Here is a 55617-nt window from a genome sequence, read left to right on the forward strand (position 1 = left end):
GGGAAGCTGTCGGCGAGCGCCCGACCCCATACGTCTCCGGCAAGAGGGTTTGCGCGGAGGCGCGGAGGGACAGTGTCTACCGCGGCCCCTCGCCTCCCCATGACGTCGGGAAGAAAGGGCTCCGCCAAGCCGTCCCGTCTTCCGGCCCGCTTATCGCGCCGGCGGCAGCCAGCTGAGGTCCACCCCCGCCGCTCGGGCGGAGTCGCGTGCGGTGTGATGCGCCGTGCGCAGCAGCGCCGCTTCGTTGACGAAGGTCATCCGGCCGCCGTCGCGCGCGATCAGACCCTCGTCCTGCAACTGGCGCAGCATGCGGTTGACGTGCACCGCCGTGAGGCCGGTGGCGTCGCCGATCTCCTCCTGCGTCAGCCCGAGGTGGAAGCTGTCCCCGCCGGTCCCGTCGACGACGCGCAGACGGTTGCGGATCTCGATCAGCAGCGCCGCGACGCGCGCCTTGGCGGAGGTGCGGCCGAGCCCGGCGAGGCGATCGGTCAACGCCACTCGCTCGATCTGATCGACCGCGATCAGCAGCGCGGCGAGGCGCGGATGCTCGACCGCGAGGCTGCCGACCGCGGCGCGGTCGACCGAGGCGACGGCGCATTCGGTCAGCGCGATCACCGTCTCGGGCGACGTGCGATAGACCAGCCCCGCCATCGCGATCAGGTCGCCGCGGAACAGGAAGCGGACGATCTGACGGCTGCCGTCGGGCAGGATGACATAGCTCATCATCGTGCCGCGGCGGACGACGAACAATTCGGAGGCCTTGTCATGCTCGCGCAGCAGCACGACGCCGCGCCGCAGCGTCCGTTCACGCAGTTCGAGGCTGCCGAGCGCAGCCTTTTCCGAATCCGACAAATCGATCAATTCACCGAGACGCTCGGCAAGGCAACTTGTCGTCACGCCTTTGAAATCCCCCAATTATTTGCGCAGGACCTAGGTCGGGGCCAGGAACGGTGCATTAAAGCCGATCAACCGCTCGGGGATTAGTTGCACCGGCCCGACCGAGCCCGGCCATATCTGTGCCACTGGCCGCTTGCGTCGGCGCGGCGGCGCGTTAGACGGCGGGGATGGACCGCATCCTTATCCGTGGCGGCAACCGCCTGTCCGGCCGTCTCCGCATCTCGGGCGCCAAGAACGCCGCCCTGACGCTGATGCCCTGTGCCCTGCTCACCGACGAGCCGCTGACGCTGCGCAACCTGCCGCGGCTCGCCGACGTCGATGGCTTCGGCCATTTGCTCAACCAATTGGGTGCCTCGACGCGGATCGAGGGAACACGGCCGGAGGATTTCGGCCGGGTGATGACGATCCGCGCGGGCAAGCTGACCTCGACCGAGGCGCCCTATGACATCGTCCGCAAGATGCGCGCCTCGATCCTCGTGCTCGGCCCGGTGCTCGCCCGCGCGGGCGAGGCGACGGTGTCGCTGCCCGGCGGCTGCGCGATCGGCAACCGGCCGATCGACCTCCACCTCAAGGCGCTGGAGGCGATCGGCGCCGAGCTCGAAATGGCGGCGGGCTATGTCAAGGCGACCGCGCCGGGCGGGCGGCTGCGCGGCGGCCGCTACCGCTTCCCGGTGGTGTCGGTCGGCGCGACCGAGAATGTCGTGATGGCGGCGGTGCTCGCCACCGGCAGCAGCATCATCGAAAATGCCGCGCGCGAGCCCGAGATCGTCGACCTGTGCAACTGCCTCGTCGCGATGGGCGCGCGCATCCAGGGGATCGGTACCGAGACGCTGGAGATCGAGGGCGTCGACCGGCTGCACGGCGCGACCTATGCGGTGATGCCCGACCGGATCGAGGCGGGCAGCTATGCCTGCGCCGCGGCGATCACCGGCGGCTCGCTCGAGCTGCTCGGCGCCAATGCCGCCGACATGCAGGCGACGATCGACGCGCTGCGCGAGGCGGGCGTCACCGTCACCGAGACGCGCGAGGGGCTTTCGGTCGAGGCGACCGCGCCGCTCGGCCCGATCTCGCTGTCGACCGCACCCTATCCCGGCTTCGCCACCGACATGCAGGCGCAGTTCATGGCGATGCTGTGCAAGGCGTCGGGGGCGAGCGTGCTCACCGAGACGATCTTCGAAAACCGCTACATGCACGTGCCCGAGCTGGCGCGGATGGGCGCGGACATCCAGGTCCACGGCCGCACCGCGGTGGTCAAGGGCGTCGACCGGCTGGTCGGCGCACCGGTGATGGCGACGGACCTGCGCGCCTCGATGAGCCTGATCCTCGCCGGCCTCGCCGCCGAGGGCGAGACCTCGGTCGCCCGCGTCTATCATCTCGACCGCGGCTATGAGCGGCTCGAGGAGAAACTGTCCGCGGTCGGGGCGGATATCGAGCGGCTCAGCGACGGCTGACGGCGGGATCGGCCGGGTGAGCCGGCCGCTGTCGGGTTTCGGGCGCGGTGTCGGGTCGACTGCGCGATCGCCATTCTGGTTTCGTTTGACCGCTGACGGAGCATGACTCGGCCAGCTTCGGCAAAGTGTTGCGTCGTTTCACCGACCGCCCCGGCTAAGGCTGGGGTCCAGTGCGAAACACGCATATGCTCCAAACGGTGTCTACCGACTAAACCGCGACGTCACGCGAGCATTGCAGACGCTTTCCCAGTGCTCCCGCGCAGGCGGGAGCCCAGTGTTTCTTCTCGTCACGAGCCGTTGCCCTGCTGGGCCACTGGATTCCCGCCTGCGCGGGAATACTGGCATTTGCCGGCGCCCAACGTGAGTCTCGCATCGGTTTAGCCTTCGAAACGTCATGGCTCGCAGGGAAGAAGCGTGTCTCAACCGACTTAGAGCCCGACATGCCACCGCATCCCAACGACTGCGTGCAGCATGCGTCGACGTCCCCCGCAGCGCCCTGCCTCAGATCTCGCTGACCAGCAGCTTGTCGATCCGCCGTCCGTCGAGATCGATCACCTCGAACCGCCAGCCCTGCTCCTCGAAGCTCTCGCCCTCGCCCGGCAGGTGGCGGAAGGCGGCGAGCGCAAGACCGGCGACGGTGGCGTAATCGCGGTCCTCGGGCAGGTCGATGCCGAGCCGTTCGGCGAGCGCATCCGCCGCCATCGTGCCCGCGACGAGCAGCGATCCGTCCTCACGCACCACGACCGAAGGCGCCTCGTCCGGATCGGCGTCGCTGGCGAATTCGCCGGCGATCGCGGCGAGCAGGTCGGCGGGGGTGACGATCCCTTCGAAATGGCCGTATTCGTCGTGGATCAGCGCCATCGGCACCTCGGCCTGACGCAGCGCGATCAGCGCGTCCATCGCGTCGATCCGGTCGATCACCACCGGCGCCTTGCGCATCAGCGTGCGCAGGTCGAGCGTCTGGCCGCGGAACAGCGCCGCGGCGATGTCGCGCGCCTGGACGACGCCGATCACCGCATCGACCGATCCGTCGGCGACCGGCAGGCGGGTATGCGGCGTCGCCAGCAGCGTATCGCGGATCCCGTCCGGCCCGAGATTGCAGTCGAGCCAGTCGACGTCGGTGCGCGGCGTCATCACCTCGCGCACCGGCCGGTCGGCGAGGCGGACGACGCCCGAGATGATCGTCCGCTCATGCTCCTCGATCACGCCCGACTTCGAGGCTTCGGCGACGATCAGGTGCAGCTCCTCGGCGGTCACCTGATCCTCCGATTCGCGATTGAGGCCGAGCAGGCGGAAGACCAGAGCGCTCGACGAATCGAGCACCCAGACGAGCGGCGCGCAGACCAGGGCGATATAGCGCATCGGCAAGGCGACGAGCGACGCCACCGTCTCCGGCTTGCGCAGCGCGAACTGCTTGGGGACCAGTTCGCCGATGATCAGCGAGGCATAGGTGGTGATGCCGATGACCAATGCGAAGCCGAACGATTCGGCGGTATGCGCCGACATACCTGCCGCCTGCAGCCGCGCCGCGGTCGGCCCGCCGAGGCTCGATCCCGAATAGGCGCCGGCGAGGATGCCGATCAGCGTGATGCCGATCTGCACCGACGACAGGAACTTGCCCGGATCGGCGGCGAGGGCGAGCGCGGCGACCGGCCCCTTGCGTCCCGATCGCGCCATCGCCTCCAGCCGCGCCTTGCGCGACGAGACGATCGCCAGCTCGCTCATCGCGAACACGCCGTTGAGCGCGACCAGCGCGAGGATGATCACGACGTCGATCCAGGGGAAGGGCGGGAGCGGTGCCATCGGCGGACGTGTCTTTGCCGTACAACGCACGCGACGACAATGGCCTCGATTACGATCGTGCGAATATCCCCGTCAGCCGCGGTTCAGATCGCAGGCGGAACAAGCCGCTTCGGACCCGAGTTTTGCTCGACAGTGAAGATGAAGGGGTTGTCATGAAGTCCAAGTTGTTCGCCGCCGCCGCGCTCGCCGCGCTGGTCACCACCAGTGCCTGCACCACCGATCCCGAGACCGGCGAGCGCCGCATCTCGAAGACCGCGATCGGCGGCATCGGCGGTGCGCTCGGCGGCTATCTGCTCGGCGACCTCGTCGGCGGACGGCGCGACCGGACCGAGAAGATCCTCGGCGCCGGCATCGGCGGCCTCGCCGGCGCGGGCATCGGCGCCTATATGGACAAGCAGGAACGCGACCTGCGCGCCCGCACCGCCGGCACCGACGTGCAGGTGACGCGCGAGGGCGACAATCTGGTGCTCAATATCCCGTCGGGGATCACCTTCGCCTATGACAGCGCTGAGGTGCAGCCGCAGTTCCGCCGCACGCTCGATCAGGTCGCCGAGACGCTGTCGCAATATAACCAGACCTATATCGACGTGTACGGCCACACCGATTCGACTGGCTCCGACGCCTATAACCAGACGCTGTCGGAGCGGCGCGCGACCGCGGTGGCGGACTATCTCGCCAGCCGCGGCGTCCAGCCGGCGCGGATCGGCACGCGCGGCTTCGGCAAGACGCAGCCGATCGCCTCGAACGACACCGACGCCGGCCGCGCCGCCAACCGCCGCGTCGAGGTGAAGATCGTGCCGATCTCGCAGAACGACCTGCGCTGATGCCGGGGGGCTCGGGTCGAGTTGCCTTGGCCCGGGTCCGCCAGCTCATCCTGTGTTCCCCCGAGAGCGAGACCTCTGCGACACGAGACCTCTGCGACAGTAGCAACCTGACCTGCTCACGTACCACCCCGGCGCCGGCCGGGGTCCAGTTTGGTGAAGCCTTGCATTCAGTTACAACGGCCTTCCAGCTGGGCCCCGGCCTTCGCCGGGGCGGCTTCGCATCTTTCGCAGAGGTCTCGCGAAAGCGGGAACCCGGTGGCCAAGCAGAGCAACGTCTGTCGCTCCAGAGGAGCACTGAGTTTAGCAGTTTTCAATCGAGTGTGAGCGTTCGAAAGTGTGAAGGTCGGAATGCGGCCTTTCTAAACGCCGGCATCGATCGCCCCTCCGCCCGTGCGAGCCCGGCGAAACTCGCGTCTTCATCAGCGCCTTGCCCTGTCCGTCAAAGCTCCACCGCGACCAAAAACCGCGCGCCCGCGGTTGACCAGCCCATCGCCGCAGCGCAGCATCGCGGCCATGGCCACGCTCGACCCCGCTTCGCTTCCCCCGATCGCCAACAATCCCGACGTCCGCTTTCTCGGCGCGCAGCTCGGCGACGTGATCCGCAGCTATGGCGGCGAGGCGCTGTTCGAGGCGACCGAGGCGATCCGCCGCGCCTCGGTCGAGCGGCATCGCGGCACCGGCAGCAGCGACAGCGTCCACCAGCAGCTCCAGCATCTCGGCCTCGACGAGACGCTCGATTTCGTCCGCGGCTTCATGCTGTTCTCGATGCTCGCCAATCTTGCCGAGGATCGGCAGGGGATCGCGGCCGATGAGGGCGCCGACGTCGCCGCCGCGCTCGCCACGCTGGCGCGCGAGGGGATCGACCGCGAGGCGGTGCAGGCGCTGCTCGAACGCGCGCTGATCGTCCCGGTGCTCACCGCCCACCCCACGGAGGTGCGGCGCAAGAGCATGATCGATCACAAGAACCGCATCGCGCAGCTGATGACGCTCAAGGACATGGGGCATGACGAGACGCCCGATGGCGATCGCGTCGACGATGCGATCACCCGCCAGATCGCGCTTCTGTGGCAGACGCGGGTGCTGCGCCGCGAGCGGCTCTACGTCACCGACGAGGTCGAGACCGCGCTGTCCTATCTGCGCGAGGTGTTCCTGCCGGCGCTGCCCGCGCTCTACCAGCGCTGGGACCGGGCGTTCGGCGCCGAGGAAAACGGCTGGCGCGTGCCGAGCTTCGTCCGCCCGGGCAGCTGGATCGGCGGCGACCGCGACGGCAATCCCTTCGTCACCGCCGATTCGCTGCGCACCGCCCTCGCCCGCGCCTGCGAAGCCGTGCTCGGCTTCTATCTCGACGGCGTCCACGCGCTCGGTGCCGAACTGTCGATCTCGACCGAGCATGTCGCGGTCGATCCCGCGGTGGCGGCGCTTGCCGAGGCGAGCGGCGATACCGCCGAGAGCCGCGCCGACGAACCCTATCGCCGCGCGCTGTCGGGGATCTACGCCCGGCTCGCGGCGACGCATCAGGCGCTGACCGGCAAGCCCGCGCCGCGCCCCGGCCGGCTGAGCGGCGAACCCTATCCCGATCCGCAGACGCTGCGCGCCGATCTCGTCGCGCTCGCCCGCGGCCTGTCGGCGACCGAGGCGGGCGCGCTCAAGACCAGCGGCGCGCTCGGCCGGCTGATCCGCGCGGTCGAGACGTTCGGTTTCCATCTCGCGACGCTCGACCTGCGCCAGAACAGCGCGGTGCACGAACGCGTCGTCGCCGAGCTGCTCAAGGTCGCCGGGGTCGAGGCGGACTATGCCGCGCTCGACGAGGCGGCGCGGGTCGCGCTGCTGCGCCGCGAGCTCGCCAATGCCCGGCCGCTGACCAGCCGCTTCACCGACTATTCGGAGGAGACCGCGTCCGAACTCGCCATCGTCCAGGCGGCGGCGGAGGCGCATGCCACCTATGGGCCGGCCTGTATCACCAATTACATCGTCTCGATGGCGCAATCGGTCTCCGACCTGCTCGAGATCAACCTGCTGCTCAAGGAGGTCGGGCTCTACCGTCCCGGCGAGCCCCCGCATGCCGCGGTGATGGCGGTGCCGCTGTTCGAGACGGTCGGCGATCTGGAGGCGGCGCCGCAGGTGATGCGCGACTGGTTCGCGCTGCCCGAGATCGCCGCCATCGCCGCCAAGCGCGGGCATCAGGAGGTGATGATCGGCTATTCGGACAGCAACAAGGACGGCGGCTATCTCACCTCGACCTGGCAATTGTCCAAGGCGTCGACCGCGCTCAAGCCGGTGTTCGAGGCGGCGGGCGTCGGCATGCAGCTGTTCCACGGTCGCGGCGGCGCGGTCGGGCGCGGCGGCGGATCGGCGTTCGCGGCGATCCGCGCGCAGCCGCCCGGCACGGTGCAGGGCCGCATCCGCATCACCGAACAGGGCGAGGTGATCGCTGCCAAATACGGCACCCGCGAAAGCGCGATGACCAATATCGAGGCGATCGCCGCGGCGACCCTGCTCGCCAGCCTCGAACCCGAACGGCTGTCCAACACCGAGAACGACGAGTTCTGCGCGGCGATGGACGCGCTGTCCGACACCGCCTTCCACGCCTATCGCGATCTCGTCTACGGCACCGACGGGTTCCGCACCTTCTTCCGCCAGATGACGCCGATCGGCGAGATCGCCGGGCTCAAGATCGGCAGCCGCCCGGCGAGCCGCAAGAAGTCGGACGCGATCGAGGATCTGCGCGCCATCCCCTGGGTGTTCAGCTGGGCGCAGGCACGCGTGATGCTGCCCGGCTGGTACGGCGTCGGCCAGGCGCTCGCCGCTTATCCCGACAAGGGAAGGCTGCGCGAGATGGCGGAGGGCTGGCCGCTGTTCGCCGCGACGCTCGCCAATATGGAGATGGTGCTCGCCAAGTCGGACATGGCGATCGCCGGCCATTATGCCGAACTGGTCGAGGATGCGGGCCTGCGCGAGGCGATCTTCGGCCGGATCCGCGATGCCTGGCACCAGACCCACGACGGCCTGCTCGCGGTCACCGGCCAGACGCGGCTGCTCGACAAGCATCCCGCGCTCGACGCGTCGATCCGGCTGCGGCTGCCCTATATCGAGCCGCTCAACCTGCTCCAGATCGAGCTGATGAAACGCCACCGCGCCGGCGAGGCCGATCCGCGCATCGGCGAGGGCATCCTGCTGTCGATCAACGCCGTCGCGACGGCGCTGCGCAACAGCGGCTGACGGATCGGAGGACGCGACGTACGGGCGCGCAGAGGCGCAGAGGACGCGGAGGTGTTCCGCTTTTTCTGCCGTATCGGTCTCGCGTCTGCGAATTTGGCGGGCGGTCGCCGATAAGAGGCAGCCTCTCTGCGCCTCTGCGCTCTCCGCGCCTCTGCGTGAACTGAGAGGGCGCCGCCGCGCGACCTAGGTTCGCACCTCCGGCAGGCACGCATCGACGATCTGCGCCGCCACCAGCGCGACGACGGCGCCGATCAGCATGTCGGTGAGGTAATGCGTCCCTTCGACCGGCGTCGCCAGCAGCATCGCCGCGACCAGCCAGCCGAGCCGACGCAGCGGCGGCGTCCGCCAGATCGTGCGCAGGTAGAGCGTCCCCGCCGCGGCGTGGAAGCTCGGCGCCGACACCAGCCCGCGCAACGCGCCGAGATCGATGACGTGGACGGTCCGCGCGCGCAGCGCCGGGATCAAATTTGACTGCCACGTCTCGCTCACCGGCATATAATCGACCGCACCGCGCCACAGATAGGAGAGCGGTCCGATCGCCGGCATCTGCGTGAACAGCGCCAGCGTCAGCACCGCGGCGAGCCAGAAGCTGGCGAGGAAGCGATGCGCCGCGATCCGCTGGCCGTGCGCGGCGAACCAGCCGAGCAACAGCGCCGGCGTCAGGTAGATGCTCTCATAGGCCGCGACGCCGAGCCATTGCAGCGGCCGGTGCGCGGCGACGGTGCGATACCAGCCGAGCCAGTCGAAGCCGAGCGCCACGTCGGCACGGTGCAGCGTCGCATCGGCATAGCCTTGCGTCAGCGCCGCGAGCGGATAGCTCGCCACCGCGCCGGTCAGCGCGATCAGCGTGAAGACGGCATAATAACCGGCACCGTCGCGCAGGCCGTCGGCATGGCGCCAGCGCCGCGGCACCATGCCGCTGCGCAAGCCGAACAGGCAGACGCCGGCGAGCGCGAACGGCAGGTTGCTGCGGCTCCACAGGGCGACGTGCAGCCCGGCGCGATGCAGTAGCCAGGCGGTGACCAGCAGGCTCGCCCCGAGCGCGGCAACCACGATCGACAGAGCGAAGCCGGCGCGGGGCGAGGCGCGGCGGGGCGGAGCGGCGGTCGACGGGAAGGATTGCGCGTGCAGCATGCGGCCTTGGCTCGGGTACGATCGCCGCTCGTCGCGTCGCCAAGCTGAAGAGGGGCTGAATCAAACGGACGCCGGACGACGCGCCGAAGCGCCGATCGCGACGAAAGGTGCATGGTACGGTGCGCCCGCATCTGTTAGCCCTGCTGCCATGCCCAGTTCGGCCGCCGCATCCGCCCGCGAGATCCTGACCCGCCTTCACGACGTGATGGCCGGCCGCAACCCGGCGCAGGCCAAGCTCAACGCCGTCGTCGGCATCATCGCCGAGGCGATGGATAGCGAGGTCTGCTCGATCTACCTGCTGCGCGAGGGCGTGCTCGAACTGTTCGCGACGCGCGGGCTCGATCAGGCGGCGGTGCACGTCACCAAGCTGGCGATGGGCGAAGGGCTGGTCGGCTCGATCGCCGAGGATGTCGAGGTGCTCAACCTCGACGAGGCGGCGAGCCACCCCGATTTCGCCTACAAGCCCGAAACCGGCGAGGAACGCTATCATAGCTTCGCCGGCGTGCCGATCATCCGCCGCGAACGCGCGGTCGGCGTGCTCGCCGTCCAGCATAGCGAGCAGCGCAAATATCAGGACGTCGAGATCGAGGCGTTGCAGACCGTCGCGATGGTCTTGTCCGAGCTGATCGCCAATGCCGGGCTGATCGACACCGCCACCACCGGCGTCGACCGGCCGCAGTCGACCGCGGCGGTGCGGCTGCCCGGCCAGAAATTGGTCGAGGGGATGGCCTCGGGCCATGCCGTCTTCCACCAGCCGCGCATCGTCGTCGAACATACCGTCGCCGAGGATACCGACGCCGAACGCCACCGCGTCTATGCCGCCTTCGACAAGATGCGCGAGCAGATCGAGCGGATGACGCGCGAGGCGGAATTCGGCGTCGACGGCGAGCACAAGGAGGTGCTCGAGACCTACAAGATGTTCGCCTATGACGAGGGCTGGGCGCGGCGGATCAACGAGGCGATCGATTCGGGGCTGACCGCCGAGGCGGCGATCGAGCGCGTCCAGCAGCGCACCCGCCAGCGGATGCGGCAGATCGACGATCCGCTGCTCGCCGACCGGATGCACGATCTGGAGGATCTCGCCAACCGGCTGCTCCGCATCGTCTCGGGGCAGATGGGCACCGCGGCGCAGATGGGGCTGCGGCAGGACACGATCCTGATCGCGCGCAACCTCGGCCCGGCCGAGCTGCTCGAATATGACAAGCGGCGGCTGAAGGGCGTGATCCTCGAGGAGGGATCGCTCACCGCGCATGTCACCATCGTCGCGCGGGCGATGGGGGTACCGGTGCTCGGCCGGGTGCGCGACGTGCGCCGGCTGATCGCGGAGGGCGATCTGCTGCTGCTCGATTCGGTCGCGGGCAACGTCTTCGTCCGCCCGTCGGCGGCGATGGAGGAGGCGTTCGACGCCAAATTGACGCTGCGCCAGAAGCGCAAGGCCGCCTTCGCCGCGCTGCGCGACGTGCCGCCGGTGACGCGCGACGGCCATCGCGTCACTTTGATGGTCAACGCCGGGCTGCGCGACGACGTCGCCGCGCTCGACATCACCGGCGCCGACGGCATCGGCCTGTTCCGCACCGAATTCCAGTTCCTCGTCTCGGCGACGCTGCCGCAGCGCGAACGCCAGCAGCGCCTGTACCGCGAGGTGCTCGATGCGGCGGGGACGCGGCCGGTGATCTTCCGCACCGTCGACATCGGCGGCGACAAGGCGCTGCCCTATCTCAACAAGGAAGACGCCGACGAGGAGAATCCGGCGATGGGCTGGCGCGCGCTGCGCCTCGCGCTCGACCGCGACGGCCTGATGAAGGTGCAGGCGCGCGCGCTGATCGAGGCGGCGTCGGGGCGCACGCTCAACGTCATGTTCCCGATGGTCAGCGAGGCATGGGAATTCGCCGAGGCGAAGGCGCTGTTCGAGGCGCAGCGGGCCTGGCTCGACGCGCGCGGGCGGCGGGCGCCGCTGGCGATCCGCTACGGCGCGATGCTCGAAGTGCCGGCGCTCGCCGAGCAGCTCGACCTGCTTTTGCCCGATATCGACTTCCTGTCGGTCGGCACCAACGACCTGACGCAATTTTTATTTGCGGCGGATCGCGCCAACCCGCGGCTCGCCGAACGCTATGACTGGCTGAGCCCGTCGATCCTGCGCTTCTTGCAACGGGTGATCGGGCCGTGTCGTGACGCGGGCGTCGACCTTGGCGTGTGCGGCGAGATGGGCGGTCGGCCGGTCGAGGCCATGGCGTTGATCGGGCTCGGAATTGATCGGCTGTCGATTACGCCGGCGGCGGTCGGGCCGATCAAGGCGATGGTGCGCAGCCTCGATCATGCCGCGGTGCGCGCCTTCGTCGCCGAGCTGATCGCGCGTCCGCCGCGCGACATGCGCGGCGCATTGACCGACTGGGCGGGCCGCAACGGCGTCGATCTGGCCTGAAACGCTGCTGAACGGCGGGCCGGTTGCGTTGACTTGCGCCAAGGCATCGGGGAAGGTCTTTCCCGTCACCGATCCGCAGCCCTCCCTTGGAGACACGAATGGACGAGGTCGATCCCGGCCAGCCGAACCCGACCCCCGTTGCCCCGGCCCGCCCGGGTGAACGGTTGCGCCGAGCGCGGGAGCAGAGGGGCCTCAGTCTGGCCGAAGTCGCGGCACAGACGCGCGTGCCGCTGCGCCATCTGCAGGCGCTGGAGAGCGGCGACTATGGCCTGCTGCCCTCGCCCACCTATGCGATGGGTTTCTCCAAGGCCTATGCGCGCGCCGTCGACGCCGACGAGGTCGAGATCGCGCAGGACGTGCGCCGCGACCTCGACCGGCTCGGGCCGCGCCAGCCCGAATATGTCCCCTATGTCACCGCCGATCCGGCCCGCGTGCCGTCGCGCGGCGTCGCCGCGATCGGCGTCGGCATCGCGCTGGCGGTGCTGATCCTCGTCGGCCTGTGGTACGGATCGGGCCTGCTCCAGTCGAACGCGTCGCGCACCGAGGTCGCGAGCAGCGACGACACCGCGTCGCAGGCGCTCGCCCCCAAGCCGGCGCAGACCGCCGCACCGGCGATCCCGACCGGCGGACAGGTCGTGCTGACCGCGACCGACACGGTGTGGCTGCGCGTCTATGACGCCGACGACAAGAAGCTGTTCGAAGGCACGATGAAGCCGGGCGATCGCTATGAGGTGCCGGCGACCGCCAAGGACCCGATGATCAACGTCGGCCGCCCCGACAAGCTGACGGTGACGCTCAACGGCTCCGCGGTGCCGCCGCTCGGCGATGGTTCGCGCGCGATCAAGGACGTCGCGGTGAGCGGTTCGGCGATCGCGCTGCGCCTCGCCGGGCAACCCGCCGCCGCCCCCAGCGCGGCCGCGACGACCGCGACGACGGCCCGCACCGCGACGCGTCGCGACGCCGCCCGCCCGGCCAGCCGTTCCGGCAACCGCACCGGCGCCGATCTCGCCAGCGATCCGCTGCTGCCGCAAGAGCCGGCCGCCGTTGGTAATTTCGCGCCTTAAGGCTGGCGACAGCCTGCCGGTTGCAGCTATGACCGCACCACGTTGACCCAAGCCGCGCCGGGGGGTGTTTCACTTATGCGTACGATCATCTGGGCGCTTGCCGCCACGTCCCTGCTGCCGGTCGCTGCCGCGGCGCAGAGCAACGTCGAAGGCCGCGTCGGCAAGCTCGAGAGCGAGATGCGCGCGGTGCAGCGCAAGGTCTTCCCCGGCGGTGCCGGCCAGTATCTCCAGCCCGAGATCACCCGCCCCGATGCGCCGCAGCCGGCGGGCGGCACGCCGGCGACCAGCGCGGTCGCCGACCTCACCGGCCGCGTCACCGCGCTCGAGCAGCAGATGGCGTCGATGACCGACCAGATCGAGCAGACCGGCTACAAGCTGCGCCAGCTCCAGGACCAGTTCGACGCCTATAAGCGCGCCAACGACGCACAGCTGCGCACCCTGTCATCGACCCCGGCGCTGGCGATCACGCCCGCCTCCGCGCCGCTCGGCGGCGACGGCGCGGACGGCGAACCGGCGCGCGGCCCCGCCCGGCCGGGAACGCCGGTCTCGGTCGCGGCGGCCGGTGATACCGCTCCCTCGGCCGCCGCGGCCAAGGTCGACAAACCCGATACCGGCGATGCCGCCGAGGACGCCTATCTCTACGGCTATCGGCTGTGGACCGCGAAGCAATATCCGCAGGCGGAAGCGCAGCTCAAGAAGGTCGTCGCCGACTATCCCAAGCATCGCCGCGCCAGCTGGGCGCAGAATTTGCTTGGCCGCGCCTATCTTGACGAGGGCAAGCCGAGCCTCGCCTCGATGGCCTTCTACGACAATTACAAGAAGATGCCGGATGGCGAGCGTGCCCCCGACAGCCTCTATTACCTCGCTCAGGCGCTGATGAAGCTCAACAAGCCGACCGACACCTGCAAGGTCTATGGTGAGCTGACCGACGTCTACGGCAGCAAGATTTCTTCGAGCATGAAGGCTGATGTCCAGAAGGGCCGTACCGCCGCCAAGTGTAAGTGATCCCTTCGCCCTGGCGGCGGAGCGATTCCACCACGACGTCAACCGCGCGCTCGGCGGCGAGCCGCGCGGGACGATCCTGCTCGCCGTGTCGGGCGGCCCGGATTCGATGGCGATGCTGACGCTCGCCGCGGCGACCTTCGCCGGGCGGATCAGCGTCGCGACGGTCGACCACCGGCTGCGCGAGGCCGCGGCGGACGAGGCGGTGATGGTCGCCAACCATTGCGCCTTGCTCCACGTGCCGCATGCGACGTTGCTCCCGGTCGCGCCGATCACCGGCGCCAGCCTCCAAGCGGCGGCGCGGCAGGTGCGCTACCGCCTGCTCGCCGACCATGCCCGCGCCATCGGTGCCGCGGCGGTGGCGACCGCGCATCATGCCGACGATCAGGCCGAGACCTTTCTGATGCGCGCGGCGCGCGGATCGGGGATCGCCGGCCTCGCCGGCGTGCGGGCGCGCGCGGTGATCGACGGGGCGACGGTGATCCGCCCGCTGCTCGAATGGCGTCGCGCCGAGCTGCGCGCGATCGTCCGCCGTGCCGAGGCGCCGTTCGTCGACGATCCGACCAACGCCGATCCCGCGCACGACCGCACCCGCTTCCGCCGCCTGCTCGACGCCAACGAATGGCTCGGCGCGCCGCAGCTCGCCCGCGCCGCCGCCCAGCTCGCCGAGGCGGACGGCGACGTGCGCGCGATCACCGACTGGCTCTGGTCGAGCCGCGCGACGGTCGACGGCGCGCAGGTGCAGATCGACATGGCCGGCCTGCCGCGCGAACTCGTCCGCCGCCTCGTGCGGCGCGGCATCGGGCTGGTGATCGAATCGGCGGCGATCGTCGCGCCGAAATGGAGCGACTCGGCCAATATCGAGGCGCTGCTGGATGCGGTCGGCGGCGGCCGGCGCGCGACGCAGGCGGGCGTCGTCGTCCAGCCGCAGCGCGATCTGTGGCGATTCCGTCCCGCACCGGCGCGGCGAACCGCCGGATCGGCCGAATAGCCGGCTTCGTTCCATTGCCATTAACCCGCGCATGCCTATCTTGGCCGGCGAAAGGTTCCCCATGAACGATAACGACAAGCAGCCCCAGAACGGCGACGGTGGCAACGGCGGCAACCCCTGGATGAAGAGCCTGCTCATCTGGGTCGGAATCCTGCTGGCGCTGGCGCTGTTCGTCACGATGTTCAACGGACCCAATGCGGCCGGTGCGAGCAACACCGTCGCTTATTCGAAATTCCTCGACCAGGTCGACGAAGGGACCGTCAAGGACGTCGCGATCAGCCGCGACATCATCACCGGCACCTATTCGAGCGGCGAGAAGTTCCGCACCTATCCGATCCAGGACCCGACGCTGGTGCCGCATCTGCGCACCAAAAACGTGTCGATCTCGGCGAAACCCGACGAGGGCACGTCGATGTGGATGCTGCTGCTCTATCAGTCGCTGCCGTTCCTGCTGTTCCTCGGCATCGCCTTCTTCGTCATCAAGCAGATGCAGAAGAACACCGGCGGTGGCGCAATGGGCTTCGGCAAGAGCCGCGCGCGGATGCTGACGCAGAAGGAAGGCAAGGTCACCTTCGACGACGTCGCCGGCATCGACGAGGCGCGCGCCGAGCTGACCGAGATCGTCGACTTCCTCAAGGACCCGACCAAGTTCGCGCGCCTCGGCGGCAAGATCCCCAAGGGCGCGCTGCTGGTCGGATCGCCGGGTACCGGCAAGACTTTGCTGGCGCGCGCGATCGCCGGTGAGGCGGGCGTGCCGTTCTTCACCATCTCGGGCTCGGACTTCGTCGAGATGTTCGTCGGCGTCGGCGCGAGCCGCGTCCGCGACATGTTCGAACAGGCCAAGAAGTCGGCGCCGTGCATCGTCTTCATCGACGAGATCGACGCGGTCGGCCGCCATCGCGGCGCCGGCCTCGGCAACGGCAATGACGAGCGCGAGCAGACGCTCAACCAGCTGCTCGTCGAGATGGACGGCTTCGAGGCGAATGAGGGGATCATCATCGTCGCGGCGACCAACCGCCCCGACGTGCTCGACCCTGCCTTGCTGCGTCCGGGCCGGTTTGACCGTCAGGTCGTCGTGCCGCGGCCGGATATCGAGGGCCGGATCAAGATCCTCGAAGTCCATATGAAGAAGGTGCCGCTGGCGCCCGACGTCGATGCGCGGGTGATCGCGCGCGGCACGCCGGGCTTCTCGGGCGCCGATCTCGCCAATCTCGTCAACGAGGCCGCGCTGATGGGCGCGCGCAAGGGCAAGCGCCTCGTCGCCATGGCCGAGTTCGAAGAGGCCAAGGACAAGGTGATGATGGGCGCCGAGCGCCGCTCGATGGTGATGACCGAGGACGAGAAGAGGATGACCGCCTATCACGAGGCGGGCCATGCGATCGTCTCGATCCACGAACAGGCGAGTGACCCGATCCACAAGGCGACGATCATCCCGCGCGGTCGTGCGCTGGGCATGGTGATGCGCCTGCCCGAGCGCGACAGCTACAGCTACCATCGCGACAAGATGTACGCGAACCTCGCGGTGGCGATGGGCGGCCGCGTCGCCGAGGAGATCATCTTCGGCTATGACAAGGTCTCGTCGGGCGCGAGCGGCGACATCCAATATGCCACTGGTCTGGCCCGCGACATGGTCACCAAATGGGGCATGTCGGACAAGGTCGGCCCGGTCGAATATGCCCAGCCGGAGGGCGAATCCTTCCTCGGCTATTCCTCGTCGCAGCCGGTGCGTATGTCGAACGCGACCGCGCAGCTGATCGACGACGAGATCAAGGGCATCGTCGAAGGCGGTCTGGCGCGCGCCAAGCAGCTGCTCACCGAACATGTCGACCAGCTCCACCTGCTCGCCGGCGCGCTGCTCGAATATGAGACGCTGTCGGGTGACGAGATCAAGAAGCTGATCGCCGGCGAAGAGATCGGCCGGATCGATTCGGGACCCAAGCCGAGCGTGCCGCGCGCCGGGACCTCGATCCCGAAGACGCGTCGTCCGGGCGGCCCGTTCGGCAATCCGGCACCGCTCGGCGCCTGATCGCCGGCGCGGTTCAGCGCGCTTTCAGTTTGTGACGGCTAGTCGGCGGCATTCCTTTCGGAGTGTCGCCGATGTCGCGTAAAGTCCTGATCGCCCTCGCCGTTTCTCTCGCCGCGGCTGCCCCCGCCGCCGCCGCGATGAGCGTCGGCACCTTCCTAGACCGCGCCGCGCCGCTGCGCGCCAATCCCTTCACCGCGCTCACCAACCCGGATTATCAGGTGCTCAAGGCGGAGGCGGACGCCGCCACCCGCCAGCTCCGCGCCGACAGCGCGGCGCGCGTCGCCGCCGGCAAGAAGCCGATCGCCTGCATGCCCGACGGCGCGAAGATCGGCATCCTGCAGATGCTCGGCGGCCTGGACGCTTTGTCACCGGCGGAGAAGAAACTGCCGCTCAAGGACGGCTATGCGCGGGTGCTGGCGAAGACCTATCCGTGCTGAGGGTGGCGCGGTGGCGCGGTGGCGCGGCTGAGCGCGGCTGAGCGCGGCGCTGCGTTTCTGCAGTAAGGCTCGGTGTCCCGAACGGCTTCGAAACCCCTGCGACCGTCGCTCCTTTCGCCGCAAATTCCAGTATTCCCGCGCAGGCGGGAATCCAGTGGCCCAGCAGAACAATGGCTCGCGGCAAGAAGGAAACTGGGCTCCCGCCTGCGCGGGAGCACTGATCGTTGCGGCGTCTCGACCCGCATCGGGCGCACACGCCGCAAGATCATCGGCTATCCTTCCAACGGCACGGCGGATGCCCGGCATGACGAATCGCGTGTCGGCACCCTCCGCCGGCCAGCCGCGCCATCGCACCGTGGCACCTGCCGAGAGGCAGACCGCCCTCCCCCCGCCGGACTCGCTAGCCCCCCTTGCACCACGCCGACACAGCGCGCACAGCCGCGGCGATGGAGCGGCTTACCCGACGCAAGGTGATGATCGGCGGCGGCGTCGGGGTCGGGCTGGTCGTCGCCTGGGGCGTGTGGCCGCGGGCCTATCGCGCCAATCTCGCGGTCGCGCCGGGGGAGACCGGCTTTGGCGGCTGGCTCAAGATCGGCGACGACGGGCATGTCACCGTCGCGGTGCCGCAGCTCGAACATGGCCAGGGCGTCTATACCGCTTTGCCGCAGATCGTCGCCGATGCGCTCGGCGCCGACTGGCGCACCGTCGGGGTCGAGCCGGCGCCGCTCAATCCGCTCTACGCCAATCCGCTCGCGCTCGACGATCTGCTCGAAGGCACGCTCAGCCGCCTGGCCGCCGGGTTCGCCGACACGGTGGCGCGGCGCGGCGATCTGATCGTTACCGGCGGATCGACCTCGGTGCGGATGTTCGAGGAGGATTGCCGCATCGCCGGAGCTTCGGCGCGCGCCTTGCTGTGCCGGGCGGCGGCGCGGCGCTGGGGCGTCGACTGGCGCGAATGCGCGGTCGACAACGGCTTCGTCACCTCTGCGGCGCAGCGGCTGCGCTTCGCCGAACTCGCCGCAGAGGCCGCACGCGAACGCCTGCCCGATCCGCTGCCGATCGGCGGCGAGGGCAGCGGCCGGCTCAGCGGCCAGTCGCTGCCGCGACTCGACGCCCCCGCCAAGGTCGACGGCTCGGCCAATTTTGCCGGCGACATCCGCCTGCCCGACATGGTCCATGCCGCGATCCGTCAGGGGCCGATCGGCGACGCGACGCTCACTCGCGTCGATCGCGCCGCGGCGAACCGTATCCGCGGCGTGCTCGCGGTGGTCGAGAACCCGCGCTGGGTCGCCGCGGTCGCGACCACCGGCTGGGCGGCACAGCGCGCGCTCGATGCGCTCGCGCCGCGCTTCACCAGCAGCGCGCCGTTGATCGACAGCGCCGCGATCACGCGCCGCCTTGCCGCCGCACTCGACGCACCGGGCGAGACGATCGCCGCCAGCGGTACGATCGGCACGCTGCTCGACGGAGCCGGCGTGGTCAGCGCCGATTATCACGTCGGCCCCGGCGTCCACGCCGCGCTGGAGACGACGAGCGCGACCGCGGCGTGGCGCGACGGCCGGCTCGAACTCTGGCTGCCGACCGCCGCCCCCGCCGCGGCGCGGGCCGCCGCCGCGCAGGTCGCCGGACTGCGCGAGACGCGGGTCGTCATCCATCCGACGCTCGCCGGCGGCAGCGGCGCGACGCTCGACCCGCTCGTCGCCGAACAGGCGGCGTTGCTGGCGATGCAGCTCAAGCGGCCGGTGGCGCTGGTCTGGTCGCGCGGCGAGACGATCGCGCACGATCGCTTCCGCCCGCCGGCACAGGCGCGATTGCGCGCACGCCTGTCCGCCAATGGCGCGATCGCCGCCTGGAGTGCGCAGATCGCCGCGCCTTCGGCCGGTCATGCGCTGGCGCGCCGCCTGCTCCCCGGTTTCACCTGGGCGCTCGGCACCGGCGATCCCTATGCGGTCGCCGGCGCGCAGCCGCCCTATCGCATTCCCGCGCTGGCGATCACCCATCACCCCGCCGCGCTGGCGCTGCCGACCGGCCATCTGCGCGGCGGCATGCACGGCCTGACCGCCTTCTTCACCGAGACCTTCGTCGACGAACTCGCGCATGTCGCCGGCACCGAGCCGCTCTCCTACCGGATCGGCATGCTCGGCGGCGAGGCACGGCTGGCGCGCTGCCTCACCACGGTGGCGGCGCTGGGCGGCTGGAACGGCGGCGTGGCGGGGTCGGGCCAGGGCATCGCCTGCCACAGCCTGCGCGGCAGCCATATCGCGGTGCTCGCCGAGGTCGAGACGGCGGGGCGGCCGCGCGTCACCCGCCTCGTCGCCGCGGTCGATTGCGGGCGGATGATCAACCCCGACCTGGTGTTGCAGCAGATTGAGGGCGGGCTGATCTTCGGCCTCGCCCATGCCTTCGGGGCGAGCACGACGATCAGCGGCGGGCGCACAGACGTGCGCGGGCTCGCCGGGCTCGACCTGCCGCGGCTCGCCGATACGCCCGACATCGTCGTCGAATGTATCCGCTCGGAAGCACCGCCGGGCGGGGTGGCCGAGATCGGCGTCCCTGCGGTCGCGCCGGCAATCGCCAACGCTTTGCATGCCGCAACCGGTATCCGTCGTCGCGACCTGCCGCTAAGGTCCTGATATGCTGATCCCCGCCGACCATCCACCGATCCCGCCGCGCAAGGTGGGCGTGCTGCTCACCAATCTCGGCACGCCCGACGGTCCCGATGCGCGCTCGGTCAAACGCTATCTCGGCGAGTTCCTCAGCGACCGGCGCGTCGTCGAGATCCCGGCGATTGCCTGGCAGCCGATCCTGCGCGGCATCATCCTCAACACGCGGCCGAAGAAGTCGGCGCATGCCTATGGCCTCGTCTGGAGCGACGAAGGCTCGCCGCTCGCCGCGATCACCCGGCGCCAGAGCCGGGCGTTGCAGGGCGCGTTCGGTGAGCATGTGATCGTCGATCATGCGATGCGCTACGGCAACCCGCCGATCGCGGAACGGCTCGCCGCGCTCAAGGACGCGGGCTGCGAGCGCATCCTGATCGCGCCGCTCTATCCGCAATATTGCGCGGCGACGACCGCGACCGCCAACGACAAGGCCTTTGCCGCGCTGGCCGGCATGCGCTGGCAGCCGGCGATCCGCACGCTGCCGCCCTATCACGACGATCCCGCCTATATCGACGCGCTCAAGACGCAGGTCGAGATGCAGATCGCCGCGCTCGATTTCGTCCCCGATGCGGTGGTCGCCAGCTTCCACGGCATGCCCAAGCGCACGCTGGAACTCGGCGACCCCTATCATTGCCATTGCCAGAAGACCGCGCGGCTGCTCGGCGCGGCGATGGGTCGCGAGCTGGTCGTCGCCTTCCAGTCGCGCTTCGGCCCGGCGAAATGGCTCGGCCCGGCGACCGACGAGACGCTCGAGGCGCTGCCGGCGTCGGGCGTGAAGAAAGTCGCGGTGATCGCGCCCGGCTTCTCCGCCGATTGCCTCGAGACGCTGGAGGAGCTGGCGATCCGCGGGCGCGAGAGCTTCCTGTCCGCCGGCGGCAGCGATTTCGCCTATCTGCCGTGCCTCAACGACGGCGCGCCGGGCATGGCGATGCTGCGCACCCTGATCCGCCGCGAACTGTCCGGTTGGGTCGCCGACACGTAAAGTTACGCTACGGCCATTGCCAGTCTGCCGCCTGCTATTTAGCCTTATAGGCGAAAATCAGGAGAGACGGGCATGGCCAGAGTTGCGATCGTCACGGGTGGAACACGCGGGATCGGCGAGGCGATCAGCCTGGCGCTGCAAGAGGCGGGAATCACCGTCGCCGCCAATTATGCGGGCAATGACGAGCGCGCCCGCGCCTTCACCGAGCGCACCGGCATCCAGGCGTTCAAATGGGACGTCGCCGATTTCGACGCCTGCCAGCAGGGCTGCGCCGACGTCGCCGCGGCGCTGGGGCCGGTCGACATCGTCGTCAACAATGCCGGCATCACCCGCGACGGCACGATCCTCAAACTGACCTATGAGGCGTGGAAAGAGGTGATCGACACCAACCTCGGCGGCTGTTTCAACATGGCCAAGGCGGTGTTCCCCGGCATGCGCGAACGCAAATGGGGGCGGATCGTCAACATCGGCTCGATCAACGGCCAGGCGGGCCAATATGGACAGGTGAACTACGCCGCCGCCAAATCGGGCATCCACGGCTTCACCAAGGCGCTGGCGCAGGAAGGCGCGCGCGTCGGCGTCACCGTCAATGCGATCGCGCCGGGCTATATCGATACCGACATGGTCGCCGCGGTGCCGGGCGACGTGCTGGAGAAGATCGTCGCCAAGATCCCGGTCGGCCGGCTCGGCCAAGCGAGCGAGATCGCGCGCGGCGTCGCCTTCCTCTGTTCGGAGGAAGCCGGCTTCGTCACCGGATCGACGCTGAGCATCAACGGCGGCCAGCATATGTATTGAGACGACAAGGGGCCCGGCCACCACGGTGACCGGGCCCCTGCCCTCGATACGCTACACGAGAAGCCGTAGCCGCTCAGCGGCAGTAACCGGGGCGATCCGAACGTTCGACCGCGCGGCCGGCGAGCGCACCCGCACCGGCGCCGAGCACGGTGCCGAGCGCACGGTCGCCGCGCGTATCGATCGTGCGGCCGAGCAGGCCGCCGGCGATCGCACCGACGATGGTGCCGGTGGTGCCGCTGTTGCAGCGCTGACCACCGCGATAGCCGCGATCGCCGTAATAGCCGCGGTCGCCGCGATAGACGCGCCCGTCGCGATAATCGCGGGTGTCGCGATAGCCGCGGTCATAATTATAGCCACGGTCGTAGCCGTAATAGCCACGCTGCGCCGCGGCGGGGGTGGCGGGAACCAGGGCGGCGGCGGTCATCGCGAAGGCGGCGCCGGCGAGGCTCAGGGTCTTGATCATCTGTCGTCTCCCGAAACAAGGTCAACTCGGCGGCGGCCCGGTGGGCACCTGCCCGTCGTCGATGCACCCCATTTGGCCGATTCGCGTTGAGCGAAGCCTGAATGCGCTCGTTATCGTCCGTTCAGGCTATCGCCGCCGCAGGCTGCGCTTATGGAGGCGCGATGCGTCTGCTGTTCGTCGTCCTCGCCGTCCTGCTGCTCGTCCCCGGCTGGAGCGGCGAGGAGCGGCTGGCGCTGCTCGGCGACCGGCCGCAGCTGATCGCGACGCCGGTCGCGCTCGACCCGGCCGATCCGCACCGCCGCACGCTCGGTGCGCTCACCTATCTCGGCGGCGTCACGCTGCGCAGCCTCGATCCCGCATTCGGCGGCTATTCGTCGCTGACCGTCGTGCGCCGCGCCGACGGCGACCGCGTCACCCTGCTCAGCGACGGCGGCAATGCCGTCGCCTTCACGCTGGGATCGGACTGGCGACCGCGTGGGCTCCGCTTCGTCAACCTGCCCGCCGGCCCCGGCATCGGCTGGGAGAAGCGCGACCGCGACAGCGAATCGATGGCGATCGATCCGCACGGCACGATCTGGGTCGGGTTCGAGGGCGCCAATGCGATCTGGCGCTATGCGCCGGGCTTTGCCCGCGCCGAGGCGCAGCGCGCGCCCGCGGCGATGGCGCATTGGCCCGACAATGGCGGACCCGAATCACTCGCCCGGCTGCCCGACGGTCGCTTCGTCACGATCAGCGAGCAGCGCCATGTCCCGCGCGCGCGCTGGCGCGGCACCGATGGCGTGCGACTGGCGAGCCGCGAGGCACTCATCTTCCCCGGTGATCCGATCACCACCACGCCGCGCCGCTTCGCCTATCTGGTCGCGGGGATCTACGATCCCTCCGACGCCACCGCCCTGCCCAACGGCGATCTGCTGGTGCTCGACCGCGCCTTCCGGCTGCCGTACCGGTTCAGCAACCGCCTGTCGCGGATCCCGGCAGCGGCGATCCGGCCGGGCGCGGTGACGCGGGGCGCGCTGCTCGCGACGCTCGACGCGCCGCTGATCCACGACAATTTCGAAGGCGTCGCGACGACGACCGAAGCGGGGCGGACGATCGTCTGGCTGGTCTCGGACGACAATCAGTCGATGCTCCAGCGCACCCTGTTGCTCAAGTTCAGGCTCGACCGCTAGCGCTGATCGCCGTTCCGCCCCCGATAAGGCTGTATGGCGTCACCAGATCGGTTCGCGCAGAGGGCGCAGAGAGGGTGTGATTCGAATGGCGCCCGCCTGCTGGGCCGTGGCGCGACGATCGCAGCCACCGAAGCCGCGGGCGCAACGCCTCTGAGCGCAAAAGCTCGACGCGCGCGATCGCGCACAACAGCAAAGGGCGCGCCATGTGCATGGGATGACGCACGAAAGCCCGCCGCTCGATAGAGCAGCGGGCCTTTCGTCGCGGCAACCCGCAGTCGGGTTTAGGCGGCTTCCGCCGAGGTCGACGCGCGCTTCTTGACGATCTCGCGCTTCAGACGGCGGCACCGCATCGACAGCTTGTCCTCGCTGGTCTTGACCAGCCAATTGTCGAGGCCGCCGTTATGCTCGACCGAACGCAGGCCGTGCGTCGACACGCGCAGCTTGACGCCCTTTTCGAGCGTATCGGAGATCAACGTGACGTTCTGCAGGTTCGGCAGGAACGTCCGCTTGGTCTTGTTGTTGGCGTGGGAAACGTTGTTGCCCACCTGCCGGCCCTTGCCGGTCAGCTCGCAAATGCGCGACATGGTTGTTATCCTGAATTCGGTTGCCCGGAAAGTCGGCGCCACTAGCGGCAAACGGCACGGTCGTCAACCGGCGGGGTGCCGGCCCGGCAGCGCAACGACACCGCGCGACGCAACGAAAGTTGCCGCCGCGGCGTTGTTACGCTATCGTAAAGGTCCTTGCTAGGGGGAAATAGGCATGCGCACGTTGCTGGCTCTCATCGGGGTCGTCGCGTTGATCGTCGTCGCACTGATGCAATTCGGTCTGATCAGCATCGACCAGACCGCGCCCGCCGTGGTCAAGGCCCCGGAGTTCAAGGCGGATGTCGCGCGGGTCACCGTCGGCACCGAAAACAAGACCGTCGCCGTGCCGACCGTCAACGTCGAAAAGCCCGGCAACGCGCAATAGCCTTTACCCGCCTGCCGAGTCGCGGCAGGGCGGACCGATGTTCCCGCTGCCGATCCCGATGCGCCGCGCGCTCGATGCCGCCGCCACGGCGGCGCGGGACGGCGAGGTGCCGGTCGGCGCCGCGCTGGTCTGGCAGGGCGAGGTCATCGCGGTCGCGGCCAACGCACCGCGCACGCTCTGCGACCCGACCGCCCATGCCGAGATGCGCGTCATCCGCGCCGCCGCCGCCGCTTTGGGGCGCGAACGGCTGGAGGGAGCCGAACTCTGGGTGACGCTCGAACCCTGCGCGATGTGCGCCGGCGCGATCGCCCACGCCCGCATCGCGCGCCTCTATTACGGCGCGAGCGACGCCAAGGGCGGCGCGGTCGAACATGGCCCGCTGCTCTTCACCCAGCCGACGCTGCACCACCGGCCGGAGGTCTATGGCGGTATCGGCGAGGGCGAGGCGGCGGCGCTGCTGCGGGCGTTCTTCCGCGCGCGGCGGTGAGCGGGGGTGAGACTGAACTCGAGAGGCTCGCGCACGGTTTCTTGCCTGTTTGGCACCCTATGAACAGCATGGCCAGCGCGGCGAACGGCGCGACTCGAGAAATCCAGAGATGTCAGAGCGAACCTTATCGCGTCGTCTGGCCTACAGCTCGATCCGTGGGAGATGGCGAGGTTGCGACCTTTTCAGCATTGTGAAGTATCGCACGACCTCAGATGATGGGGCTCAAGGCGTGCCTCTTAAGGGCCCGGGCTTACCGATGATGGGCCGATACGGTTCGGTTGCCCGCAAGCCACGGAAATCATAAGCAACCCCGTGGTTGCCCCTCACGGCAACCGAAAGGTTGCCGATGTTACCGAAGCCTGTTCAAGCCGCGCGTCTCTTCGCCGTCCTCGCCGATCCGACGCGGCTGTCGCTGCTCATCACCCTGCGCAGCGGACCCGGCCGCCCGATCGCGCGCCTCGCCGCCACCGCCGGGATGAGCCGGCAGGCGGTCTCCAAACACCTGCGGATCCTCGAAGACGCGGGTCTCGTCACCGCGGAACGCCTCGGCCGGGAAACGCATTACAAGAGCCGGCCCGGCGCGCTCGACGCCGCACGGCGCACGCTCGATGCGATCGCCGGTGACTGGGCCGCGCTCCGCCCGCCACCCGCCGCCTGATCGTCGCCCAACAAAAAAGGCGCGGAGCCCGGCTCCGCGCCTTCCGGCAGTCTCACGGCAGCGACGTTTACGCCGCTTCGCCCTCACCCTCGCCTTCGGCCGCCGCACCCGCCGCCGGTCGCTCGAACCAGGCCTCGACCTCGCCCGACAGCTTGAGCGTCAGCGGACGGCCATGGCGATCGACCTTCTTGCCGAGCGCGACGCGGATCCAGCCCGCCGGCCGGTCATATTCCTCGACGTCGCGGCGTTCGACGCCCTTGAAGCGGATGCCGATCCCGCGCTCGAGCGCGGCCTGGTCGAAATGGGGGCTCGACGGATCGGTCGACAGGCGATCGGGGGGCGTATCGGTCATGGCGCCGCGCTTAGCGGCATCGCCCGCGCCCCGCTACGAAAAAGCGGCGCGGAGGAGGTCCCCCGCGCCGCCTTCCCGACGAAAGTGTCGAGCCTCAGTAACCGTAGCCGTAGCCGTAGTTCGGGCCATAGTCATAATAGCGCTCGCGCACGACGACCCGCGGCGGCGGGGGCGGTGGCGCATAATACCGCTCCTGATACACCACCCGCGGCGGCGGCGGCGGCGCATCGTAATAATAGCCGCGGTCATAATAGCGGTCGCGGTTGCTGCTCGCCACCGCGGCGCCGATGCCGAGCCCGACGATCCCGCCGAGCAGCGCGCCCGCGGCGACATTGCCGCCGCCACGATGGTGATAGCGATAGCCACCCCAGCGCTGCGCATCCGCCGGTGCCGCGGCGGTCAGCGCGGTCGCGGCGAGGGCGATACCCAGTCCGGCCTTCTTCAACAAAGCGTTCATCACGTCGAACCTCCTCAAACACGACGCTCGGAGTATCTGGTCCAAACGCACAGAGCGGCGATCGTGTTGCACCCCGTCTAGGCGAGTCGGGCTGAATGAGGCCGGAATGCGGCGTTCATCGGCGGTTTAGCCGCCGATCAATTGATCCACCCGCCGTCGATGACATGCACCGCGCCGGTGGTGAACGCCGCCTCGTCGCTCGCCAGATACAGCGCCAGCGCGGCGATCTCGTCGGCCCGGCCGAGCCGCCCCATCGGCTGGCGCGCGACGAACGCCGCCTGCGCCGCCGCATAGTCGCCGGTGTCGTGCAGCCGCTGCTGCAGCGACGGCGTATCGACCGTTCCGGGGCAGATCGCGTTGCAGCGGATGCCCTGACCGACGAAGTCCGCCGCCACCGCCTTGGTCAGCCCGATCACCCCCGCCTTGGTCGTGCCATAGGCGAAGCGGTTGGGGATGCCCTTCACCGAGCTGGCGATCGACGCGACGTTGACGATCGCGCCGCCGCCACCCGCCAGCATCGCCGGCAGGAAGGCGCGGACGGTGCGGTACATGGCGGTCATGTTGATCGCCAGCGCCTGCGCCCATTCCTCCTCGCCGCAATCGAGGATCGTGCCGGCGTGAACGATACCCGCGACGTTGGCGAGCACGTCGACCCGCCCGATCTCCGCCGCCAGCGCGGTCACCGCCGCGCCATCGGTGACGTCGAGCGCGCGGGTCTCGCACCCGGCGATCCCGTCGAGCGCGTCGAGGTCGCGGTCGGTCGCGATCACCCGCGCGCCCTCGGCGGCGAACCGCTCCGCGGTGGCGCGGCCGATGCCGCGTGCGGCGGCGGTGACCAGCGCCACCTTGCCGTCCAGTCGTTTCGTCATGCTGCTGTCCTGCGTTGGGCGATCGGCAGGCAGGCCGGGCCGATCGGGTCGAAAGCCTTGTAGGTGAGGATGAATTCGCGATGGCCGAGGTCTTCGGACACGCTGCGCCGGCCGCCGGCGACGGCGATTACCGCATCGACGATCTCCGCCCCCACCTCGTCCAATGTCGCCGCGCCTTCGAGGATGCGGCCGGCGTTGATGTCCATGTCGGCGGCGAGCCGGCGCGCCGTCTCCGGATTGGCGCAGACCTTGATGACCGGCGCGATCGCCGATCCGACCACCGATCCGCGTCCGGTGGTGAAGATCGTCAGGTGACAGCCGCAGGCGATCATCTCGACGATCTCGGCATTGTCGGAGATATTGGGGAAGCCGAAGCGCGGCTCGCCGTCGGGCACCACGTCGAGCAGATACAGCCCGCCCGCCGGCGGCACGTCGCCCGGCTTGACGATACCGCTGATCGGCGACGATCCCGATTTGGAATAGGCGCCCATCGACTTTTCTTCCTGCGTCGTCAGCCCGCCCTCGGCATTGCCGGGCGCGAAGCTGCCGAAGCCCATGATCGTATAGTAACGCTCCGCCTTGGCGACGCTGTCGACCAGCGCCTGCCCCAGTTCGGGGGTGACCGCGCGATCCGCCATGATCGCCTCGCAGCCGACCAGCTCGCCCGTCTCCTCGAACAGGCAGGTCGCGCCCGCGCCGACCAGCGTGTCGAAGGCGCGGCCGACCGCGGGATTGGCGGTGATGCCGCTCGTCCCGTCGGAGCCGCCGCAGATGGTGCCGATCACCAGCTCGTCGACGCCCATCGCGACGCGCGGCACGTCGGCGATCTGCGCCTGTACCCGCGCCACCGCGGCGAGCCCGGCGGCGATCGTCGCCGCGGTGCCGCCCGCCTGCTGGATGACGAGCAGCTCGACCGGCCGCCCGCTCGCCGCGACCACCGCCTGCAACCGCTCGCGGTCGAAGCTCTCGCAGCCGAGCGAGACGATCACCAGCCCGCCGACGTTGGGATGCGTCGCCACCGCCTCCATCACCTTGGCGGCATAGGCATTGGGATAACAGCCGGGAAAGCCGATCAGATGGACGTCGGGGTCATCGGCCTTGTCGACGATCCGCCGCGCGACATGATGCGCGCATTCGACCAGATAGGCGACCGCGACGGTGTTGCGGATGCCCTTGCGCCCGTCGGCGCGTGCGAAGCCCTGGATCATGCCCGCGTCTCCGTCACCGTCGCGCGGGTGTGGCTGGCGATATAGTCGCTTTTCATATTGTGCATGTGGACCCATTCGCCGGTTGCGGCGGCCGCGGTCATCGACCCGATCGGCGCGCCATATTTGATCACCTTGTCGCCGGGAGACAGCGGCACGCGCGCCAATTTGTGGCCGACGGTGATGCCCTCGCGCGCCGGCACGGTGCCGCCGCCGATCGGCAGCACGTCGCCCGCCGCGATCGGCGCGACGCAGATCATCACATTGTCGTCGGGGTGGAGCAGGATCAGCTGGTTCATCGTCTCTTCGGGTCGTTGCGCAGGCGCGGAGGGATCGAGCGCCGCCCAGGCGGGCTCGGGAACAGGCGTGGCGATCCGCGCGACCATCGCCGCGACCTGATCGATGCCGACCAGACCGGCGACGACGCAGGCGACCGCCGGGTGGCGCAAGGGAAAGTGCAGCGCCGCCGCCGGCAGCGCGACGCCCACCGCGCGGCAGGCGGCGGCCAGCGCGCGCGTCCGCGCGACGATCGCCGCATCGGGCGCGGCATAGTCGTAATGCAGCGCCGCGGGATCGACCGCCTCGGGATCGGCGGCGAGGATGCCGCTGTTATACGGCCCGCCGATGATGACGCGCACGCCCCGCTCGGCGCAGCGATCGAGCAGCCGCGCCGCGCTGCGGTCGAGCAAGGTGTAGCGGCCGGCGAGCAGGATGACGTCGAGGTCGATATGGTCGAGCACTTCGTCGCACACCGCGATCTCGTTGACGCCGATACCGATCCCCCCGACCGCGCCGCTCCGCTGGAGCTCGAGCATCGCGCCATGCCCGCCGTCGAGGAAGGCGGCGAGGTGGCGCGGATGATCGTCGCCATGCGTCAGCCGGCCGAGATCGTGGGCGAACAGCAGGTCGACGCGCGCGCGCCGCAACCGTGCGAGGCTGTCGCCGAAGGAGGCGCGGATCCCCTCCGCGCTGTAATCGAACACCGGCTCGAACGGATCGGCATCGACGAAGCCGTGGCGCGTGCCGCGGGCTGCGCACGGCACGAGCCGCCGCCCGACCTTGGTCGAGACGCGGGCGCCGCCGGCCGGATCGTGGGCGGCGAGCGCCGCGCCGAGCCGCCGCTCGGCAAGTCCGAAGCCGTAATGCGGCGCGGTGTCGAAATAGCCGATGCCCGCCGCCAGCGCCGAGGCCACCGTCGCCAGCGCGGCGTCGTCGCCGACCGCGCGGTAGAGGTTGCCGATCGCTGCGGTGCCCATGCCGAAGCGCGGCAGTGCCGGCATGCTCATGCCGTCACCCGATCGTGGCGGTGCAGCCGCGCGAACAGCGCGACGCCGACGAAACACGCCGTCGGCACCAGCATCGCCGCGCGGATCGAGCCCAGGTCGGAGACGAGGCCCATCAGCGCGGTCAGCACCGCGCCGCCGATGATCGCCATCACCAGCATCGACGCGCCCGGCTTGGTCAGCGGCCCGAGATCGCGCAGCGTCAGCACGAAGATCGTCGGATACATGATCGACATGAGCGCGCTCGACAGCACCAGCGCCGCGACGCCGACCAGCCCGCCGAGCGTCGCCGCGACGACGCACAGCCCCGCATCCGCCACCGCGAACAGCAGCATCAGCCGCGCGCCCGACATCCGCGCCATCAGCGCCGCGCCGACAAACCGCCCCGCCATGAACAGCGCCAGCGACACGGTGAGCAGCCACGCCGCGCGCTGCGTGCCGAGCGACGGCAGCTCGACCGCGACATAGCGGATCAGGAAGCTCCACACCCCGACCTGCGCGCCGACATAGAGGAATTGCGCACCGACACCGGCAAGATAGCGCGGCGAGGCAAGCAGCTTGCGATAGGCGCCCGGCGTCCGCGCCTCGGGCGCGCTCGGCTGCGTCGCCACCGCCGGGAAGCGCGTCGCGACGATCACCGCCGCCCAGGCGAAGACGAGCAACGCGATCGCCAGATAGGGCAGCCGCACCGCCGAGGCCGCGGCGACGTCGCCGGCGCGCTCGTCGGCGAGGATGAAGGTCGCACCGAGCGACACGCCGGCGATCGACCCCAGCGGATTGAACGCCTGCGCCAGATTGAGCCGCCGCTCGGCACTCGCCGCGCTGCCCAGCGCCGCGACCATCGGATTGGCCGCGGTTTCGAGAAAGGCGAGCCCGCTGGCGATGACGAACAGCGCGAGCAGGAAGAAGCCGTAGCTCAGCATCAGCGACGCCGGCCAGAACAGCAGCGCGCCGAGGCCGAACAGCACCAGCCCCTGCACCACCGCGGTCTTGTAGCCGAACCGCTGCATGACGATCGCACCGGGAATCGCGAAGCAGAAATAGCCGAGATAGAAGGCCGACTGGACCAGCCCCGATTGCAGGTCGCTCAGCGTGAACACCGCGCGGAAATGGGCGATGAGGATATCGTTGAGGTTGTTCGCCATGCCCCATAGAAAGAACAGGCCGACGGTGAGCAGCAGCGCGCGCCAGCTGGCCGGTGGTGCGTCCTGGTGCGGCAAGGCGACATGCGGGGTCATAGGGCTCTCTCCACGGTCCTCTACGAACGTCTCGCGGTCCGCGGGATGACCGGCAGGCTAATCGCTCCTGCCGTGATATGAAATATAAAAATGACTTTCACGGGCGGATTTCGCTTGCCAGCACTGCCCCAAACATTGTGCATAGGCCGATAAGCGCCGGATCAGGCGCCAAATGCCGGGGGAGGTGGATGACGGACAAGGCACGCTATCAGGCGCCGGCGCTGACCAAGGGGCTCGAAATCCTCGAGCTGCTCGCCGCGTCGAGTGTTCCGCTGACGATGTCCGACGTCTCGACCGCGCTCGGCCGGTCGGTCAGCGAGATTTTCCGCATGCTGCAGGTGCTCGAGACGCATCGCTATATCGCGCGCGGCGACGATGGCTATCGGCTGACCAACCGCCTGTTCGCGCTGAGCATGGGGCAGCCGCCGGTCCGCGATCTGGTCAGCAGCGCGCTGCCGGTGATGCGCGCGCTGGCGCGGCAGACCGGGCAAAGCTGCCACCTCGCCGTCGTCTCGGGCGCGGAGATGGTGGTGATCGCCGGGGTCGAGGCGCCGGGCCTGTCGGGTTTCGCGGTGCGGATCGGCTATCGGCGACCGCTGCACCGGTCGGCCTCGGGGCGGATCCTGCTCGCCTTCCAGCCCGAGGCGCAGCGCGCCGCGATGCTCGACGAGGTGCGCGCCACCGGCGATGCGATCGACGACGACGCCCTGGCGGCGCAGCTCGCGGCGATCCTCGCCGAGGGCGGCGGTGCGACGCCGAGCCCGCTGCTCACCGGCATCACCGATCTGTCTGTGCCGATCCTGTCGCATCGCGCGGCGCGCGCGGCGCTCACCATCCCGTTCGTCGACGGGCCGGGTGCGCTCGTCGGCATCGATGCGACCGAGGCCGCGCTGCGCGATGCCGCCGCCGCGATCGCCCAGGCGCTCGACCCGGCGCTGGTCGGCGAGACGCCGCCCGCCGACGCCGCGTGATCCGCGCGCTCGTCCTCGCCGGTGCGCTGCTCGCGACGGGCGTGCAGGCGCAGGACTATCAGAGCGCGCCGCCGCGCCGCACCGCGGTGGCGAAGGACTGGGGGCCGTGGCTCGGTCCCTATCGCGACCGGCTGGTGCCGGTGCTGATGGAGGATTTCGGCGAACGCTATCTCTACGCCCCCGCCAATGCCGCATTGCCGCCGCCGCGCACCGGCGAGCGGCGCGTCGTCTTCCTCGGCGATTCGATCACCGACCGGTGGAATCTCGCCGGCAGCTTTCCCGGTCAGCCCTATGACAACCGCGGCATCGGCGGACAGGTCACCGCGCAGCTGCTGCTCCGCTTCTATCCCGACGTGGTCGCGCTGCGCCCCGCCGCGGTGGTGATCCTCGCCGGCGTCAACGACGTGCAGGGCGTGCTGCAGCAGGAAACCCCCGAGCAGATCGAAGAACATTGGCAGGCGATGGCCGATATCGCCGATGCGCACGGCATCGCCGTCGTGTTCGGCGCGCTGCTCCCGGTCAACGATTATACCCCGGCGGCGCGCGACGTGGTGCGCGAACGCAAGCCCGCGGAGTTGCGCACGCTCAATGCCTGGCTGCGCGACTTCTGCCGCCGCCGCGGCTATGCATTCGCCGATTATCCCGCGGTCCTGTCCGACGATCACGGGATGATGCGCCGCGATCTCACCGCCGACGGTATCCACCCGCTCGCCGTCGGCTATGCCCTCATGGCGCCGGTCGCGCGCGCCGCGATCGACCGGGCGCTCGCCCGCCCCAGCACAAGGAAGCCCTGATGCGTTACGCCCTGCTCGCCGCCCTCCTGATCGCCGGCCCCGCCGCGGCGCAGACCAACGTCCCCGGCGATCCCTATGCCGGCGACCCGGTCGGCATCGTCGCCGACCCCTGCCCCGTCCACCCCAAGCCGGAAGGCGCCGGCTGGCAGATGTGGAACCTGCACATGCTGACCCGCGACCACGGCCAGCTCTGCCGCTACCGCGCGCAGAATGCCGCGCTGACCGAACCGGTGCGCGTCGTCTTCATGGGCGATTCGATCACCGACAATTGGATCGGTGCCGATCCCTCGCTGTTCACCAAGGGGCTGGTCGATCGCGGCATCAGCGGGCAGACGACGCCGCAGATGCTGCTGCGCTTCCGCCAGGACGTCCTCGCCCTGCATCCCAAGGCCGTGCACATCATGGCCGGCACCAACGACATCGCCGGCAATACCGGCGCGGCGACGATGGAGACCGTCCAGGGCAATATCGAGACGATGGCCGAACTCGCCCATGCGCACGGCATCAAGGTGATCCTCGCCTCGGTCCCGCCCGCCGCCGCCTTTCCGTGGAGCCCGGACAAGCGCCCGGTGCCGCAGATCACCGCGCTCAACGGCTGGCTGCGCGGCTATGCCAAGGCGCATGGCTATACCTATGTCGATTATCATGCCGCGCTTGCCGATGCGGCGGGGGGCATGAAGCCGGGGCTGGCCAGCGACGGCGTTCACCCGACCCCGGCAGGCTATGCGGTGATGCGCCCGCTCGCGCTCGCCGCCATCGCCAAGACGCTGGGCCAGCGATGAGCGTCGACCGTCGCGGCTTCCTCGCCGGCAGCGCCGCGCTCGGCCTCGCGCAGGCGGCACCGATCGCGGCTGCCGCCACCCCTTCGCCCTCGCGCAGCGCGCTGCGCGCGGTCAAGGTCGCCGCGCCGGCGCGCTTCACCGCCGACTGGGGATCGCTGACCGCGGGCTATTCCGCCCCCGACTGGTTCCGCGACGCCAAGTTCGGCATCTGGGCGCATTGGGCCGCGCCCTCCGTCCCCGGCATCGGTGACGACTGGTATGCGCGCAACATGTACCTGCAGGGGCACCCGACCTACGACCATCACCTGAAGACCTACGGCCACCCCGCCGACACCGGCTTCATGCAGATCCAGAACCGCTGGCGCGCCGAACATTGGGACCCGGCCGAGCTGCTCGATCTCTACAAGGCGGCCGGCGCGCGCTATTTCATGGCGCTCGCCAACCACCACGACAATCTCGATTGCTATGCCTCGACGCATCAGCCGTGGAATGCGACGCGGATCGGCCCGAAGCGCGATATCGTCGGTACCTGGGCGAAGCTGGCGCGCGAGCGCGGGCTGCGCTTCGCCGTCTCCAACCACAGCGCGCATGCCTGGCACTGGAACCAGATCGCGTACGACTATGATCCCGTCGGTCCGCGCCGCGGCCAGCGCTATGACGCGGCGACGCTGACCCCGGGCGACGGCCGCGGCCAATGGTGGGACGGGCTCGATCCGCAGCAGCTCTATACCGGCGCGTCGATGGCGATGCCCGACGGCATCGGCTCGCTGGCGGAGGCAGGCGCGTGGCATGCCGCCACCGACGGTTTGTGGAACGAGGGCGTGCCGCCCGATCCCGAATACGCCCGCCGCTGGGCGCTGCGCTGCCGCGAGCTGATCGACCGGTACGATCCCGACATGCTCTATTTCGACAACCACGATCTGCCGCTGCAGCAGACCGGGCTCGACATCGCCGCCTATTTCCTCAACCGCAACATGGCACGGCGCGGCGGCCGGCTGGAGGGCGTCGTCACCGCCAAGGAGACCCCGCCGCAGCGGCGCATGGGCCTGGTCGACGTGGTCGAGCGCGGCCAGAAGTCGTTCATCGATCCCTATCCGTGGCAGACCGAGACCTGCCTCGGCAACTGGTTCTACGGCGAGCAATATCTCCGCGACAACAGCTACAAGACGCCCGCCAAGGTGCTCCATACCCTGTGCGACGTGGTGTCGAAGAACGGCAATATGATGCTCAGCGTGCCGATCCGCGGCGACGGCACGATCGACGCGCGCGAACGCGAGATCGTCGAGACGATCGGGGCGTGGATGCGCAAGAACGGCGCGGCGATCTACGCGACGCGGCCCTGGCGCATCCACGCCGAGGGCAAGGGCGAGGCGGGCGGCGGCGCCTTCTCGGAAGGCGGCAACGACACCAGCTATACCGCGCGCGACATCCGCTACGTCACCCGCGGCAAGGCGCTCTATGCGCTGGTGCTGGGCTGGCCCGACGATGGCGTCGCCCGGCTGACCTTGCTCGGGCGCGACAATCCGGTCGGTCGCGGCACGGTGCGGCGCGTCTCGCTGCCCGGCGATGGCGAACCGCTCGCCTTCACCCGCACCGCCGACGCGCTGGAGGTGCGGCTGCCCGCGGCGGCCCGCGACCCGATCGGGCTGGCGCTCGTCATCGAAGGGCCGGGTCTGGTCGACTGATGCAGGGAGCGGGTGCTGCAACAGGCCGCCCCCGCGCCCTATTGCACCGCAGCATATAAGGCCGTAAGCGGCACCCACTCACCAGGACCCGGTGCAAATCCGGGTGGCTATTCCGGCCGCCGATCCGCCGGACAACGCAAATCCGCTTCCTAGTCATCCGACGCCGAGTCCGGCGGAAGCGGTCCTGCGGACATTCGATATATGACATCCTTCTCCCGTTACCGCGCCGAATGGTTCACCACCGCCGCCGGCGCGCGCCGCGACATCCTCGCCGGCATGGTCGGCACCTTCGCGCTGATCCCCGAGGTGATCGCCTTCTCCTTCGTCGCCGGCATCGATCCGGAGGTCGGCCTGTTCGCCTCCTTCGTCATCGGCATCGTCATCGCCATCGCCGGCGGCCGCCCGGCGATGATCTCCGGCGCCGCCGGTTCGGTCGCGCTGGTCGCCGCCGCGCTGGTTCATGCGCACGGCCTGTCCTATCTGCTTGCCGCGACGGTGCTCGCCGGGCTGCTCCAGATCGTCTTCGGGCTGTGCAAGCTCGACGTGCTGCTGCGCTTCGTCTCGCGGTCGGTGCGCACCGGCTTCGTCAACGCGCTCGCCATCCTGATCTTCTCGGCGCAGGTGCCGCAGCTGCTCGGCGTCGACTGGCATACCTATGCGATGATCGCGCTCGGCCTCGCGATCATCTACCTTGCGCCGCGCGTGACCAAGGCGGTGCCGTCGCCGCTGATCTGCATCGTCGTGCTCACCGCGATCAGCGTCCTGGTCCCGATGCCGCTGCGCACCATCGCCGATCTCGGCCGGCTGCCCGATGCGCTGCCGCGATTCGGCTGGCCGGCGGTGCCGCTCGACTGGCAGACCCTGGCGATCATCGCGCCTTATGCCCTGGCGATGGCCGCGGTCGGGCTGCTCGAATCGATGATGACCGCGACCGTGGTCGACGATCTGACCGAGACGACGAGCAGCAAGGCGCGCGAGTGCAGCGGCCTCGGCCTCGCCAATATCGCCGCGGGCCTGTTCGGCGGCATCGCCGGCTGCGGCATGATCGGCCAGACGGTCGGCAATGTCCGATACGGCGGGCGTGGCCGACTGTCGACGCTGGTCGCCGGCGTGTTCCTGCTCGTCGTGATGGTGCCGCTGCGGCCCTGGGTCGCGCAGGTGCCGGTGGCGGCACTGGTCGCGATCATGATCATGGTGTCGATCAGCACCTTCGCCTGGGGATCGCTGCGCGACCTCGTCAGCCACCCCAAGACGTCGGGCGCGGTGATGCTCGCCACCGTCGCGGTCACCGTCACCACGCACGACCTGTCCGCCGGCGTCGCGGTCGGCGTGCTGCTGAGCGGCGTGTTCTTCGCATTCAAGGTGACGCGGCTGATGCACGTCGCGGTCGATTACGACGCCGCGACCGATACCCGCCTGTACCGCGTCAGCGGCCAGATCTTCTTCGCCAGTGCGGAGATCTTCGCCGACCATTTCGATCTGGCGGACGATGCGCGCAACGTCCGCATCGACCTGACCGCGGCGCATCTGTGGGACGTCACCGCCGTCGGCACGCTCGACGAGCTGGTCGCCAGGATGCGCCGCCACGGCATCGCGGTCGAGCTGGTCGGGCTCAACGCGGCGAGCGCGATCCTCATCGACCGGCACGCGCAGGAGATGCGCGTACCGGCCGTCTAGGATCAGGCGGCGGTCGATGCCTTGATGTTGCCGTTGACGCCGGCGGGGAAGAAGCCGCCGCTGGTCACCGCGCCGGCGTTGAGGAAGGCGACGTTGAGGACGTCGCCCGTCGAGCGGCCGTAGACGATGCCGTTATTGTCGGCGAGGACGATGCTGGAGGCCGTGCCGCCGTTGACCGTCACCGGGCTGATGCCGACATCGTCGTCGGTCGCATTGTCGATCGTGTCGCGGGCGTTCGAGATCTTGTCCGCGTTGGTGCGCAGCGTCGGCATCGCCAGCCCCTTGCGATACAACAGGGTACGCAGCAGGCCCGAGTGATAGGCCTCTACGGCGAGGATGCCCGCCGCCGCATCGAGGATCACCGAACTCGAGATCAGCGAGGCCGCTCCCTTATAGGCCGTGACGCCGACGTCGGAGAGCAGCATGCCGCCGAGCAGCCAGTTCTCGTCCGACGCATAAGGGTTGAACGTGCCGCTCGTCGCATCGACCACGCCCGCGGCGCGCGCCGCGGCGGTGAAGGCGCCGGTCGCGCTCCCGTCGATGTTGATCGCCGGCATCGCCACCGCCGCCGAACCGAGCTGCTGGCGCAGGAACAGGACATGCTGGTTCTCGTCCGCCGCGATCTCGCGTGCATAAGCAGCGACCGAGGCATCGGCGAACGGCACCTTGGCGCCGCCGGTCACCGCGCCCTGCGTGCCGGTACCGGTCTGCGACGATGCGTTGACGCCGGTGCCGAACGCCGCGAACGAATAATAATTCGCCTCGAGATATTCGAGGTTGAGCGCGAAGTTGAGGATGTCGACGTCGCTGGCGACGAGCGAACTGGTCGGCGTGGGCGTCGGTGTCGGCGACGGGATGGCCTTGTCGTCGCCATTGTTACAGGCGGCGAGCAGGCCGGCGGCGCCGGTCACCGCCGCGGCGGTGCCCGCCATGCGCAAAAAGCGGCGGCGTTCGGTACGGCGACGCTCGGCGATATCGAAGACCTCGAGCAGCGTTTCACGATCGATCATGATAATTCCCCTTTGGTGCCGAGGCTCAGCCGTTGGTCGCGGGAGCGTTGTTGGCGCTGCTGCGGATGGTGCCGTTGACCCCGGCCGGGAAGAAGCCGCCGGCGGTGACCTGCGCCTTGTTGAGATAGACGATGTTGAGCACCTGCCCCGTCGTCCGCCCGAAGGCGATGCCGTTGCCGTCGGTCGGAACGATGTTCGACGTGTCCCCTGCCCCCGAGCTGACATAGGCAAGGCCCTGGTCGAGGTCGGTGGTGCCGTCGAGGCTGTCGCGCGCCGCGGAGACGAGTTCGGTGTCACCGCGGATCGTCGATGCCTTGAGCCCCGGATTGCCGCCGAGCTGGTCGATGGTCGTGCGGATCATGCTGGCATGATAGGCTTCGGCGGCGAGGATGCCGGCGGCGGCATCCAGATAGGTCTTGTTGGTGATCAGCGCCGAGGCGCCCTTATAGGCGGTGACGCCGACGTCCTCGAACAGGAAGGCGCCATAGAGGAAGGCGAGGTCCGAGCTGTACGGGTTGAACGTCGCACCCGCCGGGATCAGCGTCGCCGCCTGCGCCGCGGTGCTGAACGCGCTCGTCGCGCTGACGCCGATGTCGATCGCCGGCTGTGCCACCGCCGCCGACCCCAGCGCCGAGCGCAGGAAGTTGACGTGCGCCAGCTCGTCCTCGGCGATCTCGCGTGCCATCTCGGCGAGCAGGCTGTCCTGGAACGCCACCTTCTGGCCACCGGTCGCGACGACCGGCGTACCGACCCCGGTGATCGACGTGGCCGGGATGCCGGTGCCATAGACGGCATAATAATAGAAGTTCGCCTCGAGATATTCGAGGTTGAGCGCGAAATTGAGGATGTCTGCGTCGGTGAGCGTCGTCTGCGCCTGGGCCTGCTGGCTGACGAGGAAGGCACCTGCGCCCACCGCCGCTGCGCCCACCGCCGCCTTGAAGAAGGCGCGCCGGTCGCGCCGCCGCTCGCCGTGCGCCGCGAGCGTATCGATCATGTCGAGGTCGGTATTCACGCCGGAACTCCCCTTTTTATTTCGGGTACAGCAACATAGCTGCCGCATTTCCGTTCCATGACAAATGTGGCCACGCCGAAATATTCAGCATTTTCAATGGAGATCGGTTCCGGACCGGCCATAACACTTCCACGCCAGCAATCAGCGTGCTGCACCGCAGCAGAATTCGTCAGCATACCGTTCATAACGTTAGTAAAGACGTCACCGAAGCGACATCGGCGCTACGCCGGCGTGTAACCTTGCCCCCGTAGCGGCGCGGCCAACGGCATAACGCCGGGGGGAATAACTCATGTCTCGCATTTCGCGCCTGCTCGGCGCCACGCTGCCGCTCACCGTCATCGCGCTCGCCGTCGCACCCGCCGCTGCGCAGACCGCTCCTGCCGATACGACCGCGACCGACGCCGCGGCGCCGGCGGAGGACGGCGATATCGTCGTCAACGGCAGTTACGCGCGCAGCCTTGCCGCCGGCATCGAGACGAAGCGCCGCGCCGCTTACGGCGTCGATTCGATCAATTCGACCGACATCGGCAAATTCCCGACGCAGAACGTCGCCGAGGCGCTGCAGCTCGTCCCCGGCGTCGCGATCACGCGTCCGCGCGGCGAAGGCCTTTACGTCAGCGTCCGCGGCCTCGGCCCGCAGTTCCAGAACACGCAGCTCAACGGCCGTTCGGTCGCGCTCAACGATCTGATCGAGAATGGCGGCGCCAATGGCCGCCAGTTCCGCTTCGAAATGCTGCCCGCCGAATTCACCTCGAGCATCGACGTGGTGAAAACGCCGACCGCCGACATGAGCGAGGGCGCGCTGGGCGGCAATATCGACGTCAAGACCTTTCGCCCGCTCGAGGTCGGCAACAAGACGACGATCAACATGCGCGGCACCTATACCACGCAGACCAAGGACGTGCGCCCGAACATCACGGTATTGACCAGCGCGAAGAACCGCGACGGCACGTTCGGCGTGCTCGCCGGGGCGCAATATTGGGGCAAGACCGTCCGCAACGACCGTTTCATGAATTTCGGCTGGTTGCTCGACCGCTATACCGGCCCGAACGCCGGCAGCATTCCGGCCGGCCTCTATTCGCCGACCCGCACGCGCCCGACCGTCGAGACCGAGGATCGCAAGCGCGTCTCCGGCATCGTGTCCGCACAATGGCAACCGACGCCCGAACTGCAGACGACGATCGACCTGATGGCGACCCGCCTCGACGTCGCCTATGACGAATTCGGCCTCGACATCTATCCCGACGACAGCGGCGTCACCATCGGCGGCATCAAGACCACCTCGCAACTCCAGCCGGGCTATACCGTCGTCGGCGACACGATCACCAAGGCGACGATCAACAATGCGCGCTTCATGGCGTCGCGCGAATACAGCCTCAATCGCCACGATCTCATCACCGCCGGCCTCAAGCAGACGTGGAACCCGGACCGTTGGCATGTCACCGCCAACGTCAACTGGTCGTCTGCGCACAGCTTCCACCCGGACTATAAGACCGGCACGGTCCGGAGCCGCGCGTATTTCTACGGACCGCTGACCTATGACGCGAGCGGCGGCTATCAGCACATGCCGACCTTCACCACGCCGATCGACGTCACCAATCCGGCCAATTACAAGCTTTACCAGTTCAATATCGCGCCCAAGGACAGCAAGGACTGGGATTTCTACTCGCGTCTCGATGTCGGGCATGATTTCGACGGCATCCTGTCGAAGCTGCAGGCGGGCGGCGAATATCACTGGCGCAAGCGCGACTATTTCCGCCGCGACTATCTGATCGACACCGCCACCAACCAGCCGCTGACCAATCTGGGCGCCGGCGCCTATCAGCAGCTTCCCTACGACAATTTCCTGTCGGGGGTCAGCGGCGATGCCTTCCGCAACTGGCTGGTGCCGGTGACGGACGCCTATGTCGGCACTTTCTTCACCCCAGCCATCGCCGCCTCGCCGCTGTCGCTGGGCGACCGCCGCTCGGCCTTCGTCGTGACGGAGAAAATCGCGGCCGGCTATGTTCGCGCCGATTACCGGTTCGACGCGGGTCAAATCCCGGTCAGCGGCAATGTCGGCGCGCGTTACGTCCACACCGATCAGGTGGCGAGCGGCACGCTGACCTCGGGCAGCACCTATACACCGGTCAGCTATCCCAAGACGTTCAACAACGTCCTGCCCAGCTTCAACCTGCGCGCCGACCTGACTTCGAAACTCGTCGGCCGCCTCGCGGCGAGCCGGGTGCTGACCCGACCGAACGTCACCGACACCGCGCCGCGCATCACCGTCTCGACCGACGCGCCGACCGCCAGCGGCGGCAACCCGCAGCTCGTCCCCTTCCTCGCCACCCAGTTCGACGGGTCGATGGAATGGTATTTCGCGCCGTCGGGCCTGCTGTCGGGGGCGGTCTTCTACAAGGCGATGGACGATTACATCACCCAGTCGAATACGCAGATCGACATACCGGGCCGCGGCACCGTCCGCCTCTCCAGCTCGGTCAACGGCGGCAACGCCAAGGTGTACGGCGCCGAGGCGGCATACAGCCAGGTCTTCACCTTCCTGCCCGCGCCGTTCGACGGCTTCGGCGTGCAGGGCAGCTACACCCACACCGAAGTGAAGGCGGATTACACCGCCGGGTCGCGGACCATCAAGGATCAGCTGATCGGCCTGTCGAAGAACAGTTTCAACCTGGTCGGTTTCTACGACAAGGGGCCGTTGTCGGCGCGGCTCTCCTATGTCTGGCGCGACAAATATCTGTCGAGCACGGGCAGCACGGTGCAGGCACCGACCTATGTCGCCGCCTTCGGGTCGCTCGACGGCCAGCTGTCGGTGCGTGCCGCCGAGAATCTGACGCTCAGTCTCGAGGGCATCAACATCGCAGGAGCCCATCAGGATACGTATAATGACAACAGCCTGCGGTTCGGCGAGATCAACTATTACGGCCGGACGATCCTGTTCGGCATCCGGGCGGAATTCTGATGCGCACGGTCATCGCCCTGGCCGCGGCGGTCATATCGGTGGGAGCCGCGCTGGCCGCTCCCGCGACGCGCCCGACGCTGCGCCTCAACGACATCCAGGTCGTCGGCTCGCATAACAGCTTCAAGGCGCGTATCCCGGCGGCGGTAATGCGGAGCCTGCGCGCGCGCGATCCGAAGCTCGCCGATGCGCTCGATTATTATCATCTGCCGCTCGCCGCGCAGCTCGACGCCGGGGTGCGCCAACTCGAGATCGACATCTTCGCCGATCCCGCCGGCGGCCGCTATGCCGATCCCAAGGGTGAGGCGATCGCCCGCGCGGCGGGGGAGGCGACCGGCTTCGATCGCGCCGCGATGCTGCGCCCCGGCTTCAAGGTGTTCCACATTCCGGACGTGGATTATATCTCGACCTGCGTGACGCTGCGCCGCTGCCTGGGCGAGATCGACGCCTGGTCGCGCGCGCATCCGCGGCATTTGCCGATCATGGTGACGATCAACGCCGCCGATACGCCCGACAAGGACGGGCGGGTGAGCCCGCCGCTGCCGCTCGACCAGCCTGCGCTGCTCGACGCGCTCGATGCCGAGATCCGCGCCGCGCTCCCCGGCAAGCGGCTGATCACCCCCGACGAAGTCCGCGGCGCCGCGCCGACGCTCCACGCCGCGGTGACGACGCACGGCTGGCCGTCGCTCGCGGCGACGCGGGGGCGCGTCTACGTGCTGTTCGACGTGCGCGACGCGGTGTCCGCGGTCTATCGCGCCGGCCATCCCTCGCTTGCCGGGCGCGCGATGTTCGGCTGGTATCCCGCCGGCGCGCCCGAGGCGCCGATCGAGATCGTCCAGGATCCGATCGCCGACGGCGCGGCGATCCGCCGCTGGGTCGAGGCGGGGCTGATCGTCCGCACCCGCACCGACGCCAACACCGTCGAGGCGCGCGGCCACGATCTGCGCAAGGCCGAAGCCGCTGCGGCGAGCGGCGCGCAGGCGGTCAGCACCGATTATTACCCCGGCGCACCCGATCCCGCCGGGCTTGCCTTCCACGTCACGCTGCCCGGCGGGGTGATGGCGCGCTGCAACCCGGTGCGCACCACGGGTTGCCGGCTCGATCCCTGACGCGTCGGCGCTGCGTCATTCGTGACGCAGCGCCCAGGCGGGCGCGGCGCGGCTCGCGCGCAGCGACTGGCCGAGCACGGTGAGCACCGCGATCGCCGTCGCGATCAGGCTTGCCGCGACGAAGTAGAGCGGCGACAGCGCGATCCTATCGTCAAACCCCGCCAGCCACGTCCGCATCGCCAGATAGGCGAGCGGCCAGGCGACGAGATTGGCGACCAGCACCGGCCGCAGGAACTGGCCGACGAGCAGCCGCACGATATCGGCGGAGGAGGCGCCCAGCGTCTTGCGGATGCCGATCTCCTTGACCCGCCGCTGCGTGTTGAACGAGGCGAGGCCCCACAGGCCGACGCAGCCGATCAGCACCGCCAGTCCGGCGCCGATGCCGAACAGGCGGGTGGCGCGATCGTCGGCGGCGTAGAAGCGTGCGAGCCGCTCGTCCGCGGTCTTGCCCCCAAACGGCACCTGCGGCGCCATCCGCTGCCACACCTGTCGGACTTGAGCGAGCATCGCGCGCGGATCGCCGGTGAAGCGCAGCGACGTCACCGTGACGTAGCTCAGATCGAGCGGGTCGGGCGTATAATAATAATAGGTCGCGGCGATCGGATCGTGCGGCGAGACGAAGCGGATGTCGGGCACCACGCCGACGATTGTCCGCGGCCGATCGCCACCCACCGTCTTGCCGATCGCCTCCTGCGGCGAGCGGAAGCCGAGCGTCGTCACCGCCTTGCGGCTGATCAGGATGTTGACGCCGACGCCGAGGTTTTGCTTGGCGCGATTGTCGGCGGCATGCGCATCGTCGAACAGACGCCCGGCGACCGGAGTGATGCCATAGGTGTCGAAGAACCCCGGTCCGACATCGACCCAGTTGAGCGACGGCCCTGACCCGGCGACCCCCGGCAGCGGCACGTTGTCGCTGCTTGAGCTGCCGCTGCCGCCGACAGTGGCGTTGGCGGTGCCGATCGCGGTCACCCCGGGCAGCGCGCGCAGGGTCGCGAGGATCTCACGCGCGCGGGCCTTGCCGATCTGTGGGTCGGCGAGCGAGGGCACGATGATCAGCCCCTCGCGCGGATAGCCGACGTCGGCGTTGCGGACGTAGCGGGTCTGCGCGACGAGCACCGCGGTGCCGATCATGAAGGCGATGGCGAGCCCGAACTGGAAGACGACGAGCGCCTCGCGCACCCGCGTCCCCGCACGGCCACCGCCCGGCGCGCGCGCCGAGGCGAGCACCGCCGCCGCCGGTACACGCGCCAGCAGCACCGCCGGGTAGAAGCCCGCGGCGATGCCGATCACCACCGCCAGCGCGACCAGCGCCGGCACCACCACAGCATAGGGGATGGTCAGCGACAGCCCGCCCGCGGCATTGACCAGCGGCAGGCCGAGTTCGGCAAGGATCAGCCCGAGCAGCGCCGCCAGCCCCGCGGTCAGCACCGCCTCGCCGAGGAACTGGCGGATTAGCGCCCCGCGATCCGCGCCGAGCACCTTGCGCATCGCCACCTCGCGTGCGCGCAGGCCGGCGCGGGCGGTGGCGAGGTTGACGTAATTGACCATTGCTATCAGCAGCGTCAGCAAGCCGACCAGCCCGAGGGTGACGACGGTGAGCCGCGTCCCCTCACCGACATTCGGCGCGAGATGCACGTCATCGAGTGGCATCAGCGCGATCGCGATCGACTTGGACGGCGATGGGCCCATGTCATGCGTCGCCCGGCGATCGACGAACGCCGGCAACCTCTGTTCGTAGGCGCGCGCCGCCGCCGGCGTGTCGAAGCGCAGATACGTCGCCAGCGACGTGCTGCCCCAGTGCGTCCATTGCGGATTCGGCGGGTTTCGCGGCAGGCGGATCAGGATCGTCGCCTGCATCTCGCTGTTCTTGGGCAGATCGCGGAAGATGCCGGTCACGCGATAACGTTGCGGCCCCTCCCCGACGATCGTCATCGTCTGACCGATCGGATCGCTGCTGCCGAAATAGCGTTTGGCGAGGCTCTCGCTGATCACCGCACCGCTCGGCGTTGCCAGACTCTGGCGGCCGCTGCCGCGTACCATCGGCAGGTCGAAGACGTCGAAGAAGCTCGCATCGACCTGCGCGACATCCTCCTGCGTCGCGACGCCGTTGCGCAGCACGCTGCCGCCGTTGCGTCCGCCGCTCCATCGCGTGCCGACTGTGCCGGGGAAATCCTCACGCAATTGCGTGAGCAGATCGCCCATCGTCTCGCCCGACGGACCATTGAACGGGCTCCCCGGCAAATCCCACACCGTCTCGACCAGATAGATCCGGTCATGGTTCGGCAGCCAGCGTTCGAAACTCGTCTCGAACCGCACGTACAGGCCGAGGACGAGGAACACCGCGATCCCCACCGCCAGGCCGCCGATGTTGAGCGCGGCATAGAGTTTGTGGCGGATCAGCGAACGATAGAGCGACAGCAGCGCAAAGCGGTTCATCAAAGGGGCTCCGTCACGGAAGGCGGCGTGCCGCTCGACCCATCGATCGCGATCGACAGATGGCCGGCACGCCCGAAGGAGATCGCGCCCGACCCGCGCCAGCGCAGCCGCACCTCGTCGACATGGACGTGGGCGAGCAGCACAGCGACGGCGACCGCCACGACGATCAGGGCGATGTCGCGCAGCGGGCTGGGCGGCCGGCAGCGGGGGTCAGGGGCGGACGACATGGCGAGGGGCGGGCCGGCTCAGCCGCAGCGCACGATGGCGCTGCCGCTCTTATGGATCGCGCAGCGGCCGCCGCCGCCGATGCGGATCAACCCGCTGCCGCCGGCATCGATATCGGCGCTGCGCGTCGCGGTCGCGGCGATCTCGCCCGATCCGCCCATCGTGACGCGGACGGACGGGGCGGCGAGCGCGCGCGTGTCGATCTTGCCCGATCCGTCGAGCGCGATTCCCACCGTGCCGGCGCGTCCGGCCGCGACGATCGATCCCGATCCCGGCAGCGCGAACCGCGCCGCCTCGGCATCGAGCCCGTCGACGCGCAGCGTGCCCGATCCGCTGATCGAGCCGGTGAAGGTGCGGCCGGTCGCCGACGCGATGCGGATCGAGCCGGAACCGGGGATCGCCGCGGCGCGCAGCTGCGGCACCGTCACGGTGACACGCGCGCCCGTGTCGCGCCAGTTGCCCGGACGGCGGCCGACGCGCAGCGTATCGCCGCGCACGTCGATCGCCAGCGCCGCGACCGCGCGCGGATCGCCGCTGGCGACGACCGAGCGTGTCGCGCCGGCGACGACGACGACGCTGTCCGCCCCGGTCAGCTCGACCGCGTCGAACGCGCCGACGGCGAAGCTGCGCGGCGGCGCATCCTGGGCGATTGCGGGCACGGCAAGTCCGGCGAGGAGAAGGGTGAGACGAGGACGCATGGGGATAGCCTTTCGTTGACGGTCAGAGGGCACGGGCGGCGGAGGCGACGATGCGGCCGTCGAGCATGTCGATGCGGCGCTTGGCCATGTCGGCATGGCTCGGCGAATGGGTGACCATCACGATCGTCGCGCCGTCGTCGTTGAGGCCGGCGAGGATGTTCATCACCTGCTCGCCGTTGCTGGTGTCGAGGTTGCCGGTCGGCTCGTCGGCGAGGATCAGCGACGGATTGCCGACGATCGCGCGCGCGATCGCCGCGCGCTGCTGCTGGCCGCCCGACAATTGGTGGGGATAGTGGCGCGCGCGATGCGCGATGCCGACCTTGTCCATCGCCGCGGCGACGCGTTCGCGCCGCCCCTGCACCGCCTCCTTGCGATAGGCGAGGCCGAGCGTGACATTCTCCTCGATCGTCAGATCGTCGATCAGGTTGAAGCTCTGGAAGACGAAGCCGAGGTGGGCGCCGCGGAACCGCGCCAGCGCCGCTTCGTCGAGCGTCGCCAGGTCCTGTTCGCCGAACAGATAGCGCCCGGCGCTCGGCCGATCGACCGTGCCGAGCGTGTTGAGCAGCGTCGACTTGCCGCACCCCGACGGCCCCATGATCGCGACGAACTCGCCGGCCGCGACGTGCAGGTTGATGTCGTGCAGCGCGGTCGTCTCGATCTCGTCGGAGACGTAGCGGCGCTGGATATTCTCGAGCCGGATCACGGGTTCGTCCTTTCAGCGGAGGTTGAGGAGGTCGCCCTTCACGGACGCCGTCGAGGAGGTGATGATGCGATCGCCGGGGGCGAGGCCGCTGCGGATCTCGACCTGTTCGGCGTTGCGCCGGCCGATCGTGATCGCGCGCCGCCGCGCATGGCCGCCGTCCGCATCGAGCACGAACACCGAACTGCCGCCGGTATCGAGCCAGCCGCCGATCGGCGCGACCAGCGCCGGCTGCGTGCTGCCGAGCGTGATGCGGACATCGATCGTCTGGCCGCGGTTGAGTCCGGCGGGAGCCTGGCCTGCGAACATGAGCTCGACGCGGAAGCGGCCGTCCTTGACCGCGGGCAGCACCTTGCTGACCGTCGCGCGCGCCGCGCCCGCCTGCGCCGACTGGCCGACCGCGACGCGGCCGAGATAATATTCGTCGACATCGGCGAGCAGCTTCCACGCGCCCTCGCTGTCGACCTGTCCGGCGGGGTCGCCGGGCTTGAGCGACTGGCCGGGCTGGAGCGTGAAGTTGGTCAGCCGCCCGCCTGCGGGCGCGCGGATCACCAGCGCGTCGAGCCCCGACCGCACCATCGCCAGATTGCCCGACAGCCGCGTCCGCGTGTCGGCGAGCCGCGCCGCCTGCAATGCGGTGATCCGCGCCTCGCTCGCGCCGCCCGCCTGCAACTGCTTGACGCGCTGTTCCTGATAGGCGGCGGCCTCGGCGAAGCTCTTGACGCCCGCGTCGGAGACGATGCCCTTGTCGTAGAGCTGCTGGCGGATCGACAGGTCGCGCCGCGCCTTGATCAGGTCGTAATGCGCCTGCGCGAGCTGCCCGGCACGGTCGAGCCGGTTGCGCTCGATCGCCAGATCCTGTCCCGACACGTCACCCAATTGCCCCGCGATCTGCGCCTCGCGGGTCAGCACCTCGAGCCGCAGTTCGGGATTGGCGAGGCGGGCGAGCGGCTGACCCGCCGCGACCATCGCGCCGTCCTGGACCAGCAGCGTCTCGACCTGCCCGCCGGCGAGCACCCCGACCAAGGTCGTCAGCCGCGGCGCGACGGTGGCGCGCACCGGCAGGTAATCGGCGAAGGGCGCCCGCGTCACCGGGCCGGTCTCGATCGTCGCGGCGGCGATGTCGGTCGATCCCGCCGCCGGCAGCAGCCGCCAGATCGCCAGCGCCGCCAGCAGCGCGACCGCCGCGCCGATCACCACGCGCCGCCGCCACCACGGCCGCGGCCTGGGCGCGACGCGCCGATCCATCCCCGCGCCGGCAGAAGCATTTGCGTGTAACGAGGGTTCGGTCATCATGCGAACAGTGTCGCCGATCCTGTCCGAAAAGCCTAAATCACTATGAATGAACGATTTTCTCCCGATCCCTGCGCGCCCGACCGTTCGCCTGCGGACACAGTGTCCGGCGATGGACAGTCGGATGAGGCGTCAAGCCCGCGCATCCTGCTGATCGACGACAATCCCGCGGTGGCACGGGCGATGGAGATCGCCTTCCGTCTCGCCGGTCATCGCTTCGACGTCGCCGCCGATCCCGAGGAGGGCCTGTCGCGGCTCGCCCGCCACCGCTACGACGCGATCCTGCTCGATCTCAACTTCACCGCCGGCCGCGCCGATGGCGAGGAGGGGCTCGCCTGCCTTGCGCGGATCATCGCCGCCGATCCTGCCGCCTGCGTGCTGGTGCTCACTGCGCACAGCGGCATCCGAATCGCGGTCGCGGCGATGCAGAGCGGCGCGCGCGACTTCGTGATGAAGCCGTGGCGCAATGCCGAGCTGATCGCCAAGGTCACCGCGGCGATCGCCCGCGGCCCGCTCGCGGCCGCCGCCGCGCCCACCGTACCGGGATCGCCGCCGCCGGTGCTGATCGGCGACAGCGCGGCGATGCAGCAGCTGCGCGCGCTGATCGCCCGCGTCGGCCCGACGCCGGCGAGCGTCTCGATCAGCGGCCCGCCCGGCAGTGGCCGCAGCCTCGCGGCGAGTGCCATCCACGCCGCGTCGCGCGATCCGGCGCCGCCGCTGCGCCTCGACCTGCGCGACGCCGCCGACTGGCCGCGGCTCGATGGCGCGCCGGCGACGTTGATCCTGCGCCGCCCCGACGCGCTCGACGCGCAGGCGCAGCAACGGCTGGTCGATCGCCTGCCCGCCGACACGCGCTGCATCGCGATCGTCGACGATGCGGCCGCGCTGATGCCGGCGCTGCGCCGGCGGATCGCGACGCTCGATATCGCCATGCCGCCGCTCGCCGCGCGCGCGGGTGACGCGCTGCTGCTCGCACGCCATTTCCTGCGGGCCGCCTGCGACCGGTTCGATCGCCCATCCGCTCAGTTCACCGAGGCGGCGGCGGCGCTGATCCTCGCCACCGACTGGCCCGATTCGGTGCGCGGACTCGCGCTCGCGGTGGAACGGGCCGCTTTGCTCGCCGAGGGCGACCGGATCGACGCCGCCTCGCTCGCGCTGCCCGAGTCCGCCCCCGCCCCCGCCGCTGCCGCTGCCGCTGCCGCCACGCCGGTCGCCGAGCCGGGCTTCGCGCTGTCGCAGGCCGAGCGCGCGACGATCGAGGCGGCGTTGCGCGAACATCGCCACAACGTCAGCCACGCCGCGGCAGCGCTCGGCATCAGCCGCGGCGCACTCTACCGGCGGATGGCGCGCTATGGGCTCTGACATCCCGCGCCCCTTGGCGACCGCGCTCGCCCTGTTCGGCTGCGGTATCGTCGCCGCGGCGGCGTGGCGCTGGCAATTGTGGGGATCGGTCAGCGGCGCGCTGCTCGTCGCGCTCTGGCTCGCGTTGCGCAGCCTCGTCGTCGCACCACCGCCGCCGCGCCACGATGCCCCGCCCGTCGCGGACCCCTTCGCCAACCGGCTGTTGCTCGATGCTGCGCCGACGCCGATGCTGGGCATCGAGGCGGAGCAGGTGCGCGCGCTCAACCGCGCCGCGCGCGCGATGTTCGCGACCGACGACCGGGTGCTGCCGCCGCCGCCCGCGCTGCTGTCGCGCGATGCCCGCTATCTGCGCCATGCCGAGCGCCGCTGGCGGATCGACCGCGTCGTTCTCACCGCGCGCGGCGGCGAGCGGATCGTCGCCGCGCTGGTCGACAGCGAACAGGAGGAACGCGTCGCCGAGGCGCGCGCCACCGGCGAGATGATCCACGTCCTCGGCCATGAGCTGCTCAACGGCCTCGCACCGATCGTCTCGCTCGCCGACAGCGGCGTCGCCGCGCTCGACCGGCCCGCGCCTGATCTGCCGCTGCTCCGCGAGATCCTGACGACGCTCGCCCGCCGCACCGAAGGCTTGCAGCGCTTCACCGAAGCCTATCGCGCGCTCGCCCGCCTGCCCGAGCCGCAGCGTCGCGTAGTCTCGCTTGCCCCGCTCGCCGACGATCTCGCCCGGCTGTTCGCGGTGCGCTGGCCGCAGGTGCGCCTGATCTGCGACGCGGCGGCGTTGCCCGACTGGTCGATCGACCGCGACCAGATCAGCCAGGCGCTCTGGGCGCTGCTCCAGAATGCCGCGGAGGCGGCGCTGGCGAGCGCGGCCGATCCGCGGGTGACGCTCGCACTGCACGTCGACGGTCGGACGCTGGCCTGCCATGTCGGCGACAATGGCGGCGGCATCGCCGCGGCGGACGTCGCCCGCATCTTCCGCCCGTTCCACACGACCAAGCCCGACGGCACCGGCGTCGGCCTCAGCCTCGCGCGGCAGATCGCCCATGCGCATGGCGGCACGCTGACCCTCGCCTCCGCGGTGCCGGCGCATTTCATCCTTTCCATTCCGTACCTTGACGCGGACGTCCGGGTCGCGAATGATTGCGCTAACAATTAAGAGAGGATCGAGCATGTCACCGACCCGCCGCGACCTGCTCGTCGCTGCCACCGCGGTCGCGGCCAGTGCCGCCACCGCGCCGCTCGCCGCCGCCGCGCCCGACAGTCTCCAGGCGATCGCCGCGCGACGCGGTCTGCGCTTCGGCAGCGCAGTGCCGTGGCAAGCGGGCGGCCGCAACGGCGTGCCGCTCGCCGACCCGGCTTATGCGCGGCTGATCGCGGCGCAATGCGGGCTGATCGTCGCCGAGAACGAGATGAAGTGGCAACATCTCCGCCCGAGCCCCACCACCTTCGCCTTCGGCCATTTCGATGCGATCATGGCCTGGGCGGAGCGCGAGCATCTCGCGGTCCGCGGCCACAATCTGCTCTGGCATCAACCGAAATGGCTGCCGCGCTGGCTCAACGACTATGATTTCGGCGCGCAGCCGCATGCCGCCGCCGAAACCCTGCTCACCACGCATATCCGCACCGTGATGAACCGCTACGGCCGCCGCATCGCCAGCTATGACGTCGTCAACGAAGCGGTGCGGCCGGAGGATGGCACCCTCTACGACACGTCGCTGTCGAAGGCGCTCGGCGGTGCGGAGCCGACGCTCGACCTCGCCTTCCACACCGCGCGCGCCGCGGCGCCCGACGCGCAACTCGTCTACAATGACTATATGAGCTGGGAGCCCGGCAACGCCAAACATCGCGCCGGCGTGCTGCGGCTGCTCGAAGGCTTCCGCCGGCGCAACGTGCCGGTCGACGCGCTCGGGCTGCAATCGCATCTCGTCACGCAAGGGCCCGACGGCACGGCGAGCGCGGCGCAATTGCAGGGCGAATGGCGGCGCTTCCTCGATGCGGTGACCGCGATGGGCTATGGCCTGCTGATCACCGAGCTCGACGTGCGCGACAATCACCTGCCCGCCGCGATCGCCCCGCGCGACCGGGCGGTCGCCGATTTCACCCGCGCCTATCTCGACGTGACGCTCGCCTATCCCAAGCTGCGCGACGTGCTGTGCTGGGGATTGAGCGACGCGCACAGCTGGATCGAGGGGTTCGAGCCGCGCCCCGACCATGCCAAGCGCCGCCCGACGCCCTATGACGTCGCGCTCCGCCCCAAGCCGATGCGTGCGGCGATCGCCGCGGCGCTGGCGGCGGCACCCGCGCGCTGAACGCCGAGACACAGGAGAGACGGATGACAGGACGATACGGACGCGCGGCGCTGCTGCTCGCGGCGCTGGCGGGCGGTACGGCCCTCTCCGCCCAGACGCCGATGGCGCGTTGGGTGCCCGCCTGGGGATCGGCGCAGATGGTCGCCACCGCGGCGGACGCCGAACGGATCGCCGCGATCGGCCCGGTGACGATCCGCCAGGTCGTCCACCTCTCCGCCGGCGGCACGCGCGTCCGCGTCCGCCTGTCGAACGTCGCCGGTGACGCGGCGCTCCGCATCGACGCCGCCGCCCTCGCCCGCGGCGCCCCCGGTTCGGCGACGGTACGCGACGGCGCGCCGCTGACCTTCGCCGGCGCGCGCACCACCGTCATCCCGCCGGGCGCGGAGGTCTATTCGGACCCGCTGCCGCTCGCCACCCGCGCCGGCGACGATCTCGCGATCAGCCTGTTCCTCGCCAAGCCGCCGATCCGCCACACCGGTCATCCCGGTGCCCGCGCGACGAACTACGTCACCGCCGGCGATCATGTCGCCGCCGAGACGCTGCCCGATGCGCAGGCGATCGGCGGCTGGTGGGATCTCGCCGATGTCGAGGTGAGTGGCGGCAAGACGGATGCGGCGATCGTCGCGATCGGCGATTCGATCACCGACGGCCGCGGCGTCCGCGACAATGCCAACACGCGCTGGACCGACGTGCTGGCCCGCCGGCTCGGCGGCAATGCCCGCACCGCGCATCTGGCGCTGGTCAACGCCGGCATCGGCGGCAACCATATCCTCACCGACGGGCTCGGGCCCAGTCTGCTGGCGCGCTTCGACCGCGACGTCATCGCCCGGCCCAACGTCCGCTATGCCGTCGTGTTCGAGGGCGTCAACGATCTCGGCGGGCTGACGCGCGAGGCGCCCGTCGACCCGGTGAGCCAGCGCGCGCTCTACGATTCGATCGCCGCGGCCTTCCGCGAACTCGCCGCGCGTGCGCATGCGCATGGCATCACGCTGATCGGCGCGACGATCACGCCGCTGGTCGGGAACGATTATTATCACGCCACCCCGCCGACCGAGGCGACGCGGCAGCGGCTCAACACGCTGATCCGCAGCGGCGGCATCTTCGATGCGGTGATCGACTTCGACGCGGTGGTGCGCGATCCCGCGCATCCTGACCGGCTGCTCCCCGCCTATGACACCGGCGACCACCTCCACCCCAATGAGGCGGGCTATCGCGCGATGGGCGACGCGGTCGCGCTGCACCTGTTCGGCGGCTAGCGCGACCGCCAGGCGCGATTAACCCGCCAGCTCGGCCCGGACGATCGCCGCGCCCGCCGCCAGCGCGTGCAGCTTGCCGCGGGCGACGGCGCGCGGCAGCGGCGCCAGGCCGCAATTGGTCGCGGCCCACAATTTGTCGGCATCGACGAAGCGCAAGGCGTTGCGCAGCGTCGCCGCGACCGCCTCCGGCGTGTCGACCATGTCGGTGGCGACGTCGATCGCCCCGACCATCACCGTCTTGCCGCGGACCAGCTCGATCAGCTCCATCGGCACGCGCGAATTCTGGCATTCGAGCGAGATGATATCGATCGTCGAGCGCTGGAGGTTGGGGAAGGTCCGCTCATATTGCCGCCATTCGGCGCCGAGGCTCTGCTTCCATTCGGTATTGGCCTTGATGCCATAGCCATAGCAGATGTGCACCGCGGTCTGCGCCTTGAGTCCCTCGGCGGCGCGCTCCAGCGTCGCGATGCCCCAGTCGTTCGCCTCGTCGAAAAAGACGTTGAACGCCGGCTCGTCGAACTGGATGATGTCGACCCCCGCCGCCTCGAGCTCGCGGGCCTCGTCGTTGAGGATGCGGGCAAATTCCCAGGCGAGTGTCTCGCGGCTATGATAATGGTCGTCGTAGAGCGTATCGATCATCGTCATCGGCCCGGGCAGCGTCCATTTGATCGGCCCGGCGGTCTGCGCCCGCAGGAAGCGCGCATCCTCGACGAACACCGGCGCGGGGCGCGACACCGCGCCGACGACGGTCGGCACGCTCGCGTCATAGCGGTTGCGGATGCGGACGGTGGCGCGCTGGGTGAAATCGACGCCGCGCAGATGTTCGATGAAGGTGGTGACGAAATGCTGCCGCGTCTGCTCGCCATCGCCGATGATCGTGATGCCGGCCTGCCGCTGATCGTCGACTGCGAGGCGCAGCGCGTCCTGCTTGCCCGCGACCAGCGCGTCGCCGGAGAGATTCCACGGCGACCACAAGGTCTCCGGCTGCGCGAGCCATGAGGGTTTGGGCAGGCTGCCCGCGGTGGTCGTCGGCAAAAAGGGGGTCATGATGGTCTGTCCTTCTGGCATCGGGCCGGTCACAGGCCGCAGGTCGCGGACCAGCGCGCGAGCGTCGCGCCGTGCGGCTCGATCAGATGCTGTTGCGCATAGCGTCCCTGGTCGACGGCGAGGCGGCTGCGTTCCTCGCGATCGTAGACGATGCGCGTCAGTGAATAATCCTGGCTCGACAGGCTCGGCCGATAGGCGGCGGCGGCGACGGCGTTGGCGTTGTAGATCTCGGGCCGGTAGATCTTCTGGAAGCTTTCCATCGTGCTGATCGTGCTGGCGAGTTCGCCATTGCTGTAATCGCTGACCAGATCGCCGATATGATAGAAAGCGAGCGGCGCGGCGCCGTGGGGCGGCAGGAAATAGCGCGCGGTCATTCCCATCTTGGCGAAATAGGCGTCGGTCAGCGACGCCGCCTCGGTCTGATATTCGATGCCGAGGATCGGGTGCAGATTGGCGGTGCGGTGATAGACCGCCTGGCTCGACACGCTGAGGCAGATGACCGGCGGTTTGCCGCAGCGGGCGCGATAGCCATAGGACCGCAGCAGATGCCGGAACAGCTTGCCGTGCAGATCGCCGAACTGCGGCGGCGGTTCGCCCTGCCCGGTCTGCTGGCGATACTCGGGCAGCACGACGCTGAAGTCGTAGTCGCGCAGGTAGGAGGAGAAATTGTTGCCGACGATACCGGGAAGCCGGGTGCCGCTGCGCCGGTCGATGACATGGGTTTCGAGCATCTCGATCAGCGGGAAGGCGGGTTCGCCGGCGCCCAGGTCCAAACCGATTGAGAGGATATCGAGGCTGACACCATAGCGGTCGCCGGTCGGATTATCCCAGTCCATCAGCGCGTTGAACCGCCGGTCGATCATCATCAGCGTCGCGCGCAGATTGTCGCGGCGCTGCTCGCCGCGCGCCAGATTGGCGAAGTTGGTGGTGATCCGCGTATCGTCGGCGGGGCGATACTCTTCGTCGAACGGAATGCTGCCGAACGTGAATGTGACGTCGCTGTCGGTCATGACTCACCTGCTTGTATCGGCAGAGGTCAAGGCAAGAGCGCACACGGCCGCATCGCTTCGGCGTCGCCGCCGAATCCTGCATCGCGCGCGATCCACCGGAGCAACCCCCGTCCGAGGAACGTTATCGCGTCGGAGGCAGGTCTCCTGGCTCACGGGTCATCACGGTGGTTCCGGCCTTCCCGGGCGCACGCACCCAGTGACACATGAAGGAACCGCCGCTCGCCGCTTACAGTTGCGGGGGCAGCGTCGGATTCTGTCCCGAAGGACACCACCGGCTTCCCGTCTTAGCCCCATCGCCGCGAGCGGAATGGGGAACCTCGACACGACGGTTCAACACCATCGGGTGGGTGTCGTCAATCCTGACATAAAGATATCTTTATATCTTGATGTCGCGGTGGATGAGGGTGTCTTCGGCTGGACAGCCC

48 protein-coding genes, 1 riboswitch and 1 other annotated feature are annotated in these 55617 nt (G+C 69.4%); of the genes, 27 read left to right on the forward strand and 21 right to left on the reverse strand.

Annotated features, from left to right (window positions below; all coding sequences use genetic code 11):
- Positions 1-150: 150 nt before the first annotated feature.
- Positions 151-897 carry a Crp/Fnr family transcriptional regulator gene (locus PBN85_RS16970; protein WP_037535340.1) on the reverse strand — a complete coding sequence of 249 codons (747 nt, stop codon included), beginning with the start codon at positions 895-897 and terminating at the stop codon, positions 151-153.
- 167 nt (positions 898-1064) lie between these two features.
- Here PBN85_RS16970 and murA point away from each other — a divergent pair, with 167 nt between their 5' ends.
- Positions 1065-2348 (forward strand): UDP-N-acetylglucosamine 1-carboxyvinyltransferase, encoded by a 1284-nt coding sequence (murA, locus tag PBN85_RS16975; protein ID WP_271299713.1) that lies wholly within the window; start codon positions 1065-1067, stop codon positions 2346-2348.
- Positions 2349-2849: 501 nt separating this feature from the next.
- On the opposite strand, the gene PBN85_RS16980 is transcribed toward murA, so the two are convergent.
- Positions 2850-4151: a hemolysin family protein gene (locus PBN85_RS16980; protein ID WP_271299714.1), complete on the reverse strand. Its 1302-nt coding sequence runs from the start codon at positions 4149-4151 to the stop codon at positions 2850-2852.
- Between the two features lie 152 nt (positions 4152-4303).
- Between PBN85_RS16980 and PBN85_RS16985 the strand changes: the two genes are divergently transcribed.
- Together PBN85_RS16985 and ppc are read left to right on the forward strand one after the other, a co-directional pair.
- Entirely contained in the window at positions 4304-4975 is a 672-nt protein-coding gene (locus PBN85_RS16985) for an OmpA family protein (RefSeq protein WP_271299715.1), read from the forward strand.
- 513 nt (positions 4976-5488) lie between these two features.
- The gene (gene ppc, locus PBN85_RS16990; RefSeq protein WP_271299716.1) at positions 5489-8194 is read left to right on the forward strand and encodes a phosphoenolpyruvate carboxylase; all 2706 of its coding nucleotides are present in this window, start codon (positions 5489-5491) and stop codon (positions 8192-8194) included.
- A gap of 183 nt (positions 8195-8377) precedes the next feature.
- On the opposite strand, the gene PBN85_RS16995 is transcribed toward ppc, so the two are convergent.
- Positions 8378-9328, reverse strand: a complete 951-nt coding sequence (locus PBN85_RS16995; RefSeq protein ID WP_271299717.1) for a phosphatase PAP2 family protein — start codon at positions 9326-9328, stop codon at positions 8378-8380.
- 148 nt (positions 9329-9476) lie between these two features.
- On the opposite strand from PBN85_RS16995, the gene ptsP reads away from it, so the two are divergent.
- The 9 genes from ptsP (at position 9477) to phbB (ending at position 21707) form a co-directional block, all read left to right on the forward strand.
- Complete coding sequence (gene ptsP / locus PBN85_RS17000) at positions 9477-11750, forward strand: phosphoenolpyruvate--protein phosphotransferase (protein WP_037535281.1); 2274 nt, start codon at positions 9477-9479, stop codon at positions 11748-11750.
- Positions 11751-11848: 98 nt separating this feature from the next.
- On the forward strand, positions 11849-12814 hold the full coding sequence (locus tag PBN85_RS17005) for a helix-turn-helix domain-containing protein (protein ID WP_271299718.1): 966 nt from the start codon (positions 11849-11851) through the stop codon (positions 12812-12814).
- 75 nt (positions 12815-12889) lie between these two features.
- Positions 12890-13819, forward strand: coding sequence for a hypothetical protein (locus tag PBN85_RS17010; protein WP_271299719.1), 930 nt, complete (start codon positions 12890-12892; stop codon positions 13817-13819).
- Positions 13782-14807 carry a tRNA lysidine(34) synthetase TilS gene (gene tilS / locus PBN85_RS17015; protein ID WP_271299720.1) on the forward strand — a complete coding sequence of 342 codons (1026 nt, stop codon included), beginning with the start codon at positions 13782-13784 and terminating at the stop codon, positions 14805-14807. Before PBN85_RS17010 ends, tilS begins: the two co-directional genes overlap by 38 nt.
- Before the next feature lie 61 nt (positions 14808-14868).
- The gene (gene ftsH, locus PBN85_RS17020) at positions 14869-16833 is read left to right on the forward strand and encodes an ATP-dependent zinc metalloprotease FtsH (RefSeq protein WP_037535284.1); all 1965 of its coding nucleotides are present in this window, start codon (positions 14869-14871) and stop codon (positions 16831-16833) included.
- A gap of 71 nt (positions 16834-16904) precedes the next feature.
- Positions 16905-17270 carry a hypothetical protein gene (locus PBN85_RS17025; RefSeq protein WP_037535285.1) on the forward strand — a complete coding sequence of 122 codons (366 nt, stop codon included), beginning with the start codon at positions 16905-16907 and terminating at the stop codon, positions 17268-17270.
- Positions 17271-17716: 446 nt separating this feature from the next.
- Positions 17717-19903: a xanthine dehydrogenase family protein molybdopterin-binding subunit gene (locus PBN85_RS17030; RefSeq protein ID WP_271299721.1), complete on the forward strand. Its 2187-nt coding sequence runs from the start codon at positions 17717-17719 to the stop codon at positions 19901-19903.
- Between the two features lies 1 nt (position 19904).
- A complete protein-coding gene (gene hemH, locus PBN85_RS17035; protein ID WP_037535287.1) occupies positions 19905-20912 on the forward strand; it encodes a ferrochelatase in 1008 nt (335 codons plus the stop codon).
- Positions 20913-20984: 72 nt separating this feature from the next.
- Complete coding sequence (phbB, locus tag PBN85_RS17040) at positions 20985-21707, forward strand: acetoacetyl-CoA reductase (RefSeq protein WP_037535288.1); 723 nt, start codon at positions 20985-20987, stop codon at positions 21705-21707.
- Positions 21708-21780: 73 nt separating this feature from the next.
- Here phbB and PBN85_RS17045 read toward each other — a convergent pair whose 3' ends face one another.
- Complete coding sequence (locus PBN85_RS17045; RefSeq protein ID WP_037535289.1) at positions 21781-22170, reverse strand: glycine zipper 2TM domain-containing protein; 390 nt, start codon at positions 22168-22170, stop codon at positions 21781-21783.
- A gap of 161 nt (positions 22171-22331) precedes the next feature.
- On the opposite strand from PBN85_RS17045, the gene PBN85_RS17050 reads away from it, so the two are divergent.
- On the forward strand, positions 22332-23339 hold the full coding sequence (locus PBN85_RS17050; RefSeq protein ID WP_271299722.1) for an esterase-like activity of phytase family protein: 1008 nt from the start codon (positions 22332-22334) through the stop codon (positions 23337-23339).
- A gap of 281 nt (positions 23340-23620) precedes the next feature.
- On the opposite strand, the gene rpmB is transcribed toward PBN85_RS17050, so the two are convergent.
- Positions 23621-23923, reverse strand: coding sequence for a 50S ribosomal protein L28 (rpmB, locus tag PBN85_RS17055; protein WP_271299723.1), 303 nt, complete (start codon positions 23921-23923; stop codon positions 23621-23623).
- A 175-nt stretch (positions 23924-24098) separates the two neighbouring features.
- On the opposite strand from rpmB, the gene PBN85_RS17060 reads away from it, so the two are divergent.
- The 3 genes from PBN85_RS17060 to PBN85_RS17070 all read left to right on the forward strand — a co-directional run bounded on the left by PBN85_RS17060 (position 24099) and on the right by PBN85_RS17070 (position 25453).
- Positions 24099-24308, forward strand: a complete 210-nt coding sequence (locus PBN85_RS17060) for a hypothetical protein (RefSeq protein ID WP_037535292.1) — start codon at positions 24099-24101, stop codon at positions 24306-24308.
- 58 nt (positions 24309-24366) lie between these two features.
- Positions 24367-24795: a nucleoside deaminase gene (locus tag PBN85_RS17065; RefSeq protein ID WP_271300919.1), complete on the forward strand. Its 429-nt coding sequence runs from the start codon at positions 24367-24369 to the stop codon at positions 24793-24795.
- A 346-nt stretch (positions 24796-25141) separates the two neighbouring features.
- Entirely contained in the window at positions 25142-25453 is a 312-nt protein-coding gene (locus PBN85_RS17070; RefSeq protein WP_271299724.1) for an ArsR/SmtB family transcription factor, read from the forward strand.
- A gap of 67 nt (positions 25454-25520) precedes the next feature.
- Here PBN85_RS17070 and PBN85_RS17075 read toward each other — a convergent pair whose 3' ends face one another.
- From PBN85_RS17075 to fucP, 6 genes are all read right to left on the reverse strand, one after another.
- Complete coding sequence (locus PBN85_RS17075; protein WP_037535294.1) at positions 25521-25805, reverse strand: DUF3297 family protein; 285 nt, start codon at positions 25803-25805, stop codon at positions 25521-25523.
- Positions 25806-25899: 94 nt separating this feature from the next.
- Complete coding sequence (locus PBN85_RS17080) at positions 25900-26262, reverse strand: hypothetical protein (RefSeq protein ID WP_037535295.1); 363 nt, start codon at positions 26260-26262, stop codon at positions 25900-25902.
- A gap of 137 nt (positions 26263-26399) precedes the next feature.
- Positions 26400-27131: an SDR family oxidoreductase gene (locus tag PBN85_RS17085; RefSeq protein WP_271299725.1), complete on the reverse strand. Its 732-nt coding sequence runs from the start codon at positions 27129-27131 to the stop codon at positions 26400-26402.
- The gene (locus PBN85_RS17090; protein ID WP_037535297.1) at positions 27128-28339 is read right to left on the reverse strand and encodes a UxaA family hydrolase; all 1212 of its coding nucleotides are present in this window, start codon (positions 28337-28339) and stop codon (positions 27128-27130) included. The genes PBN85_RS17085 and PBN85_RS17090 overlap by 4 nt, the downstream gene beginning before the upstream one ends.
- The gene (locus PBN85_RS17095) at positions 28336-29622 is read right to left on the reverse strand and encodes an aldo/keto reductase (protein WP_271299726.1); all 1287 of its coding nucleotides are present in this window, start codon (positions 29620-29622) and stop codon (positions 28336-28338) included. The genes PBN85_RS17090 and PBN85_RS17095 overlap by 4 nt, the downstream gene beginning before the upstream one ends.
- Positions 29619-30857 carry an L-fucose:H+ symporter permease gene (gene fucP / locus PBN85_RS17100; protein ID WP_271299727.1) on the reverse strand — a complete coding sequence of 413 codons (1239 nt, stop codon included), beginning with the start codon at positions 30855-30857 and terminating at the stop codon, positions 29619-29621. The genes PBN85_RS17095 and fucP overlap by 4 nt, the downstream gene beginning before the upstream one ends.
- A gap of 188 nt (positions 30858-31045) precedes the next feature.
- On the opposite strand from fucP, the gene PBN85_RS17105 reads away from it, so the two are divergent.
- The 5 genes from PBN85_RS17105 to PBN85_RS17125 all read left to right on the forward strand — a co-directional run bounded on the left by PBN85_RS17105 (position 31046) and on the right by PBN85_RS17125 (position 36766).
- Positions 31046-31828: an IclR family transcriptional regulator gene (locus PBN85_RS17105; protein WP_037535298.1), complete on the forward strand. Its 783-nt coding sequence runs from the start codon at positions 31046-31048 to the stop codon at positions 31826-31828.
- Positions 31825-32622: a GDSL-type esterase/lipase family protein gene (locus PBN85_RS17110; protein WP_271299728.1), complete on the forward strand. Its 798-nt coding sequence runs from the start codon at positions 31825-31827 to the stop codon at positions 32620-32622. Before PBN85_RS17105 ends, PBN85_RS17110 begins: the two co-directional genes overlap by 4 nt.
- A complete protein-coding gene (locus PBN85_RS17115; RefSeq protein WP_271299729.1) occupies positions 32622-33404 on the forward strand; it encodes an SGNH/GDSL hydrolase family protein in 783 nt (260 codons plus the stop codon). The genes PBN85_RS17110 and PBN85_RS17115 overlap by 1 nt, the downstream gene beginning before the upstream one ends.
- Positions 33401-35089, forward strand: coding sequence for an alpha-L-fucosidase (locus PBN85_RS17120; RefSeq protein WP_271299730.1), 1689 nt, complete (start codon positions 33401-33403; stop codon positions 35087-35089). The genes PBN85_RS17115 and PBN85_RS17120 overlap by 4 nt, the downstream gene beginning before the upstream one ends.
- 81 nt (positions 35090-35170) lie before the next feature.
- Positions 35171-35226 (forward strand) — a sequence feature (sul1 is cis-regulatory element that is thought to sense ions involved in sulfur or methionine metabolism; They are found in Alphaproteobacteria).
- 64 nt (positions 35227-35290) lie between these two features.
- A complete protein-coding gene (locus PBN85_RS17125; protein WP_271299731.1) occupies positions 35291-36766 on the forward strand; it encodes a SulP family inorganic anion transporter in 1476 nt (491 codons plus the stop codon).
- A gap of 2 nt (positions 36767-36768) precedes the next feature.
- Here PBN85_RS17125 and PBN85_RS17130 read toward each other — a convergent pair whose 3' ends face one another.
- Genes PBN85_RS17130 through PBN85_RS17140 form a run of 3 tightly spaced genes read right to left on the reverse strand, consistent with a single transcriptional unit; the run spans position 36769 to position 38973 of the window.
- Positions 36769-37776: a ferritin-like domain-containing protein gene (locus PBN85_RS17130; protein WP_271299732.1), complete on the reverse strand. Its 1008-nt coding sequence runs from the start codon at positions 37774-37776 to the stop codon at positions 36769-36771.
- Between the two features lie 25 nt (positions 37777-37801).
- Complete coding sequence (locus PBN85_RS17135) at positions 37802-38770, reverse strand: ferritin-like domain-containing protein (protein ID WP_152542332.1); 969 nt, start codon at positions 38768-38770, stop codon at positions 37802-37804.
- A 14-nt stretch (positions 38771-38784) separates the two neighbouring features.
- The gene (locus PBN85_RS17140; RefSeq protein WP_271299733.1) at positions 38785-38973 is read right to left on the reverse strand and encodes a hypothetical protein; all 189 of its coding nucleotides are present in this window, start codon (positions 38971-38973) and stop codon (positions 38785-38787) included.
- 104 nt (positions 38974-39077) lie between these two features.
- Here PBN85_RS17140 and PBN85_RS17145 point away from each other — a divergent pair, with 104 nt between their 5' ends.
- Both PBN85_RS17145 and PBN85_RS17150 read left to right on the forward strand, forming a co-directional pair.
- Positions 39078-41750 (forward strand): TonB-dependent receptor, encoded by a 2673-nt coding sequence (locus tag PBN85_RS17145; protein WP_271299734.1) that lies wholly within the window; start codon positions 39078-39080, stop codon positions 41748-41750.
- Positions 41750-42856, forward strand: coding sequence for a Ca2+-dependent phosphoinositide-specific phospholipase C (locus PBN85_RS17150; RefSeq protein WP_271299735.1), 1107 nt, complete (start codon positions 41750-41752; stop codon positions 42854-42856). Before PBN85_RS17145 ends, PBN85_RS17150 begins: the two co-directional genes overlap by 1 nt.
- A 15-nt stretch (positions 42857-42871) precedes the next feature.
- Here PBN85_RS17150 and PBN85_RS17155 read toward each other — a convergent pair whose 3' ends face one another.
- Genes PBN85_RS17155 through PBN85_RS17175 form a run of 5 tightly spaced genes read right to left on the reverse strand, consistent with a single transcriptional unit; the run spans position 42872 to position 48163 of the window.
- Positions 42872-45292: an ABC transporter permease gene (locus tag PBN85_RS17155; protein WP_271299736.1), complete on the reverse strand. Its 2421-nt coding sequence runs from the start codon at positions 45290-45292 to the stop codon at positions 42872-42874.
- On the reverse strand, positions 45292-45519 hold the full coding sequence (locus PBN85_RS17160; RefSeq protein WP_271299737.1) for a hypothetical protein: 228 nt from the start codon (positions 45517-45519) through the stop codon (positions 45292-45294). The genes PBN85_RS17155 and PBN85_RS17160 overlap by 1 nt, the downstream gene beginning before the upstream one ends.
- Before the next feature lie 18 nt (positions 45520-45537).
- Positions 45538-46215 carry a head GIN domain-containing protein gene (locus PBN85_RS17165; protein ID WP_161773135.1) on the reverse strand — a complete coding sequence of 226 codons (678 nt, stop codon included), beginning with the start codon at positions 46213-46215 and terminating at the stop codon, positions 45538-45540.
- Between the two features lie 22 nt (positions 46216-46237).
- On the reverse strand, positions 46238-46918 hold the full coding sequence (locus PBN85_RS17170; protein ID WP_271299738.1) for an ABC transporter ATP-binding protein: 681 nt from the start codon (positions 46916-46918) through the stop codon (positions 46238-46240).
- A 12-nt stretch (positions 46919-46930) separates the two neighbouring features.
- A complete protein-coding gene (locus PBN85_RS17175; RefSeq protein ID WP_271299739.1) occupies positions 46931-48163 on the reverse strand; it encodes an efflux RND transporter periplasmic adaptor subunit in 1233 nt (410 codons plus the stop codon).
- A gap of 147 nt (positions 48164-48310) precedes the next feature.
- On the opposite strand from PBN85_RS17175, the gene PBN85_RS17180 reads away from it, so the two are divergent.
- Genes PBN85_RS17180 through PBN85_RS17195 form a run of 4 tightly spaced genes read left to right on the forward strand, consistent with a single transcriptional unit; the run spans position 48311 to position 53135 of the window.
- On the forward strand, positions 48311-49570 hold the full coding sequence (locus PBN85_RS17180; protein WP_271299740.1) for a sigma-54-dependent transcriptional regulator: 1260 nt from the start codon (positions 48311-48313) through the stop codon (positions 49568-49570).
- Positions 49560-50726, forward strand: a complete 1167-nt coding sequence (locus PBN85_RS17185; protein ID WP_271299741.1) for a sensor histidine kinase — start codon at positions 49560-49562, stop codon at positions 50724-50726. The genes PBN85_RS17180 and PBN85_RS17185 overlap by 11 nt, the downstream gene beginning before the upstream one ends.
- 13 nt (positions 50727-50739) lie before the next feature.
- Entirely contained in the window at positions 50740-51879 is a 1140-nt protein-coding gene (locus PBN85_RS17190) for an endo-1,4-beta-xylanase (RefSeq protein ID WP_271299742.1), read from the forward strand.
- 23 nt (positions 51880-51902) lie between these two features.
- Positions 51903-53135, forward strand: a complete 1233-nt coding sequence (locus PBN85_RS17195) for an SGNH/GDSL hydrolase family protein (RefSeq protein WP_271299743.1) — start codon at positions 51903-51905, stop codon at positions 53133-53135.
- Positions 53136-53153: 18 nt separating this feature from the next.
- Here the strand turns inward: PBN85_RS17195 and PBN85_RS17200 are convergent, their stop codons facing one another.
- Positions 53154-54182, reverse strand: a complete 1029-nt coding sequence (locus tag PBN85_RS17200; protein ID WP_271299744.1) for a methionine synthase — start codon at positions 54180-54182, stop codon at positions 53154-53156.
- 29 nt (positions 54183-54211) lie between these two features.
- Entirely contained in the window at positions 54212-55192 is a 981-nt protein-coding gene (locus tag PBN85_RS17205; RefSeq protein ID WP_271299745.1) for a putative oxygenase MesX, read from the reverse strand.
- A gap of 116 nt (positions 55193-55308) precedes the next feature.
- A riboswitch (cobalamin riboswitch) is annotated at positions 55309-55527 on the reverse strand.
- Positions 55528-55617 lie beyond the last annotated feature (90 nt).

This window comes from Sphingomonas sp. CV7422 (assembly GCF_027945725.1).
Classification (GTDB): domain Bacteria; phylum Pseudomonadota; class Alphaproteobacteria; order Sphingomonadales; family Sphingomonadaceae; genus Sphingomonas; species Sphingomonas kyungheensis.

Coding starts and splice junctions, on each gene's coding strand:
- murA (WP_271299713.1), top strand. CDS start 1,065: ATGGACCGCATCCTTATCCGTGGCGGCAACCGCCTGTCCGGCCGTCTC.
- PBN85_RS16980 (WP_271299714.1), bottom strand. CDS start 4,151: ATGGCACCGCTCCCGCCCTTCCCCTGGATCGACGTCGTGATCATCCTC.
- PBN85_RS16985 (WP_271299715.1), top strand. CDS start 4,304: ATGAAGTCCAAGTTGTTCGCCGCCGCCGCGCTCGCCGCGCTGGTCACC.
- ppc (WP_271299716.1), top strand. CDS start 5,489: ATGGCCACGCTCGACCCCGCTTCGCTTCCCCCGATCGCCAACAATCCC.
- PBN85_RS16995 (WP_271299717.1), bottom strand. CDS start 9,328: ATGCTGCACGCGCAATCCTTCCCGTCGACCGCCGCTCCGCCCCGCCGC.
- ptsP (WP_037535281.1), top strand. CDS start 9,477: ATGCCCAGTTCGGCCGCCGCATCCGCCCGCGAGATCCTGACCCGCCTT.
- PBN85_RS17005 (WP_271299718.1), top strand. CDS start 11,849: ATGGACGAGGTCGATCCCGGCCAGCCGAACCCGACCCCCGTTGCCCCG.
- PBN85_RS17010 (WP_271299719.1), top strand. CDS start 12,890: ATGCGTACGATCATCTGGGCGCTTGCCGCCACGTCCCTGCTGCCGGTC.
- tilS (WP_271299720.1), top strand. CDS start 13,782: ATGTCCAGAAGGGCCGTACCGCCGCCAAGTGTAAGTGATCCCTTCGCC.
- ftsH (WP_037535284.1), top strand. CDS start 14,869: ATGAACGATAACGACAAGCAGCCCCAGAACGGCGACGGTGGCAACGGC.
- PBN85_RS17025 (WP_037535285.1), top strand. CDS start 16,905: ATGTCGCGTAAAGTCCTGATCGCCCTCGCCGTTTCTCTCGCCGCGGCT.
- PBN85_RS17030 (WP_271299721.1), top strand. CDS start 17,717: ATGGAGCGGCTTACCCGACGCAAGGTGATGATCGGCGGCGGCGTCGGG.
- hemH (WP_037535287.1), top strand. CDS start 19,905: ATGCTGATCCCCGCCGACCATCCACCGATCCCGCCGCGCAAGGTGGGC.
- phbB (WP_037535288.1), top strand. CDS start 20,985: ATGGCCAGAGTTGCGATCGTCACGGGTGGAACACGCGGGATCGGCGAG.
- PBN85_RS17045 (WP_037535289.1), bottom strand. CDS start 22,170: ATGATCAAGACCCTGAGCCTCGCCGGCGCCGCCTTCGCGATGACCGCC.
- PBN85_RS17050 (WP_271299722.1), top strand. CDS start 22,332: ATGCGTCTGCTGTTCGTCGTCCTCGCCGTCCTGCTGCTCGTCCCCGGC.
- rpmB (WP_271299723.1), bottom strand. CDS start 23,923: ATGTCGCGCATTTGCGAGCTGACCGGCAAGGGCCGGCAGGTGGGCAAC.
- PBN85_RS17060 (WP_037535292.1), top strand. CDS start 24,099: ATGCGCACGTTGCTGGCTCTCATCGGGGTCGTCGCGTTGATCGTCGTC.
- PBN85_RS17065 (WP_271300919.1), top strand. CDS start 24,367: ATGCGCCGCGCGCTCGATGCCGCCGCCACGGCGGCGCGGGACGGCGAG.
- PBN85_RS17070 (WP_271299724.1), top strand. CDS start 25,142: ATGTTACCGAAGCCTGTTCAAGCCGCGCGTCTCTTCGCCGTCCTCGCC.
- PBN85_RS17075 (WP_037535294.1), bottom strand. CDS start 25,805: ATGACCGATACGCCCCCCGATCGCCTGTCGACCGATCCGTCGAGCCCC.
- PBN85_RS17080 (WP_037535295.1), bottom strand. CDS start 26,262: ATGAACGCTTTGTTGAAGAAGGCCGGACTGGGTATCGCCCTCGCCGCG.
- PBN85_RS17085 (WP_271299725.1), bottom strand. CDS start 27,131: ATGACGAAACGACTGGACGGCAAGGTGGCGCTGGTCACCGCCGCCGCA.
- PBN85_RS17090 (WP_037535297.1), bottom strand. CDS start 28,339: ATGATCCAGGGCTTCGCACGCGCCGACGGGCGCAAGGGCATCCGCAAC.
- PBN85_RS17095 (WP_271299726.1), bottom strand. CDS start 29,622: ATGAGCATGCCGGCACTGCCGCGCTTCGGCATGGGCACCGCAGCGATC.
- fucP (WP_271299727.1), bottom strand. CDS start 30,857: ATGACCCCGCATGTCGCCTTGCCGCACCAGGACGCACCACCGGCCAGC.
- PBN85_RS17105 (WP_037535298.1), top strand. CDS start 31,046: ATGACGGACAAGGCACGCTATCAGGCGCCGGCGCTGACCAAGGGGCTC.
- PBN85_RS17115 (WP_271299729.1), top strand. CDS start 32,622: ATGCGTTACGCCCTGCTCGCCGCCCTCCTGATCGCCGGCCCCGCCGCG.
- PBN85_RS17120 (WP_271299730.1), top strand. CDS start 33,401: ATGAGCGTCGACCGTCGCGGCTTCCTCGCCGGCAGCGCCGCGCTCGGC.
- PBN85_RS17125 (WP_271299731.1), top strand. CDS start 35,291: ATGACATCCTTCTCCCGTTACCGCGCCGAATGGTTCACCACCGCCGCC.
- PBN85_RS17130 (WP_271299732.1), bottom strand. CDS start 37,776: ATGATCGATCGTGAAACGCTGCTCGAGGTCTTCGATATCGCCGAGCGT.
- PBN85_RS17135 (WP_152542332.1), bottom strand. CDS start 38,770: ATGATCGATACGCTCGCGGCGCACGGCGAGCGGCGGCGCGACCGGCGC.
- PBN85_RS17140 (WP_271299733.1), bottom strand. CDS start 38,973: ATGAACGGTATGCTGACGAATTCTGCTGCGGTGCAGCACGCTGATTGC.
- PBN85_RS17145 (WP_271299734.1), top strand. CDS start 39,078: ATGTCTCGCATTTCGCGCCTGCTCGGCGCCACGCTGCCGCTCACCGTC.
- PBN85_RS17150 (WP_271299735.1), top strand. CDS start 41,750: ATGCGCACGGTCATCGCCCTGGCCGCGGCGGTCATATCGGTGGGAGCC.
- PBN85_RS17155 (WP_271299736.1), bottom strand. CDS start 45,292: ATGAACCGCTTTGCGCTGCTGTCGCTCTATCGTTCGCTGATCCGCCAC.
- PBN85_RS17160 (WP_271299737.1), bottom strand. CDS start 45,519: ATGTCGTCCGCCCCTGACCCCCGCTGCCGGCCGCCCAGCCCGCTGCGC.
- PBN85_RS17165 (WP_161773135.1), bottom strand. CDS start 46,215: ATGCGTCCTCGTCTCACCCTTCTCCTCGCCGGACTTGCCGTGCCCGCA.
- PBN85_RS17175 (WP_271299739.1), bottom strand. CDS start 48,163: ATGGATCGGCGCGTCGCGCCCAGGCCGCGGCCGTGGTGGCGGCGGCGC.
- PBN85_RS17185 (WP_271299741.1), top strand. CDS start 49,560: ATGGGCTCTGACATCCCGCGCCCCTTGGCGACCGCGCTCGCCCTGTTC.
- PBN85_RS17190 (WP_271299742.1), top strand. CDS start 50,740: ATGTCACCGACCCGCCGCGACCTGCTCGTCGCTGCCACCGCGGTCGCG.
- PBN85_RS17195 (WP_271299743.1), top strand. CDS start 51,903: ATGACAGGACGATACGGACGCGCGGCGCTGCTGCTCGCGGCGCTGGCG.
- PBN85_RS17200 (WP_271299744.1), bottom strand. CDS start 54,182: ATGACCCCCTTTTTGCCGACGACCACCGCGGGCAGCCTGCCCAAACCC.
- PBN85_RS17205 (WP_271299745.1), bottom strand. CDS start 55,192: ATGACCGACAGCGACGTCACATTCACGTTCGGCAGCATTCCGTTCGAC.